This window comes from Micromonospora globbae (genome assembly GCF_003610785.1).
GTDB lineage: Bacteria > Actinomycetota > Actinomycetes > Mycobacteriales > Micromonosporaceae > Micromonospora > Micromonospora globbae.
This window is the reverse complement of record NZ_RAQQ01000023.1, coordinates 56,821-102,431: the sequence shown is the minus strand read 5'-3', so window position 1 is coordinate 102,431 and position 45,611 is coordinate 56,821. Positions and strand designations below refer to the sequence as shown.

At 74.4% G+C, this 45,611-nt stretch carries 45 protein-coding genes and 1 riboswitch (1 of these 46 running past the window's edge); of the genes, 39 read left to right on the top strand and 6 right to left on the bottom strand.

Annotation, left to right across the window (positions count from 1 at the left end):
- The first annotated feature begins 297 nt into the window (after window positions 1-297).
- The 18 genes from pyrR to D7I43_RS26255 all read left to right on the top strand — a co-directional run bounded on the left by pyrR (window position 298) and on the right by D7I43_RS26255 (window position 22,053).
- A complete protein-coding gene (pyrR, locus tag D7I43_RS26345) occupies window positions 298-882 on the top strand; it encodes a bifunctional pyr operon transcriptional regulator/uracil phosphoribosyltransferase PyrR (protein WP_120331263.1) in 585 nt (194 codons plus the stop codon).
- A complete protein-coding gene (locus D7I43_RS26340; RefSeq protein ID WP_120331262.1) occupies window positions 879-1,805 on the top strand; it encodes an aspartate carbamoyltransferase catalytic subunit in 927 nt (308 codons plus the stop codon). The genes pyrR and D7I43_RS26340 overlap by 4 nt, the downstream gene beginning before the upstream one ends.
- Window positions 1,806-1,961: 156 nt before the next feature.
- Window positions 1,962-3,239: a dihydroorotase gene (locus D7I43_RS26335; protein WP_120331261.1), complete on the top strand. Its 1,278-nt coding sequence runs from the start codon at window positions 1,962-1,964 to the stop codon at window positions 3,237-3,239.
- Between the two features lie 115 nt (window positions 3,240-3,354).
- Window positions 3,355-4,491 (top strand): glutamine-hydrolyzing carbamoyl-phosphate synthase small subunit, encoded by a 1,137-nt coding sequence (gene carA / locus D7I43_RS26330; RefSeq protein ID WP_120331260.1) that lies wholly within the window; start codon window positions 3,355-3,357, stop codon window positions 4,489-4,491.
- Window positions 4,491-7,862: a carbamoyl-phosphate synthase large subunit gene (carB, locus tag D7I43_RS26325; RefSeq protein WP_120331259.1), complete on the top strand. Its 3,372-nt coding sequence runs from the start codon at window positions 4,491-4,493 to the stop codon at window positions 7,860-7,862. The genes carA and carB overlap by 1 nt, the downstream gene beginning before the upstream one ends.
- Window positions 7,863-8,067: 205 nt before the next feature.
- Window positions 8,068-9,105: a quinone-dependent dihydroorotate dehydrogenase gene (locus D7I43_RS26315; RefSeq protein WP_120331273.1), complete on the top strand. Its 1,038-nt coding sequence runs from the start codon at window positions 8,068-8,070 to the stop codon at window positions 9,103-9,105.
- Between the two features lie 194 nt (window positions 9,106-9,299).
- Window positions 9,300-10,574, top strand: a complete 1,275-nt coding sequence (locus D7I43_RS26310; protein WP_120331258.1) for an adenosylmethionine--8-amino-7-oxononanoate transaminase — start codon at window positions 9,300-9,302, stop codon at window positions 10,572-10,574.
- Window positions 10,575-10,773: 199 nt separating this feature from the next.
- Complete coding sequence (pyrF, locus tag D7I43_RS26305) at window positions 10,774-11,613, top strand: orotidine-5'-phosphate decarboxylase (protein WP_120331257.1); 840 nt, start codon at window positions 10,774-10,776, stop codon at window positions 11,611-11,613.
- Between the two features lie 174 nt (window positions 11,614-11,787).
- The gene (gene mihF / locus D7I43_RS26300; RefSeq protein ID WP_007458370.1) at window positions 11,788-12,105 is read left to right on the top strand and encodes an integration host factor, actinobacterial type; all 318 of its coding nucleotides are present in this window, start codon (window positions 11,788-11,790) and stop codon (window positions 12,103-12,105) included.
- A 25-nt stretch (window positions 12,106-12,130) separates the two neighbouring features.
- Window positions 12,131-12,664: a nucleoside/nucleotide kinase family protein gene (locus tag D7I43_RS26295; protein ID WP_120331256.1), complete on the top strand. Its 534-nt coding sequence runs from the start codon at window positions 12,131-12,133 to the stop codon at window positions 12,662-12,664.
- 129 nt (window positions 12,665-12,793) lie between these two features.
- Entirely contained in the window at window positions 12,794-13,060 is a 267-nt protein-coding gene (gene rpoZ / locus D7I43_RS26290; protein WP_120331255.1) for a DNA-directed RNA polymerase subunit omega, read from the top strand.
- Between the two features lie 14 nt (window positions 13,061-13,074).
- The gene (gene coaBC, locus D7I43_RS26285; protein WP_120331254.1) at window positions 13,075-14,289 is read left to right on the top strand and encodes a bifunctional phosphopantothenoylcysteine decarboxylase/phosphopantothenate--cysteine ligase CoaBC; all 1,215 of its coding nucleotides are present in this window, start codon (window positions 13,075-13,077) and stop codon (window positions 14,287-14,289) included.
- 81 nt (window positions 14,290-14,370) lie between these two features.
- Complete coding sequence (gene metK, locus D7I43_RS26280; protein WP_120331253.1) at window positions 14,371-15,564, top strand: methionine adenosyltransferase; 1,194 nt, start codon at window positions 14,371-14,373, stop codon at window positions 15,562-15,564.
- Window positions 15,561-17,537, top strand: a complete 1,977-nt coding sequence (locus tag D7I43_RS26275) for a primosomal protein N' (RefSeq protein WP_120331272.1) — start codon at window positions 15,561-15,563, stop codon at window positions 17,535-17,537. The genes metK and D7I43_RS26275 overlap by 4 nt, the downstream gene beginning before the upstream one ends.
- 273 nt (window positions 17,538-17,810) lie before the next feature.
- A complete protein-coding gene (locus tag D7I43_RS26270; RefSeq protein WP_120331252.1) occupies window positions 17,811-18,794 on the top strand; it encodes an AAA family ATPase in 984 nt (327 codons plus the stop codon).
- A gap of 235 nt (window positions 18,795-19,029) precedes the next feature.
- The gene (gene def, locus D7I43_RS26265; RefSeq protein WP_120331251.1) at window positions 19,030-19,596 is read left to right on the top strand and encodes a peptide deformylase; all 567 of its coding nucleotides are present in this window, start codon (window positions 19,030-19,032) and stop codon (window positions 19,594-19,596) included.
- A 7-nt stretch (window positions 19,597-19,603) separates the two neighbouring features.
- Window positions 19,604-20,530: a methionyl-tRNA formyltransferase gene (fmt, locus tag D7I43_RS26260; protein ID WP_120331271.1), complete on the top strand. Its 927-nt coding sequence runs from the start codon at window positions 19,604-19,606 to the stop codon at window positions 20,528-20,530.
- Window positions 20,485-22,053, top strand: a complete 1,569-nt coding sequence (locus D7I43_RS26255) for an RsmB/NOP family class I SAM-dependent RNA methyltransferase (RefSeq protein ID WP_420870247.1) — start codon at window positions 20,485-20,487, stop codon at window positions 22,051-22,053. Before fmt ends, D7I43_RS26255 begins: the two co-directional genes overlap by 46 nt.
- Before the next feature lie 50 nt (window positions 22,054-22,103).
- On the opposite strand, the gene D7I43_RS26250 is transcribed toward D7I43_RS26255, so the two are convergent.
- Entirely contained in the window at window positions 22,104-22,991 is an 888-nt protein-coding gene (locus tag D7I43_RS26250; RefSeq protein WP_120331249.1) for a septum formation family protein, read from the bottom strand.
- Between the two features lie 88 nt (window positions 22,992-23,079).
- Window positions 23,080-23,973 (bottom strand): septum formation family protein, encoded by an 894-nt coding sequence (locus D7I43_RS26245; protein ID WP_120331248.1) that lies wholly within the window; start codon window positions 23,971-23,973, stop codon window positions 23,080-23,082.
- 249 nt (window positions 23,974-24,222) lie between these two features.
- On the opposite strand from D7I43_RS26245, the gene rpe reads away from it, so the two are divergent.
- From rpe to ribH, 7 genes are all read left to right on the top strand, one after another.
- On the top strand, window positions 24,223-24,903 hold the full coding sequence (gene rpe, locus D7I43_RS26240; RefSeq protein WP_120331247.1) for a ribulose-phosphate 3-epimerase: 681 nt from the start codon (window positions 24,223-24,225) through the stop codon (window positions 24,901-24,903).
- A gap of 1 nt (window position 24,904) precedes the next feature.
- The gene (locus D7I43_RS26235; RefSeq protein ID WP_120331246.1) at window positions 24,905-25,861 is read left to right on the top strand and encodes a GGDEF domain-containing response regulator; all 957 of its coding nucleotides are present in this window, start codon (window positions 24,905-24,907) and stop codon (window positions 25,859-25,861) included.
- Window positions 25,862-25,938: 77 nt separating this feature from the next.
- Window positions 25,939-26,111: riboswitch (FMN riboswitch) on the top strand.
- A 169-nt stretch (window positions 26,112-26,280) separates the two neighbouring features.
- Window positions 26,281-27,342, top strand: a complete 1,062-nt coding sequence (gene ribD / locus D7I43_RS26230; RefSeq protein WP_120331245.1) for a bifunctional diaminohydroxyphosphoribosylaminopyrimidine deaminase/5-amino-6-(5-phosphoribosylamino)uracil reductase RibD — start codon at window positions 26,281-26,283, stop codon at window positions 27,340-27,342.
- Between the two features lies 1 nt (window position 27,343).
- Window positions 27,344-27,955, top strand: coding sequence for a riboflavin synthase (locus D7I43_RS26225; RefSeq protein ID WP_120331244.1), 612 nt, complete (start codon window positions 27,344-27,346; stop codon window positions 27,953-27,955).
- Window positions 27,955-28,650, top strand: a complete 696-nt coding sequence (pnuC, locus tag D7I43_RS26220) for a nicotinamide riboside transporter PnuC (RefSeq protein WP_120331243.1) — start codon at window positions 27,955-27,957, stop codon at window positions 28,648-28,650. Before D7I43_RS26225 ends, pnuC begins: the two co-directional genes overlap by 1 nt.
- Window positions 28,647-29,897, top strand: a complete 1,251-nt coding sequence (locus tag D7I43_RS26215) for a bifunctional 3,4-dihydroxy-2-butanone-4-phosphate synthase/GTP cyclohydrolase II (protein ID WP_120331242.1) — start codon at window positions 28,647-28,649, stop codon at window positions 29,895-29,897. The genes pnuC and D7I43_RS26215 overlap by 4 nt, the downstream gene beginning before the upstream one ends.
- 18 nt (window positions 29,898-29,915) lie before the next feature.
- On the top strand, window positions 29,916-30,416 hold the full coding sequence (gene ribH, locus D7I43_RS26210; RefSeq protein ID WP_120331241.1) for a 6,7-dimethyl-8-ribityllumazine synthase: 501 nt from the start codon (window positions 29,916-29,918) through the stop codon (window positions 30,414-30,416).
- A 126-nt stretch (window positions 30,417-30,542) separates the two neighbouring features.
- Here ribH and D7I43_RS26205 read toward each other — a convergent pair whose 3' ends face one another.
- Genes D7I43_RS26205 through D7I43_RS26195 form a run of 3 tightly spaced genes read right to left on the bottom strand, consistent with a single transcriptional unit; the run spans window position 30,543 to window position 32,999 of the window.
- On the bottom strand, window positions 30,543-31,286 hold the full coding sequence (locus tag D7I43_RS26205; RefSeq protein ID WP_120331240.1) for an amino acid ABC transporter ATP-binding protein: 744 nt from the start codon (window positions 31,284-31,286) through the stop codon (window positions 30,543-30,545).
- 1 nt (window position 31,287) lies between these two features.
- Window positions 31,288-32,124 carry an amino acid ABC transporter permease gene (locus D7I43_RS26200; protein ID WP_192902280.1) on the bottom strand — a complete coding sequence of 279 codons (837 nt, stop codon included), beginning with the start codon at window positions 32,122-32,124 and terminating at the stop codon, window positions 31,288-31,290.
- Window positions 32,125-32,129: 5 nt separating this feature from the next.
- The gene (locus tag D7I43_RS26195) at window positions 32,130-32,999 is read right to left on the bottom strand and encodes an ABC transporter substrate-binding protein (RefSeq protein WP_120331239.1); all 870 of its coding nucleotides are present in this window, start codon (window positions 32,997-32,999) and stop codon (window positions 32,130-32,132) included.
- Between the two features lie 168 nt (window positions 33,000-33,167).
- Here D7I43_RS26195 and D7I43_RS26190 point away from each other — a divergent pair, with 168 nt between their 5' ends.
- From D7I43_RS26190 to D7I43_RS26140, 11 genes are all read left to right on the top strand, one after another.
- Window positions 33,168-33,431 carry a phosphoribosyl-ATP diphosphatase gene (locus tag D7I43_RS26190; RefSeq protein ID WP_120331238.1) on the top strand — a complete coding sequence of 88 codons (264 nt, stop codon included), beginning with the start codon at window positions 33,168-33,170 and terminating at the stop codon, window positions 33,429-33,431.
- 47 nt (window positions 33,432-33,478) lie between these two features.
- Window positions 33,479-34,324 (top strand): ATP phosphoribosyltransferase, encoded by an 846-nt coding sequence (gene hisG / locus D7I43_RS26185; RefSeq protein ID WP_120331237.1) that lies wholly within the window; start codon window positions 33,479-33,481, stop codon window positions 34,322-34,324.
- Window positions 34,321-35,511 (top strand): DMT family transporter, encoded by a 1,191-nt coding sequence (locus D7I43_RS26180; protein WP_275670857.1) that lies wholly within the window; start codon window positions 34,321-34,323, stop codon window positions 35,509-35,511. Before hisG ends, D7I43_RS26180 begins: the two co-directional genes overlap by 4 nt.
- On the top strand, window positions 35,508-35,981 hold the full coding sequence (locus D7I43_RS26175) for a PH domain-containing protein (protein WP_192902279.1): 474 nt from the start codon (window positions 35,508-35,510) through the stop codon (window positions 35,979-35,981). Before D7I43_RS26180 ends, D7I43_RS26175 begins: the two co-directional genes overlap by 4 nt.
- A 384-nt stretch (window positions 35,982-36,365) precedes the next feature.
- Window positions 36,366-36,971, top strand: a complete 606-nt coding sequence (gene infC / locus D7I43_RS26170; protein WP_120331235.1) for a translation initiation factor IF-3 — start codon at window positions 36,366-36,368, stop codon at window positions 36,969-36,971.
- Between the two features lie 20 nt (window positions 36,972-36,991).
- On the top strand, window positions 36,992-37,186 hold the full coding sequence (gene rpmI / locus D7I43_RS26165; protein ID WP_120331234.1) for a 50S ribosomal protein L35: 195 nt from the start codon (window positions 36,992-36,994) through the stop codon (window positions 37,184-37,186).
- A 31-nt stretch (window positions 37,187-37,217) separates the two neighbouring features.
- Window positions 37,218-37,610 carry a 50S ribosomal protein L20 gene (gene rplT / locus D7I43_RS26160; RefSeq protein ID WP_120331233.1) on the top strand — a complete coding sequence of 131 codons (393 nt, stop codon included), beginning with the start codon at window positions 37,218-37,220 and terminating at the stop codon, window positions 37,608-37,610.
- 73 nt (window positions 37,611-37,683) lie between these two features.
- Window positions 37,684-38,532 carry a TrmH family RNA methyltransferase gene (locus D7I43_RS26155; RefSeq protein WP_120331232.1) on the top strand — a complete coding sequence of 283 codons (849 nt, stop codon included), beginning with the start codon at window positions 37,684-37,686 and terminating at the stop codon, window positions 38,530-38,532.
- A gap of 168 nt (window positions 38,533-38,700) precedes the next feature.
- On the top strand, window positions 38,701-39,771 hold the full coding sequence (pheS, locus tag D7I43_RS26150; RefSeq protein ID WP_120331231.1) for a phenylalanine--tRNA ligase subunit alpha: 1,071 nt from the start codon (window positions 38,701-38,703) through the stop codon (window positions 39,769-39,771).
- Between the two features lie 39 nt (window positions 39,772-39,810).
- Complete coding sequence (pheT, locus tag D7I43_RS26145; RefSeq protein ID WP_120331230.1) at window positions 39,811-42,357, top strand: phenylalanine--tRNA ligase subunit beta; 2,547 nt, start codon at window positions 39,811-39,813, stop codon at window positions 42,355-42,357.
- Between the two features lie 27 nt (window positions 42,358-42,384).
- The gene (locus D7I43_RS26140; protein ID WP_240033163.1) at window positions 42,385-42,831 is read left to right on the top strand and encodes a S26 family signal peptidase; all 447 of its coding nucleotides are present in this window, start codon (window positions 42,385-42,387) and stop codon (window positions 42,829-42,831) included.
- A 52-nt stretch (window positions 42,832-42,883) separates the two neighbouring features.
- Here the strand turns inward: D7I43_RS26140 and D7I43_RS26135 are convergent, their stop codons facing one another.
- Window positions 42,884-43,099: a hypothetical protein gene (locus D7I43_RS26135; protein ID WP_120331229.1), complete on the bottom strand. Its 216-nt coding sequence runs from the start codon at window positions 43,097-43,099 to the stop codon at window positions 42,884-42,886.
- Window positions 43,100-43,261: 162 nt separating this feature from the next.
- On the opposite strand from D7I43_RS26135, the gene D7I43_RS26130 reads away from it, so the two are divergent.
- The 3 genes in view from D7I43_RS26130 to D7I43_RS26120 are tightly spaced (at most 31 nt apart) and all read left to right on the top strand, a layout consistent with a single transcriptional unit that may run on beyond the window.
- On the top strand, window positions 43,262-43,813 hold the full coding sequence (locus tag D7I43_RS26130) for a MauE/DoxX family redox-associated membrane protein (RefSeq protein WP_120331228.1): 552 nt from the start codon (window positions 43,262-43,264) through the stop codon (window positions 43,811-43,813).
- Window positions 43,814-43,844: 31 nt separating this feature from the next.
- The gene (locus tag D7I43_RS26125; RefSeq protein WP_120331227.1) at window positions 43,845-44,384 is read left to right on the top strand and encodes a TlpA family protein disulfide reductase; all 540 of its coding nucleotides are present in this window, start codon (window positions 43,845-43,847) and stop codon (window positions 44,382-44,384) included.
- A protein-coding gene (locus D7I43_RS26120; protein WP_120331226.1) for an ABC transporter ATP-binding protein crosses the window boundary here: on the top strand, window positions 44,381-45,611 show its 5' portion. Its footprint extends 611 nt past the window's final position; the window shows 1,231 of its 1,842 coding nt (coding positions 1-1,231); its start codon is at window positions 44,381-44,383; its stop codon lies off the right edge, out of view. Before D7I43_RS26125 ends, D7I43_RS26120 begins: the two co-directional genes overlap by 4 nt.

Here is a 45,611-nt window from a genome sequence, read left to right as displayed (position 1 = left end):
CGGTCCGTCGACGCCACCCGACCCGGCGACAACACCCCCCGGATCATCCGTACGACAGGGGCAGTAAGTCATACCGGGCCGGGCGACCGAGCAGTCCCCGGCTGGGGACGATCAAAAAGGTAACGGGAGTTATCCCCATTTCGCCGCGCTGATCCGGTGGTCAGTGGCCGGCCGCGGTCAACCCGGTGACCACTGGTAACGTGGCGTGAAGCCTGCGCGCCGGCCGTCCGCGGCCGCGCCGGAGGCGTCCGACGTCCTTTAACGACCCGTCCCGTGAGGCGGGGAAGGAGGTCCGCCGTGGCCTGCCCACCGGCTGCCCAGTCGCCGACCGCGCGACAACCCTCGGTGAAGGTGATCCTCGCCAGCGCCGACGTGCAGCGCGTCATCGACCGCATCGCACACCAGATCCTCGAGAAGACCCAGGGCGCCGCCGACACCGTCCTGCTCGGCATCCCCACCCGGGGCGCGCCGCTGGCCCGGCGCCTCGCCGCCCGGATCAGCACCTTCGAGGACGTCGCCATCCCGGTCGGCGTGCTCGACATCACGCTCTACCGCGACGACCTGCGCCGGCACGCGACCCGGGCGATCGGTCCCACCCAGGTGCCGACCGGGGGAATCGACGGCAAACGGGTCATCCTCGTCGACGACGTGCTCTTCTCCGGCCGGACCGTCCGGGCCGCCCTCGACGCGCTGAACGACGTGGGCCGCCCCGCCTCGGTGCAGTTGGCCGTCCTGGTCGACCGGGGCCACCGCGAGCTGCCCATCCGGGCCGACTACGTCGGCAAGAACATCCCGACGTCGTTGAGCGAGAGCGTGAAGGTGACGCTCGCCGAGACCGACGGCGCGGACGGCGTGAAGCTCTACGGAGGGGTCACCGCATGATCCGGCACCTGCTCTCCGGCGCCGACCTCGACGCCGCCACCGCCACCCGGATCCTCGACACGGCCGCCGAGATGGCCACCGTCGCCGGACGCGAGGTCAAGAAGCTGCCCGCCCTGCGCGGGCGCACCGTGGTCAACCTCTTCTACGAGGACTCCACCCGCACCCGGATCTCGTTCGAGGCCGCCGCGAAGCGGCTCAGCGCCGACGTGATCAACTTCTCGGCGAAGGGTTCCAGCGTCGCCAAGGGCGAGAGCCTGAAGGACACGGCCCTGACCCTCCAGGCGATGGGCGCCGACGCGGTGGTCGTGCGCCACCCGGCCTCCGGCGCCGCGCACCGGCTCGCCGAGTGGGTCGACGGGTCGGTGGTCAACGCGGGCGACGGCACGCACGAGCACCCCACCCAGGCGCTGCTCGACGCGTACACCATGCGCTCCCGGCTGGGGCGGCTCGCCGGCCTGTCCGTCGCGGTCGTCGGCGACGTGCTGCACAGCCGCGTGGCCCGCTCGAACGTGCTGCTGCTCTCCACCCTCGGCGCCAAGGTGACCCTGGTCGGGCCGCCCACGCTGATCCCGGTCGACATCGCGGCGGCGCTCGCGCCGGACACCACCGTCTGCTACGACCTCGACGCGGTGCTGCCGACCTCGGACGTGGTGATGATGCTGCGGGTCCAGCGGGAGCGCATGACCGACTCCTACTTCCCCTCCGCCCGCGAGTACGCCCGGCGCTACGGGCTCGACGGGCCCCGGATGCGGCGGCTGCCCGAGCACGCGATCGTCATGCACCCCGGCCCCATGAACCGGGGCATGGAGATCACGCCCGAGGTCGCCGACTCACCCCGCTCCACCATCGTCGAACAGGTCGCCAACGGCGTCTCCGTCCGGATGGCCGTCCTCTACCTGCTGCTCGGGGGGAACAACGCATGAGCGAGCGTCAGCGAGTGAATCATCGGCACAGTGCGACGGTGCCTCAGGCCGGCGCCGAGCGGAGCGAGGTGGCGGCGTGAGCGAGCGTCAGCGAGTGAATCATCGACAGAGTGCGGGCGTGCCTCAGGCCGGCGCCGAGCGGAGCGAGGTGGCGGCGTGAGCGCGTACCTGATCAAGGGGGTCAGCCCGCTCGGGGCCGCCCCGACCGACCTGCTGATCCGCGACGGCGTGGTCGCCGAGGCCGGCTCCGGCCTCAGCGCCGCCGGAGCCACCGTGGTCGACGCCGACGGGCTGGTCGCCCTGCCCGGCCTGGTCGACCTGCACACGCACCTGCGCGAACCGGGCCGGGAGGACGCCGAGACGGTCGAGTCCGGTTCCCGGGCGGCGGCGCTCGGCGGGTACACGGCCGTGTGCGCCATGGCGAACACCTCGCCGGTGGCCGACACCGCGGGCGTGGTCGAGCAGGTGTGGCGGCTCGGCCGGGAGGCCGGCCTGGTCGACGTGCAACCGGTGGGGGCGGTGACCGTCGGCCTCGCCGGCGAACGGCTCGCCGAACTCGGCGCGATGGCCGACTCGGCGGCCCGGGTGCGGATCTTCTCCGACGACGGGCACTGCGTGGCCGACCCGCGCCTCATGCGCCGGGCGCTGGAGTACGTGAAGGCGTTCGACGGGATCATCGCCCAGCACGCGGAGGAGCCCCGCCTCACCGAGGGCGCGCAGATGCACGAGGGGGAGGTCTCCACCCGGCTCGGGCTGACCGGCTGGCCGGCGGTGGCCGAGGAGGCGATCATCGCCCGCGACGTGCTCCTCGCCGAGCACGTGGGCAGCCGGCTGCACGTGTGCCACGTCTCCACGGCGGGCAGCGTCGAGGTGCTGCGCCACGCCAAGGCCCGCGGCGTGCGGGTCACCGCCGAGGTGACGCCCCACCACCTGCTGCTCACCGACGTCCGGGCCGAGACGTACGACCCGGTCTACAAGGTCAACCCCCCGCTGCGCACCGACGGCGACGTCGCCGCGCTGCGGGCCGCGCTGGCCGACGGGGTGATCGACGTGATCGCCACCGACCACGCGCCGCACGCCGTGGAGGACAAGGAGTGCGAGTGGGCGTACGCCCGGCCCGGCATGCTGGGGCTGGAGACGGCGCTGTCGATCGCGCTGGAGGTGCTCGGCCCGCGCTGGGACCTCATCGCCGAGCGGATGTCGCGCACCCCGGCCCGGATCGCCGGCCTGGAGTCGCACGGTGTCGACCCGGCGCCCGGCGCGCCGGCCAACCTCACCCTGGTCGACCCGGCGGCGCGCCGCGTCGTCGAGCCCGGGGAACTGGCCAGCCTCAGCCGCAACACCCCGTACGCCGGGATGACGCTGCCGGGTCGCGTCGTGGCGACCTTCCTGCGCGGCGAGGCGACGGTGCTCGACGGAAAGGCAGTCAGGTGATCCGAGCGAGGAGCGCAGCGGAGCGGAGCCCCGCGGTCCGGATCGAAGGTAGGGACCTGAACCGGGCGAGGAGCGCTGCGGAGCGGAGCCCCCGGTTCGTCGAAGGAAGTGCAGCATGAAGCGCAGAAGCGCCATCCTCGTCCTCGAGGACGGACGGACGTTCCACGGTGAGGCGTACGGCAGCGTGGGGGAGACCTTCGGTGAGGCCGTCTTCACCACCGGCATGACCGGCTACCAGGAGACCCTCACCGACCCCTCGTACCACCGGCAGGTGGTCGTGCAGACCGCCCCGCACATCGGCAACACCGGCGTGAACGGTGAGGACGACGAGTCGTCGCGGATCTGGGTCGCCGGCTACGTGGTGCGCGACCCGGCCCGGATCGGCTCCAACTGGCGCGCCACGGGCGGGCTGGAGGACCGGCTCGCCGCCGAGGGCGTGGTCGGCATCAGCGGCGTGGACACCCGGGCGCTCACGCGGCACCTGCGGGAGCGCGGCGCGATGCGGGTCGGCATCTCCAGCGTCGAGGACGACCCGCGGGCGCTGCTGGCCCGCGTCCGGCAGGCTCCGGAGATGGTGGGCGCCGACCTCTCGGCGGAGGTGACCACCGCCGAGCCGTACGTGGTGCCGGCCCAGGGTGAGCACCGGTTCACGGTCGCCGCGCTGGACCTCGGGATCAAGCGCAACGTGCCGCGACGGCTGGCCGTCCGCGGGGTCACCACGCACGTGCTGCCCGCCTCGTCCACCATCGAGGACGTGCTCGCCACCGGCGCGGACGCCGTGTTCTTCTCGCCCGGTCCGGGCGACCCGGCGACCGCCGACGGGCCGGTGGCGCTGGCCCGGGAGGTGCTGGGCCGGCGGATCCCGCTGTTCGGCATCTGCTTCGGCAGCCAGATCCTCGGGCGCGCGCTCGGCTTCGGGACGTACAAGCTCGGCTACGGCCACCGCGGCATCAACCAGCCGGTGCTCGACCGGGCCACCGGCAAGGTCGAGGTCACCAGCCACAACCACGGCTTCGCGGTGCAGGTGCCGGGCGCCGGGGTCGGGGCCGTCGTCCCGGACCAGGTGATCGACACCGAGTTCGGCGGCGTCCAGGTCAGCCATGTGTGCCTCAACGACAACGTGGTCGAGGGGCTGCGGGCGAAGGACGTGCCCGCGTTCACCGTCCAGTACCACCCGGAGGCGGCGGCCGGCCCGCACGACGCGGACTACCTCTTCGACCGCTTCGCCGAGCTGATCGAAGGCGGAAAGTAATGCCCAAGCGGAGCGACCTGAAGCACATCCTGGTCATCGGCTCCGGGCCGATCGTGATCGGGCAGGCCTGCGAGTTCGACTACTCCGGCACGCAGGCGTGCCGGGTGCTGCGCAGCGAGGGGATCCGGGTCAGCCTGGTCAACTCGAACCCGGCGACCATCATGACCGACCCGGAGTTCGCCGACGCCACGTACGTCGAGCCGATCACCCCGGAGTTCGTCGAGCTGGTCATCGCCAAGGAGCGCCCGGACGCGGTGCTGCCCACCCTCGGCGGGCAGACCGCGCTGAACACGGCGGTGGCGCTGCACGAGTCGGGTGTGCTGGAGAAGTACGGCGTCGAGCTGATCGGCGCGAACATCGACGCGATCCGGCGCGGCGAGGACCGGCAGCTGTTCAAGGACATCGTGGCCAAGGCCGGCGCCCGTATCGGCGTCGAGGACCCGTCGTCGCTGGTGCCCCGCTCGCGGGTCTGCCACTCGATGGACGAGGTCCGGGAGACCGTCGCGGAGCTGGGCCTGCCGGTGGTGATCCGGCCGTCGTTCACGATGGGCGGCCTCGGTTCCGGCATGGCGCACACCGCGGAGGACCTGGAGCGCATCGCCGGCGACGGCCTGGCCGCGAGCCCGGTGCACGAGGTGCTCATCGAGGAGAGCGTGCTCGGCTGGAAGGAGTACGAGCTCGAGCTGATGCGCGACCGCCACGACAACGTGGTGGTGGTGTGCTCCATCGAGAACCTCGACCCGATGGGCGTGCACACCGGCGACAGCGTCACCGTGGCGCCGGCCATGACCCTCACCGACCGCGAGTACCAGCGCCTGCGCGACCTGGGCATCGCGGTGCTGCGCGAGGTCGGCGTGGACACCGGTGGCTGCAACATCCAGTTCGCCGTGAACCCGGCCGACGGCCGCATCGTGGTCATCGAGATGAACCCGCGGGTGTCCCGCTCCTCGGCGCTCGCCTCGAAGGCCACCGGCTTCCCCATCGCGAAGATCGCCGCGAAGCTGGCCATCGGCTACACCCTCGACGAGATCCCCAACGACATCACGCTGAAGACCCCGGCGGCGTTCGAGCCGACGCTGGACTACGTGGTCGTCAAGATCCCCCGGTTCGCGTTCGAGAAGTTCCCCGGCGCGGACGCGGAGCTGACCACCACCATGAAGTCGGTGGGTGAGGCGATGAGCCTCGGGCGCAACTTCACCGAGGCGCTGAACAAGGCGATGCGCTCGATGGAGACGAGTGCCGCGGGCTTCTGGACCCGGCCGGACCCGGACGGCGCCACGAAGGAGAACACCCTCGCCGCGCTGCGGACGCCGCACGACGGGCGGCTCTACACCGTGGAGCGGGCGCTGCGGCTGGGCGCCTCGATCGCCGAGGTGGCCGCCGCCTCCGGTGGCATCGACCCGTGGTTCCTCGACCAGATCGCGAGCCTCGTCGAGCTGCGCGAGGAGATCGTGGCGGCGCCGGTGCTCGACGGCGACCTGCTGCGCCGCGCGAAGCGGGCCGGGCTGTCGGACCGGCAGCTCGCCGCGCTGCGCCCCGAGCTGGCCGCCGAGGACGGCGTCCGGACGCTGCGGCACCGCCTCGGCATCCGGCCGGTCTACAAGACGGTGGACACCTGCGCCGCCGAGTTCGAGGCGAGCACGCCGTACCACTACTCGTCGTACGACTCGGAGACCGAGGTCGTCGGCTCGGCCCGGCCCAAGGTGCTCATCCTCGGCTCCGGGCCGAACCGCATCGGGCAGGGCATCGAGTTCGACTACTCGTGCGTGCACGCCGTGCAGGCGCTGCGCTCCGCGCCGGCCGGCGGCGCGGGTGCCGGCGGCTACGAGACCGTGATGGTCAACTGCAACCCGGAGACCGTCTCCACCGACTACGACACCGCCGACCGGCTCTACTTCGAGCCGCTCACGTTCGAGGACGTGCTGGAGGTCTGGCACGCCGAGGACACCTCCGGGCGGGCGGCCGGCGGGCCGGGCGTCGTCGGGGTGATCGTGCAGCTCGGCGGGCAGACGCCGCTGGGGCTCGCGCAGCGGCTCAAGGACGCCGGGGTGCCCATCGTCGGCACGTCGCCGGAGTCGATCAACCTGGCCGAGGAGCGGGGCGCGTTCGGCGCGCTGCTGGCCCGCGCCGGCCTGCGGGCACCCGCGTACGGGCTGGCGACCTCCTACGAGGAGGCGAAGGCGATCGCCGACGAGATCGGCTACCCGGTGCTGGTGCGCCCGTCGTACGTGCTCGGCGGGCGGGGCATGGAGATCGTCTACGACGACGCGACGCTGCGCGACTACATCGGGCGGGCCACCGACATCTCGCCGAACCACCCGGTGCTCGTGGACCGCTTCCTCGACGACGCCATCGAGATCGACGTGGACGCGCTCTGCGACGCCGAGGGCGAGGTCTACCTCGGCGGCGTCATGGAGCACATCGAGGAGGCCGGCATCCACTCCGGCGACTCGTCCTGCGCCCTGCCGCCGATCACCCTGGCCGGCCCGCACCTGGCCCAGGTCCGCCGCTACACCGAGGCGATCGCCCGCGGCATCGGCGTACGCGGGCTGCTCAACGTGCAGTACGCCCTCAAGGACGACGTGCTCTACGTCCTGGAGGCGAACCCGCGCGCCTCGCGGACCGTCCCGTTCGTCTCCAAGGCGACCGCCGTGCCGCTGGCCAAGGCGGCGGCCCGGATCGCGCTCGGCGCGACCGTCGCCGAGCTGCGCGCCGAGGGGCTGCTCCCGGCCACCGGCGACGGCGGCACGATGCCGGTGGACGCGCCGATCGCCGTGAAGGAGGCGGTGCTGCCCTTCAAGCGCTTCCGCACGCCGGCCGGCAAGGGGATCGACTCGCTGCTCGGCCCGGAGATGAAGTCGACGGGCGAGGTGATGGGCATCGACACGAACTTCGGGCACGCGTTCGCGAAGTCCCAGTCGGCCGCGTACGGCTCGCTGCCGACCTCGGGGCGGATCTTCGTGTCGGTCGCCAACCGGGACAAGCGCGCCATGATCTTCCCGATCAAGCGCCTCGCGGACCTGGGCTTCGAGATCGTGGCGACCGCCGGCACCGCCGAGGTGCTGCGCCGGCACGGCATCGCCTGCGACCAGATCCGCAAGCACTACGAGGCGGGCGAGGGCGAGGACGCGGTCTCGATGATCCTCGGCGGGGACGTGGCCCTGGTCGTCAACACCCCGCAGGGCTCCGGCGCGAGCGCCCGCTCCGACGGGTACGAGATCCGCAGCGCCGCCGTCACCGCGGACATCCCGTGCATCACCACGGTGCCGGGCGCGGCGGCGGCCGTGATGGGCATCGAGGCGCGCATCCGGGGCGACATGCGGGTACGCCCACTGCAGGAGCTGCACGCCGCGCTGCGGGCCGCCCAGTGACCGCCCGCCCCCCGCGCCCTCCTCACCGCGCCGATCGCCCTCACCGCGCCGATCACCCTCACCGCGCCGATCACCCTCACCGCGTTGATCATGAGGTTGGCGGGGGGTTCGATCTCCGGATCGCCCGCCAACCTCATGATCACCGGAGCGGGAGCGGGAGCGGGAGCGGGAGCGGTGGCTGGGGCCGGGGCGGGGGCCGGGTGTGGTGATGTTCGAACGGGTTCTGCGGCCCGCCCTGTTCCGGATCGGCGGCGGGGACGCGGAGACCGCGCACGAGTGGACGCTGCGGCGGCTCGCCGCCGTGTCCCGCTCGCCGGCCCTGCTGGCGGCGCTGCGCGCCCGCTACGCGGTACGCGCCCCGCGCACCGTGTTCGGTGTGGAGTTCCCCAACCCGGTGGGCCTCGCGGCCGGGATGGACAAGAACGGCGTGGCGCTGCCGGCGTGGCCGGCGCTGGGCTTCGGCTTCGTCGAGGTGGGCACGGTGACCGCCCACGCACAGCCCGGCAACCCGCGGCCCCGGCTGTTCCGCCTGCGCGACAGCGAGGCCGTGGTGAACCGGATGGGCTTCAACAACGCCGGCGCGGAGGCGCTGGCCGCCCGGCTGGCGGCGCTGCCCCGGCCGCTCGGCGTGCCGCTGGGCATCTCGCTCGGCAAGTCCAAGGTGACCCCGCTGGAGGACGCCGTGGACGACTACCTCGCCTCCTACCGGGCGCTGCGCGGGCACGGCGACTACTTCGCGGTCAACGTGTCCTCGCCGAACACCCCGGGCCTGCGGTCCCTGCAGGACCGGTCGCACCTGGACGCGCTCCTGGCGGCGCTGGTGGGGGAGAAGCCGATCCTCGTCAAGATCGCACCGGACCTCACCGAGCCGGCGATCGCCGAACTGCTGGAGGTCTGCCTGGCCCGGGGCGCGGCCGGGGTGATCGCCACGAACACCACGCTCGCCCGTGACGGCCTGGCCCCGACCGACCGGGCGCGGGGCGCCGAGACCGGCGGGCTCTCCGGCCGGCCCCTCGCGGCGCGGGCCCGCGAGGTGGTCTCGTTCGTGCACCGGGAGACCGGTGGCCGGCTGCCGGTCATCGGGGTGGGCGGCATCGTCGACCCCGACGACGCGGCCCGGATGACCGACGCCGGCGCCAGCCTCGTGCAGCTCTACACCGGCTTCATCTACCGGGGCCCGGCGCTGGTGCGCGCCGCCGCCCACGCCACCACCCGAACCACCCCCAACCCACAATCCCCGTAACCCCAAACCCGCCCCCGCCCCCAGGCCCCCGCGCCCCCACCCGAGCCCCGCGATCTTGCACTTTCGGCCCCGACCTACGGCGCATACCGGACGAAACAGGGGCCACAACTGCAAGATCGCGGGGGAGAGGGGCGCGCGCGGGAGCCCGGGGCGCGGGGGTGGGGAAGGGCGCGGGGTTAGAGCTAGGAGGTCAGGTGACACCTGGGGAGATCCTCGACGTGGACCGGGCGCACGTGTGGCACCCGTACGCGGCGCTGCCGCCGGCCAGCCCGCCGTACGTCGTGGAGAGCGCGCAGGGCGTACGGCTGCGCCTGGCCGACGGCCGGGACCTGGTCGACGGCATGTCGTCGTGGTGGGCGGCCATCCACGGCTACCGCCACCCGGTGCTCGACGCCGCGGTCACCGACCAGCTCGGCCGGATGAGCCACGTGATGTTCGGCGGGCTCACCCACGAGCCGGCGGTGCGGCTCGCGCGGACGCTGGTCGAGCTCACCCCGGACGGCCTGGAGCACGTCTTCCTGTGCGACTCCGGGTCCGTGAGCGTCGAGGTGGCGATCAAGATGTGCCTGCAGTACCAGCGGGCCACCGGCCGGCCGGAGCGCCGCCGGCTGGCCACCTGGCGCGGCGGCTACCACGGCGACACCTTCCACCCGATGAGCGTCTGCGACCCGGAGGGAGGCATGCACCACCTGTGGGGCGACGTGCTGCCCCGGCAGGTCTTCGCGCCGGTCCCGCCGGGCGGCTTCGACACGCCGCCCGACCCCGCGTACGCCGCCGCGCTCGCCGAGGCCGTCGAGCGGCACGCGCACGAGCTGGCCGCCGTGATCGTGGAGCCCGTGGTGCAGGGGGCCGGCGGGATGCGGTTCCACCATCCGGAGTACCTGCGGGTGCTGCGCGAGGTGACCCGCGCGCACGGGGTGCTGCTCGTCTTCGACGAGATCGCCACCGGGTTCGGCCGTACCGGCGTCATGTTCGCCGCCGAGCACGCCGGGGTGGCCCCCGACGTGATGTGCGTGGGCAAGGCCCTCACCGGCGGGTACCTCACCCTGGCGGCCGCGCTCTGCACCCCGGAGATCGCGCGCGGCATCTCCGCCGACGGCGTGCTCGCCCACGGGCCCACGTTCATGGGCAACCCGCTCGCCTGCGCGGTCGCGAACGCCTCCATCGGCCTGCTGCGGGCCGGAGACTGGGCTGCCGAGGTGGCGAGGATCGAGGCGGGTCTGCGTGCCGGCCTGGAGCCGCTGCGCGGCGCGCCGGGGGTCGCCGACGTGCGGGTGCTGGGCGCCATCGGGGTGGTGCAGCTCGACCACGAGGTCGACCTGCCGGCGGCGACCACCGCCGCGGTCGCCGAGGGGGTCTGGCTGCGGCCGTTCCGGGACCTGGTCTACACGATGCCGCCGTACGTCACGGACGACGCCGACGTGGCCCGCATCGCGGCCGGGGTGGCGGCGGCCGTGAAGGCGGGCTGAGCCGCTGCGGCGCCCACGAGGGCGTGCCGGGTGGCGCGGCGCCATCCGGGCTGAGCGAGAGAACCGTGACCGGGTGGCGTGGCGCCGCCCCGGGCTGAGCGAGGGAACCGTGACCGGGTGGCGTGGCGCCGCCCCGGGCTGAGCGAGGGAACCGTGGTGGCGTGGCGCCGCCCCGGGCTTAGCGAGAGGGAGGGGACGGATGGAGACGTTCGGCGCCCGGTTGCACCGGGTCGTGGGCGAGCGGGGACCGCTGTGTGTGGGGATCGACCCGCACCCCGGGCTGCTGGCCCGGTGGGGGCTCCCGGACGACGTGGAGGGGCTTGATCGGTTCGCCCGGACCGTCGTGGACGCCCTCGGTGACCGGGTTGCGGTGGTCAAGCCCCAGTCGGCCTTCTTCGAGCGGTTCGGTGCCCGAGGTGTCGGGATTCTTGAGTCAACTATCCGACAGTTACGGGATAGTGGCTCGCTCGTTCTCCTCGACGTCAAGCGTGGCGACATCGGTTCGACGGTCCGCGCGTACGCCGAGGCGTACCTCGATCCATCCAGCCCTCTGTATGTCGACGCGGTGACCGCGAGCCCCTACCTGGGAGTAGCTTCGCTCGCCCCGATGTTCGAGCTGGCCGCCGAGCACGGGGGCGGCGTGTTCGTCCTGGCGCTCACGTCCAACCCCGAGGGCGCCGCCGTGCAGCACGCCCGTACGCCCGACGGGCGGACCGTCGCGCAAACCGTCATCGACGAGATTTCCCAGCTCAACGCGGGTGCGACGCCGCTGGGAAGCTTCGGTCTGGTGGTCGGCGCGACGATCGGCGACACCGGTCACGACCTCTCCCGGGTGGGCGGTCCGCTGCTCGCGCCGGGGCTCGGCGCGCAGGGGGCGACGGCCGCGGATCTGCGTACGGTCTTCGGCGCCAGCCTGCCCGCGGTGCTCCCGTCGTACTCCCGCGAGGTGCTCGGCGCGGGCCCCGACGTGGCCGCGCTGCGAGCCGCCGCGGACCGCGTGCTGGCCGAGTGCCGGGCCGTCGTGGGCGCCGCCGGCTGACTGACGGCTCGGTCACTTTGCGAAGATCATCGCGCGCCCACGTTGCCGAAAGCTCCGTTGACCGCTAGTTTTCCCCGCGCTGGGAACCACGGACCCCTTGGTTCACAGCGACACCACGTTTCACAGATGCGGCGGTGCGATCCGCCCGTCGCTATAGGGACCTGAGGAGAACTGGTGCCGCTCCCGTCACTGACCCCCGAGCAGCGCGCTGCCGCGCTGGAGAAGGCCGCGGAGATCCGCAAGGCCCGTGCTGAGCTGAAGGAGCAGCTCAAGCAGGGCAAGACCACCCTCGGAGCCGTTCTCGAGCGGGCCGAGTCCGACGACGTCGTGGGCAAGCTGAAGGTGTCGGCCGTCCTGCAGGCGATGCCGGGCATCGGCAAGATCCGGGCCACCCAGATCATGGAGAAGCTCAAGATCGCCGACAGCCGCCGCCTGCGTGGCCTCGGCGAGCAGCAGCGCAAGGCACTGCTTGGGGAGTTCGCCGCCAACTGAGCGCGGCAGCGTGTAGAAACAAGCAGTGAGCACGGCAGGCGAGGCGCGCCCGGCGGCTCGGCTCACTGTCCTGGCCGGCCCCTCGGGCGCCGGCCGGGAGAGTGTCGTCGAGCTCGTCCGGGCGCGCTCTCCCGCCGTGTGGCGGCCGGTGCCGGCGACCACCCGGCCCCGCCGCGACGGCGAGGTCGACGGCGTGGACCGGGTCTTCCTGACCCCCACCGCGTTCGACCGGCTGATCGCCGCCGGCGGGCTGCTGGAGTGGTCCCGGGCCGGTCCGCACCGCCGCGGCACCCCGTACGACCCCCTGCGGGCCCGGCTCGCCGCCGGTCAGCCGGCGCTGCTGCCGCTCGACATCCCCGGCGCCCTCGCCGTCCGCGAGCGTCTCACCGACGCCCGGCTCGTGCTGCTCCGTCCGCCGAACCACCGGCCCGACCCGGCCGTCGCCGCCGCGTTCGAACTCGTCCTCACGCACGACCTGACCGATCGGGTCGCTGATGAGCTGGTAGGCTTGCTCGGTTCTTCTTATCCGACTCCGGCCGGCCCGCGCGTGCGCGGCTGACAGCCACCTGTGCGCGGCTGACAACCACGCCTGCGAGCACGGCCGGGGTCGGCCGCGGTTCACCGGAGTCGGCCGCGGTCGCCAGTCAGCACCGCGTCCCGCGCGGTTCGACAGACGCAGAGGTTATTCGTGGGATCCATCGCCACCAACCCCGAGGGCATCACCAACCCGCCGATCGACGAGCTGCTCGAGAAGACGACGTCGAAGTACGCGCTGGTCATCTTCGCGGCCAAGCGGGCCCGCCAGATCAACGCCTACTACAGCCAGCTCGGTGAGGGCCTGCTGGAGTACGTGGGGCCGCTGGTCGAGACCACCCCGCAGGAGAAGCCGCTCTCCATCGCCATGCGCGAGATCAACGCCGGCCTGCTCACCGCCGAGCCGACCGACCAGCCGTAACCCGCCGCACCGCGATGTCCGCCGGGATCGTCCTCGGGGTCGGTGGCGGCATCGCCGCCTACAAGGCGTGTGAGCTGCTGCGGCTCTTCACCGAATCGGGCCACCGGGTCCGGGTCGTGCCCACCGCGTCGGCGCTCCGCTTCGTCGGGGCGCCGACCTGGGCCGCGCTCTCCGGCCAGCCGGTCGCCGACGACGTCTGGTCCGACGTGCACGAGGTGCCGCACGTACGCCTCGGCCAGCAGGCCGACCTCGTCGTCGTCGCGCCGGCCACGGCCGACCTGATCGCCAAGGCGGCGCACGGCCTGGCCGACGACCTGCTCACCAACACGCTGCTCACCGCCCGCTGTCCCGTGGTGCTGGCCCCGGCCATGCACACCGAGATGTGGGAGCACCCCGCCACCGTGGCCAACGTCGCCACGCTGCGGGCCCGGGGCGTACGCGTCATCGAGCCGGCCGTCGGCCGGCTCACCGGCGTCGACACGGGCAAGGGCCGGCTGCCCGACCCGGCCGAGATCTTCGCGGTCGCCCGCCGGGTGCTCGCCCGCGGCGTCGACGCTCCCGCCGACCTGGCCGGCCGCCACGTGGTGGTCACCGCCGGCGGCACCCGCGAGCCGCTGGACCCGGTCCGGTTCCTCGGCAACCGCTCCTCCGGAAAGCAGGGGTACGCCTTCGCGCGCGCGGCCGTGGCCCGCGGCGCCCGGGTCACGCTGATCGCCGCGAACGTGACCCTCGCCGACCCGGCCGGGGTCGACCTGATCCGGGTGGGCACCACGGAGGAACTGCGGGAGGCGACGCTGAAGGCGGCCGTCGACGCCGACGCGGTGGTGATGGCCGCCGCTCCGGCCGATTTCCGCCCCGCCGTCTACGCGCCTGGCAAAATCAAGAAGGCGGACGACGGCAGCGCGCCCACCATCGAACTCGTCACGAACCCGGACATCGCCGCCGAGCTCGGCCGGCGCCGCCGGCCCGAGCAGGTGCTGGTGGTGTTCGCCGCGGAGACCGGCGACGCCGAGGCCAACGGTCGGGCCAAGCTGGCCCGCAAGCGAGCCGACCTCATCGTCGTCAACGAGGTGGGTCCGGACAAGGTCTTCGGCGCCGACACCAACGCGGCGACCGTCATCGGTGCGGACGGCTCGGTCGTCCGGATGGACGAACGGTCCAAGGAGGACCTCGCCGACGGCGTCTGGGACCTCGTCGCGACGCGGTTGACCGGTCGCTGTAAAGAGTGAGACAGGACGCGACCGGCCCCGCCGCCACGCACCGTGGTGACTAGACTTCCGCGGAACGACTTTCACACGCTTAGGAGTGCCGTGACACGCCGCCTCTTCACGTCCGAATCGGTCACGGAAGGCCACCCGGACAAGATCGCCGACCAGATCAGCGACGGCATCCTCGACGCGTTGCTCGCCGAGGACCCGCGCAGCCGGGTCGCGGTGGAAACCCTCATCACGACCGGCCAGGTGCACATCGCGGGCGAGGTGACCACCAAGGCGTACGCGGACATCCCCACCATCGTCCGCCGGACCATCCTCGACATCGGCTACGACTCGTCCAAGAAGGGTTTCGACGGCGCCTCCTGCGGCGTCAGCGTCTCCATCGGCGCCCAGTCGGAGGACATCGCGCAGGGCGTCGACAACGCCTTCGAGCTGCGTACCGGGGCGTCGGAGAGCGCGCTGGACGCGCAGGGCGCCGGTGACCAGGGCATGATGTTCGGCTTCGCCTGCTCGGAGACGCCGGAGCTGATGCCGCTGCCGATCGCCCTCGCCCACCGGCTGGCGCGGCGGCTGGCGACCGTCCGCAAGGACGGCACGGTCCCGTACCTGCGGCCCGACGGCAAGACGCAGGTCACCATCGAGTACGAGGGGCACCGTCCCGTCCGGCTCAACACCGTGGTGGTCTCCAGCCAGCACGCCGCGGACATCTCGCTCGACTCGCTGCTCACGCCGGACATCCGCGAGCACGTGATCGCCCCGGAGCTGGAGAGCCTCGGCCTGGACACCGAGGGCTACCGGCTGCTGGTCAACCCGACCGGGCGGTTCGAGATCGGCGGGCCGATGGGCGACGCCGGCCTGACCGGACGCAAGATCATCGTCGACACCTACGGCGGCTACGCGCGCCACGGCGGCGGGGCGTTCTCCGGCAAGGACCCGTCGAAGGTGGACCGCTCGGCCGCGTACGCGATGCGCTGGGTGGCCAAGAACGTGGTGGCCGCCGGCCTCGCCGAGCGCTGCGAGGCGCAGGTCGCGTACGCCATCGGCAAGGCCCACCCGGTCAGCCTGTTCATCGAGACCTTCGGCACCGAGACCGTGCCGGTCGCCTCGATCGAGAAGGCCGTCACCGAGGTCTTCGACCTGCGGCCGGCGGCCATCATCCGGGACCTGAACCTGCTGCGTCCGATCTACCAGCAGACCGCCGCCTACGGCCACTTCGGCCGGGAACTGCCCGACCTGACGTGGGAGAGCACCGAGCGGGCCGCCGACCTCAAGTCGGCCGCGGGAGCCTGACCGGCACCAGGCGCAGCGACCGGCGACCCGCGGACGGGTCGCCGGTCGCTCGCGTCTGCGTGGACGTCCCCCTCGCGCACCTGGACCGGCCGTTCGACTACCTGGTCCCCGCCGAGCTGGACGCCCAGGCCGTGCCGGGCGCCCGGGTGAAGGTCCGCTTCGCCGGGCAGCTCGTGGACGGCTGGCTGCTGGAGCGTGCCGACGACTCCGGGCACACCGGGCGGCTGGCGTACCTGGAGAAGGTCGTCTCCCCGGAGCCGGTCCTGTCACCGGAGGTGGCCCGGCTGGCGCGCGCCGTCGCCGACCGGTACGCGGGCAGCCTCGCCGACGTGCTCCGGCTCGCCGTGCCGCCCCGGCACGCCCGCGTGGAGAAGGAGGCCCCGGCGGCGCCGGAACCTCCCGCGCCCGTGCCGGCGCCCGACCCCGACCGCGGGTGGTCGGCCTACCCCGCCGGCCCGGCCTACCTGCGGGCGCTCGCCGACGGCCGCGCGCCCCGCGCGGTCTGGTCGGCCCTGCCCGGGGAGGACTGGGCCGCCCGGTACGCCGACGCGGTGGCCGCCACCGTGGCCGGCGGCCGCGGCGCCGTCGTGGTGGTCGCCGACAACCGGGACCTCGACCGGCTGGACGCCGCCGTCGGCGCGGCGCTCGGGCCGGGGCGGCACGTCTGCCTCTCGGCGGCGCTCGGCCCCGCCCGCCGCTACCGGGCCTTCCTCGCCGCCCGGCGCGGCGACGTGCCCGTGGTGATCGGCACCCGGGCGGCGATGTTCGCCCCGGTCGAGCGGCTCGGCCTGGTGGCCGTCTGGGACGACGGCGACGACCTGCACGCCGAACCCCGGGCCCCCTATCCGCACGCCCGCGAGGTGCTGCTCACCCGGGCCCAGCTCGCCGAGACCGGCGCGCTCGTCGGCGGGTACGCCCGCACGGCCGAGGCGCAACTGCTGGTGGAGACCGGCTGGGCGCGCGAGGTGGTGGCCGACCGGGCCACGGTGCGCGCGCGTACGCCGGCCATCGCACCGACCGGCGACGACCCGCAGCTGGCCCGCGACCCCGGCGCGGCCACGGCGCGACTGCCCAGCCTCGCCTGGACGGCGGCCCGGGACGCGCTCCGCGCCGACGCGCCGGTGCTCGTCCAGGTGCCCCGCCGTGGGTACCTGCCCTCCGTGTCCTGCGCGGACTGCCGGACGCCGGCGCGCTGCCCGCACTGCGCCGGCCCGCTCGCCCTGCCCTCCGCGACGGCCGCGCCGGCCTGCCGCTGGTGCGGCCGGGTGGCCGCCGCGTACGCCTGCCCGGAGTGCGGGGGGCGGCGGCTGCGCGCCGCCGTCACCGGCGCCCGGCGCACGGCCGAGGAGCTGGGGCGGGCCTTCCCCGGCGTGCCGGTGCGCACCTCCGGGCGGGACGAGGTGCTCGCCGCCGTTCCCGGCGGGGCGGGCCTGGTGATCGCCACGCCGGGGGCCGAGCCGGTGGCCGACGGCGGGTACGGGGCCGTGCTGCTGCTCGACTCGTGGGCCCTGCTCACCCGGGCCGACCTGCGGGCGGGGGAGGAGGCCCTGCGGCGCTGGATGGCCGCGGCCGCGCTGGCGCGCCCGGCCGGGGACGGGGGCCGGGTGGTGGTGGTCGCCGACGGCGCGCTCGCCCCGGTGCAGGCGCTGCTGCGCTGGGACGCCGGCTGGTTCGCCGCCCGGGAACTGGCCGAGCGCCGCGAGCTGGGCTTCCCGCCGGCGGTCCGGATGGCGAGCGTGACGGGGCTGCCGGCCGCCGTGGCGGACCTCCTGGACGAGGCGCGGCTGCCCGAGGGGGCGGAGGTGCTGGGGCCGGTCCCGGCCGACGGGGAGCGGGAGCGGATGCTGGTGCGGGTCCCCCGTGCCCGGGCGGCGGCCCTCGCCGGCGCGCTGCACGCGGCCGCCGGGTCCCGCAGCGCCCGCAAGGCGGCCGACCCGGTACGCCTCCAGGTCGACCCGCTCGACCTGTTCTAGCTGCGGCGGCAGCCGGCGTCCGGCGCCGGCGGCGGTCGGCTTGCCGCGGCGACGGCGGCGGGCTTCCCGGGCCGGCGGCGGCGGGCTCTTCGCGGCGGCGGTGGCCGGCGGTGCGGGCGGTGTCGCACGCCGCGTGCGGTGGGAGCCCGAGGCCAGGGTGGTAGCATCGCCCGTCATGCCGGGCACATGGCGGCGCGACGCTCGCGGGAGCGCGTCGGGCCCGACACCAGTGACGATGAGTTCGATCAGCCGGTGATCAGGGGTGGACCAGTCGTGACCGTTCGTCAGTCGATCGTCTTCAACGGTGACCTCGGCAGCGGCAAGAGCACGGTGTCGGTGGAGATCGCCAAGCGGCTGGGGATGCGCCGGGTCAGCGTCGGCGACCTCTACCGGCAGATGGCGCAGGAGCGGCAGATGACCGCCCTCCAGCTCAACCTGCACGCCGAGCTCGACCAGGCGGTCGACGGCTACGTCGACCAGCTCCAGCGGGACATCGCGGCCTCCGGCGAGCGCCTCGTCATGGACTCCCGGCTGGCGTGGCACTTCTTCACCGACGCGCTCAAGGTACACATGATCACCGAGCCGGGCGAGGCGGCCCGCCGGGTGCTCGCCCGCCCCTCCGGGCCGGCGGAGAGCTACACCTCGCTGGAGGAGGCCAAGGCCAAGCTGCACGAGCGCAGCGAGAGCGAGCGGAGCCGGTTCCTCGTGCGCTACGGCGTGGACAAGGCCCGGCTGCGCAACTACGACCTGATCTGCGACACCACCCGGGCCGCGCCCGAGGAGGTCATCGAGCACATCGTCGCGGTGTACGAGGGTCGGCTCGGCGCCGACGTGCTGCGCGACGAGCCGCCGCTGCTGCTGCTCGACCCGGCCCGCGTCTACCCGACCGAGGACATCGCCACCCTGCGCGGGCTGTGGGACTCGGAGTTCGTGGGCGAGGTCGCCGGTGCCGGCGACGAGGCGCTGGAGCCGCTGCGGATCGGCTACACCGGCGCGCACTTCTTCGTCGTCGACGGCCACCGCCGGCTCAGCGCCGCCCTGCAGAGCGGCTTCCACCTGGTGCCGGCCCAGCTGGTCGGCGAGGTGGACGAGCCGGTGGTCGGCGGGATGAGCGCCGTCGACTACTTCACCGCCCAGGTCCGCCCCGGCATCGTCTACGACTGGGAGGCCGCCCACGGCATCCGGCTGCCGCTGCCGGAGCACGCCGTGCGCGGCGGTGACGCCGTGCTGGCCGGCGAGCCCGGCCACGGCGCCTGACCCGGCCACGTCAACGGGTCAGCGGACGGGCGAGCCCTGCCGGCCGCGAACGCCCGCACCATCGGGTGCGGCTCGTCGCCGGCACCGGGCGCCGGCCGTGGACCGGCGTGGCCGTCCGGTCGGTGACGCTCGGCACACCGGCGGCGGTCGACCACCGTCCGCCGGCCGAGGCCCGCACCGGTACTCCGTAGACTGGTACGGCCCCGATCGTCCCGCTCAGAAGGAGCCGTTGCGCGTGACCGTCCAGCCCATCCGTCTGTTCGGCGATCCGGTGCTGCGTACGCCGGCCGACCCGGTCGTCGACTTCGACGCCGAGCTGCGCCGGCTCATCGCCGACCTGACCGACACCATGCGTGAGCAGAACGGCGCCGGCCTCGCCGCGCCGCAGCTCGGGGTGGGCCTGCGGGTGTTCACCTTCGACGTCGACGACGTCCTCGGTCACCTGGTCAACCCCGTGCTGGAGTTCCCCGACGAGGAGGAGCAGGACGGCCCCGAGGGCTGCCTGTCCATCCCCGGGCTCTACTTCGACACCAAGCGCCGTCAGAACGTGATCGCCAAGGGCTTCAACGGCTACGGCGACCCGGTGCAGATCGTCGGCACCGGGCTGATGGCCCGCTGCGTCCAGCACGAGACCGACCACCTCGACGGGGTGCTCTTCATCGACCGGCTCGACCCGGCCGGGCGCAAGGAGGCCATGAAGGCGATCCGCCAGGCGGAGTGGTACGACCCGGCCGCCCCGCCGGTGGTCAAGCTCAGCCCGCACGGCCCGGCCGCCGGCAGCCCGTTCGGCCTGGGTGGGTGAGCGGCCGGTGCGTGTGATCTTCGCCGGTACGCCGGCCGTCGCCGTCCCGTCCCTGGCCGCCGTCGCCGCCTCCCGGCATGAGCTGGTGGCCGTGGTGACCCGCCCCGACGCGCCCGCCGGGCGGGGGCGGGGCCTCAGCCGCTCCCCGGTCGGGGCGTGGGCCGACGAGCACGGTGTCGAGGTGCTCACCCCGGCCCGCCCGCGCGAGCCGGAGTTCCTGGCCCGGCTGCGCGACCTCGCGCCGGACTGCGTGCCGGTGGTGGCGTACGGGGCGCTGGTGCCGCCGGCCGCCCTGGAGATCCCCCGGCACGGTTGGATCAACCTGCACTTCTCCCTGCTCCCGGCCTGGCGCGGCGCGGCGCCCGTCCAGCACGCCGTCCTGCACGGCGACGAGGTGACCGGCGCCAGCGTCTTCCAGTTGGAGGAGGGGCTGGACACCGGCCCGGTCTACGGCACCCTGACCGACGAGATCCGCCCCACCGACACGTCCGGGGACCTGCTGGAGCGGCTCGCGGAGTCGGGCGCCGGTCTGCTGGTCGCCGTGCTCGACGCGATCGAGGACGGCACCGCCCGCGCCGAGCCGCAGCCCGCCGACGGGGTGTCCCTGGCGCCGAAGCTGACCGTCGAGGACGCCCGCGTCCGCTGGACCGACCCGGCCTTCGCGGTCGACCGGCGCATCCGCGCCTGCACCCCGGCGCCCGGCCCGTGGAGCACCTTCCGGGGCGAGCGGGTCAAGCTGGGCCCGGTCACCCCGGTGACCGACGGGCCCGAGCTGAAGCCGGGCGAGCTGCGGGTGGAGAAGTCGCGCGTGCTCGTGGGCACGGCCACCGTCCCCGTCCGCCTCGGCGAGGTGCGCGCCGCGGGCAAGCGGGCGATGCCGGCGACCGACTGGGCGCGCGGCGCCCGGGTCGCCGCCGGAGAGGAACTGGCGTGACCGCCCCCGGGCCGGCCCGCGACGACCGGCCCGCCGACTCCGGTCGCCGGCACGGCGACGGTCCCGCCGACGAGCGTCGGCCCGGCGACTCCGACCGCCGGCGGAGCGGCCGGCGTGACGGCGGTCGCCCGGCGGACGGGCGGACGGCCCGGCGCGGCCCCCGGCCAGCCGTGGACCGGCCCCGGCACGCGGCGTACGAGGCCGTGGCGGCCGTGCACCGGGACGACGCGTTCGCCAACCTCGTCCTGCCGGCCATCCTCCGTGAGGAGGGGCTGGTCGGCCGGGACGCGGCCTTCGCCACCGAACTGACCTACGGCACGCTGCGCCACCTCGGCACCCTCGACGCGATCCTCACCGCCGCGGCCGGCCGGGACGTGGAGCGCATCGACCCGCCGGTACGCGACGCGCTGCGGCTCGGGGCGTACCAGCTGCTGCACACGCGGGTGCCGGCGCACGCCGCCGTCTCCTCGACCGTCGACCTGGTCCGCGCGGTGGGCCCCGGCGCCACCGGTTTCGCCAACGCCGTGCTGCGGGAGGTCGCCGGCCGGGACGCCGACGCCTGGGTGGAGCGACTCGCCCCGAGCATGGAGAGCGACCCGATCGGCCACCTGGCGCTGGCCTACAGCCACCCGCAGTGGGTGGTGCGGGCGTTCGCCGAGGCGCTCGGCGGGGACCTCGGCGAGACCACCCGGCTGCTCATCGAGGACAACGAGCGTCCACCCGTGCACCTGTGCGCCCGGCCGGGGCTCGCCGACCCGGTCGAGCTGGCCGACGAGGTGGGCGGCGCCCCTGGCGCCTTCTCGCCGTACGCCGTGTACCTCTCCGGCGGCGCTCCCGGTGACCTTCCGGCCGTCGTCGAGGGACGCGCGCACGTCCAGGACGAGGGTTCCCAGCTCGTGGCGAACGCCCTCGCCGTGGCGCCGCTGGACGGGCCGGACGGGCGCTGGCTGGATCTCTGCGCGGGTCCGGGCGGCAAGTCGGGGCTGCTCGGCGCCCTCGCGGCGCAGCGCGACGCGCGGTTGACGGCCGTGGAGGTGGCCGAGCACCGTGCCCGGCTGGTCGCCCAGGCCACCCGCGGACTGCCGGTGACCGTGCTGAACACCGACGGCCGCACCGTAGGGCGGGACCCGAAGCTTCCCGAGGAGCACTTCGACCGGGTGCTGGTCGACGCGCCCTGCACCGGGCTGGGCTCCCTGCGCCGCCGCCCCGAGTCCCGCTGGCGGCGGCAGCCGTCGGACCTGCCGGCGCTGACCCGCCTGCAGCGGGAGCTGCTGGGTGCGGCGCTGCGCGCCGTCCGTCCCGGCGGCGTCGTCGCCTACGTCACCTGCTCGCCGCACACGGTGGAGACGCACGTGACGGTCACCGAGGCGGCGCGCCGCTCCGGTGTCCCGGTGGACTTCGTCGACGCGCGGCCGCTGCTGCCGGCCGGCATGCCGGGGTTGGGCGACGGGCCGACGGTGCAGCTGTGGCCGCACCGCCACGGCACCGACGCGATGTTCCTCGCCGTGCTCCGCCGCGGCTGAGCGGCGCGGGGCGGGCCGTCGGCGCGCCCCGCGGAGGCGGGCCGACGGGGTCAGCGGATGGGGAGGGCCTTGCTGCCGGCGCCCTTCATCGAGCGGGTGAGGGAGCGGTCGCTGACCCAGAGGAAGCACTGCACACCGCGGTTGCCGTCCTTCCACTCCTGCTCGTACGGGTGGTAGAAGATCGTCCCGGCCCGGTACTGGACGTTGGCGTCGTCCGGCACCGCCGCGTACTTGGCGATCAGCTTCCGGCACGCCTTGTGCGTACGCAGGGTGGCCTCGGAGAACTGGGCGTAGCTGACGTCGGGAGCCTGGTAGACGCCCACGAACTCGGCGTGGTGCTTGGCGGTGCAGGAGACCGCCCTCATCTCCGTGATGTCGTCGCCGTCGAGCTTGGGGTTGAAGCAGCGGTGCGCCAGCGCCGAGTCGCCCTTCAGCGCGCCGCGCAGCGTCCCCTGCCGCAGGCTGACACCGGGCTCGTCGAGGCTCGTGGTCTCGCTGACGTCGCAGCGGAACCACCGGGCGCCGCCCGCCCACGCCGCGGGGGACGGGAAGACGACCCCGACGCCGAGCCGCCCGCCGCGCCAGTCGGCGCCGACGGCCTTGCTGACCTCCCGGTCGCACTGCGCCCGGGCGGCCCGCATCCCCGCCGAACCGGCGGGCGGAGGTGTGCCGCGCTCCGCCGCGGCGCCGGAGAGCGTGCCGACGTACAGCGTCTCGGCCCGGTGCGACTCGCCGCAGTCGACGGGGTTGTACGCGCTCAGGTAGCCGACGTCCTGGACGGCGAGGTGGCAGACGCCCGCCTCGGGAACGAACGCCTCGGCGGCGGCCAGCGCCGGCCAGTCGTCGGTGAGGTCCGTGTCGAGGCCGGCCGGCGCGCACCCGGTGAGGGCCAGCGCCACCAGCGCGCCCGTCACGGCCGCCGTCCACCACCGTCGCATCCGCCGACCTCCCCGCCGACCGTGGTCACGTCCCACCGGCGATCATCGACCGGTTGCGCCACGGCGCAGCAGCATACGGCACCGCCGCTCAGATCGCGGGCAGTCCCCGCGGCCCCACGCCCCGCATGGACCGGGTGAGCTTCCGGTCGTCGCTCCACAGGAAACAGCGCACCCCCCGGTCGCCCTCCTCCCACTCCCGCTTCGACGGCGGGTAGAAGATGGATCCCACCCGGTAGGCCAGCTCGCTGTTGTTGGGCACCGCCGCGAACGTGGCGATCAGCGCCATGCAGCGGCGGTGCACCCCGTCGGCGGAGGCGCTGAACGTCTCCCAGCTCATGTCCCGCTCGACGTACACGCCGACGAACTCGGCGCGGTGCGGTTCGGTGCACAGCACCGGCTCCATGTAGTTCAGGTTCCCGCCGATCAGCTTGGGGTCGAAGCAGCGGTGGATGAGCGGCGAGTCACCGATCATCGCGCCGCGCAGGCTGCCGGTGCGGTTGACCGGGCGGGTGTTGTCGATGCTGTCGGTCTCGCTGAGGTCGCAGCGGAACCACCGGGCGCCGCCGGCCCAGCCGGCCGCCGACGGCAGCGCGATGTGCAGGGTCAGCCGGGCCGCGTGCCAGTCACCGCCGAGCACCTCCCGCGCCCGCTGGTCGCACTCGGCCCGCGCGGCGCGCAGCGCCGGCGAGCCCGGCCCGGGCCGGGGCGCCGCCTCGTCCGCGTCGAACGTGCCGACGTGCACCGCCTCGGCGAGGTGGCTGCGGGAGCACGGCACCGTCTCGTAGGTGCCCGCCTGCACGACCGGGGTGATCCGTGGCAGGCACGTGTCGGTGGCCGGGACGAACGGTCGCGGGGCCCGCATCGCGGGCCAGTCGTCGACCAGGTCGCCGTCGGCGGCGTCCGGCCGTAGGCAGCCGCCCAGCAGGGCCGCCACCACGCCGGTCAGCGCCAGCACTGCCAGCCGACGTCGCCACCGTCGCATCGTCCGCCCTTTCCGGAACCTGGTGACCGCGGGGCCGGTGCGCGGCGGGCGCCCCGGCGCCGGCACACGTCACCGTCCCCGTTGGAGTGTCGTCGCGTTTCGGTCGATCGGCCAGACGCGGACGCCTCCTCGTCCGGATTCGCCCGCCCGGATCGCCAATTCTGCACCACGGGTCACCCCCGGGTCACGGCTCGTCCCGGATGGTGCCGTGCCCGTCGCCGGCCGTGCCGGCGTTCGTACACTGGCCCGGTGACCGTACCGCCGCCGATCGTCGCGCCGAGCATCCTGGCCGCCGACTTCGCCCGCCTCGCCGATGAGGTCCGTGCCGTCGAGGAGGCCGCCGACTGGCTGCACGTCGACGTCATGGACAACCACTTCGTGCCGAACCTGACCATCGGCCTACCGGTGGTGCAGAGCCTGCGGGCGGCCACCGAGCTTCCGTTCGACGTGCACCTGATGATCGAGGATCCGCGCCGGTGGGCCCCCGGCTACGCCGACGCCGGGGCGTACAACGTGACCTTCCACGCCGAGGCCTGTGACAACCCGGTGGCGCTGGCCAAGGATCTGCGTTCCGCCGGCGCGAAGGCCGGGCTGGCGATCGACCGGGACACCCCGATCGAGCCGTACCTCGAGCTGCTGCCGAGCTTCGACACCCTGCTGATCATGACGATCAAGGCCGGTTTCGGCGGGCAGCGCTTCATCCCCGAGCTGCTGGAGAAGGTCCGCACGGCCCGCCGGCACGTCGCCGCCGGTCACCTGGAGCTGCGCATCGAGGTCGACGGCGGGATCGCCGCCGACACCATCGCGCAGGCGGCCGAGGCGGGCGCCGACGCGTTCGTCGCCGGCACGGCCGTCTACGGCGCCGACGACCCCGCCGAGGCGGTGCGCCGGCTGCGGGCGCTCGCGGAACGCGCGGCCTCCGGGGCCTGACGTGGAGCCGGCGGGGGAGCGCCCGGACGTCATCCTCGTCGTCGACGACGACGAGGACATCGCGCGTTTCGTCGAGTTCAACCTCCGCCTGCACGGCTTCGAGGTGCTCCTCGCCGGCGACGGCCAGGAGGCGCTCGAGGTCATCGAGCGGCAGCGGCCCGACCTCGCGGTGGTCGACCTCATGATGCCGAGGATCGACGGCCTGGAGCTGACCCGCCGGCTGCGGGCCGATCCCATGACCTCCGCCCTGCCGGTGATCATGCTCACCGCCAAGGGGATGACCGTGGACAAGGTGCACGGTCTCAGCGCGGGCGCGGACGACTACCTGGTCAAGCCGTTCGACACCGCCGAGCTGGTGGCCCGGGTCAGTTCCACCCTGCGCCGCAACAAGGAGTTCCGGGAGGTCTCCCCGCTGACCGGCCTGCCGGGCAACAGCCGGATCCGGCGGGAGATCGCCGACCGGGTGCGCAGCGGCACCGACTACGCCGTCGGGTACATCGACATCGACCGGTTCAAGAGCGTCAACGACCGGTACGGCTTCGTCCGCGGCGACGACTTCATCTCGGCGCTGGCGCGCAGCCTGCACCGGGCGGTGGTCTCGGTCGGGCTGCCGCCGGCGTTCCTGGGCCACGTCGGCGGCGACGACTTCGTCATCGTCTGCGCGCCGGACCAGGTCCGGCCGCTGACCTCGCGGGCGGTGGTGGACTTCGAGAAGGCGGCGGACTCGCTCTACGACCCCGTCGACCGGGAGCGGGGCTTCGTCGAACTCAAGGACCGGCGGGGCAACATCCGCCGGGCCGCGCTGGTCACGCTCTCGATCGGCGTCTCCCTCTCCGACTCGGACAAGCGATTCACCGACCCGCTCGAGGCGATCGCGGTCGCCAGCGAGATGAAGTCGGTGGCCAAGAGCCAACCCGGCTCGTACGTCGCGGTGGACCGGCGGCGCGGCGTCGCCTGACCGGCGCGCGGTGTGAAGTAGCTCGCCTCGGTGGCGGCACCGCCCGGTCGGCGTGTAAGACTTCCGGTGTACCCACCACGCGCTGGCGGGACTCGGTGAAATTCCGAACCGGCGGTGATCCACGGCGCAGTCCGTGGTCAGCCCGCGACCCGGTCGGCTCTGCCGCCCGGTGGACCTGGTGAGAATCCGGGGCCGACGGTTGGGAGCGGGGCGACCCGCGCCCAGACAGTCCGGATGGGAGACAGCGCGCGGGACGGACGGGTCGTGCCCGGCCGCCGACTCTCGGCATGCCGTGCCGGCCCTGCGGGTCGGCTCCGCCGTACCCGCATCTCCGCCGCCGCCTGCCCGCGGCCCCACGGCCGACGCCTCCCGACTCCCGCCCGCGCGCGACCGGCGAGTGAGAGGGCAGGGCAGGGCGAATGACGGGCGTCTCCGTCGACGAGGCGATGCGTCGCGCGATCGAACTCGCCGCGCGCGGGCTGGGCACCACGAGCCCCAACCCCGTGGTCGGCTGCGTCCTGCTCGACGCTGGCGGCCAGGTCGTCGGTGAGGGCTTCCACGCGTACGCCGGCGGGCCGCACGCCGAGATCGTGGCGCTCGCCCAGGCCGGCGAGCGGGCCCGCGGAGGCACCGCGGTCGTCACCCTGGAACCCTGCGACCACACGGGCCGCACCGGCCCCTGCAGCCTCGCGCTCATCCAGGCCGGGGTCGCCCGCGTGGTGATCGCCGTCCCCGACCCGAACCCGGTCGCCTCGGGCGGCGCCGCGACCCTGCGCTCCGCCGGGGTCCGGGTGGATCTGGGCGTACGCGCCAGCGAGGCGGAGGCCGGCAACATCGCCTGGCTCACCTCCATGCGCCGCGGCTGGCCGTACGTCATCTGGAAGTACGCCGCGACCCTGGACGGCCGGTCGGCGGCGGCCGACGGGACCAGCATGTGGATCACCTCCGAGGCGGCCCGGATCGACGTGCACGCGCTGCGCGGCACCGTCGACGCCGTGGTCGTCGGGGTGGGCACCGTCCTCGCCGACGACCCGCGGCTGACCGCCCGCAACCTGCGCGACGGCAGCCTCGCCATCCGCCAGCCGCTGCGGGTGGTGGTGGACAGCGAGGGGCGTACCCCCGCCGACGCCCGGGTCCGCGACGGCGCGGCCCGCACCTGGATCGCCACCGCCGCGGAGGTCGGCGCCGGCCCGGACGGCCGGGTGGACCTGCCGGCGCTGCTCGCCGAGCTGCACCAGCGCGGCGTGCGGGCGGTGCTGCTGGAGGGCGGTCCCCGCCTGGCCGGCGCGTTCCTGGCCGCCGGGCTGGTCGACAAGGTCGTCGGATACGTCGCACCCCGGCTGCTCGGCGCCGGACCGGCCGCGCTCGTCGACGCGGGTGTGACGACCATCGCCGAAGCGATCGATCTCGAAGTCGTCGACGTTACGCAGATCGGTCCGGATCTGCGGATCACCGCGCTGCCCCGTAAGAGGGAGGGCTGACATGTTCACCGGCATCGTCGAGGAGTTGGGTGAGGTGGCCTCGGTGACGGCCACCTCGGGGGACTCGGCGCTGGTCGCCGTCCGCGGCCCGCTGGTCACCGCCGACGCCCGGCACGGGGACTCCATCGCCGTCAACGGCGTCTGCCTGACGGTGGTGGACGTCGACGGCGGGACGTTCACCGCCGACGTCATGGGGGAGACGCTGCGGCGCTCCGCGCTGGGCGGGCTGCGCCCCGGCGACCCGGTCAACCTGGAGCGGGCCGCCACGCTTGGCAGCCGGCTCGGCGGGCACCTCGTGCAGGGGCACGTCGACGGCGTCGGGGAGGTGCTCTCCCGGGAGCCGGCGGCGCAGTGGGAGACGGTCCGGTTCCGGCTCCCCGCGCACCTGGCCCGCTACGTCGTGGAGAAGGGCTCGATCACCGTCGACGGCGTGTCGCTGACCGTCGCCGGCGTCGGACCGGACTGGTTCGAGGTCGGCCTGATCCCCACCACGCTGAAGCTCACCACCCTGGGCGTGCGCCGCGTCGGCGACCCGGTGAACCTCGAGGTGGACGTGCTGGCCAAGTACGTCGAACGGCTGCTCGGCGCCGCCCCGCGGGGGGAGGTGGCCTGATGGGTTCGCTGCACTGGCTGCTCGACGCGCAGGTGAGCGTGGCCGGCTCCCCGGTGCTGGTGCGCGAGATCGTCGGCAACGCGTTCGGGCTCGCCTCCGCGCTGCTCGGCCTGCGCCGCCTGGTGTGGGCCTGGCCGGTCGGCATGGTCGGCAACGTGCTGCTGTTCACCGTCTTCCTCGGCGGGGCGTTCGCCACCCCGCAGGCCCACGACCTGTACGGGCAGGCCGGCCGGCAGGTGTTCTTCTTCGCCGTCAGCGTCTACGGCTGGTGGCGGTGGTCGCGTACGCGCCGGGCCGGCGTCGTGCCCGACCGGGGGGCGGTGGCCCCGCGCTGGGCGACGGCCCGGGAGCGCCTGGGGCTGCTGGCCGCCGCCGTGATCGGCACGGCCGCCGCGTACCCGCTGCTCGCCGCGCTCGGCTCGTGGGGGCCGCTGCCCGACGCCTGGATCCTCACCGGCAGCCTGCTCGCCACGTACGGCATGGCCCGCGGCTGGGTCGAGTTCTGGCTCATCTGGATCGCCGTGGACGCGGTGGGCGTGCCGCTGCTGCTGAACGGCGGCTTCTACCCGTCGGCGGCCATGTACCTCATCTACGGCGCGTTCTGCGCCTGGGGCGTCGTCAGCTGGTGGCGTACGTCCCGGGTGCTGCGCCCGGCCCGCGCCATCCCGCCCACCTACACGGAGGCTGTGGCATGACCACGTTCGGAACGATCGAGCAGGCGGTGGAGGACATCGCGGCGGGCCGGCCCGTCGTGGTGGTCGATGACGCCGGGCGTGAGAACGAGGGTGACCTGATCTTCGCGGCCGAGCTGGCCACGCCGGAGCTGGTCGCGTTCATGGTCCGGTACACCTCCGGCTACATCTGCGTGCCGCTGACCGAGGACGAGGCCGACCGTCTCGACCTGCCGCCGATGTACCACACCAACCAGGACCGCCGCGGCACCGCGTACACGGTGACCGTGGACGCCCGGGAGGGCGTCACCACCGGCATCTCGGCGGCCGACCGGGCGCACACCATCCGGCTGCTCGCCGACCCGGCCACCGGCCCGGCCGACCTGGCCCGTCCGGGGCACGTGGTGCCGCTGCGCGCCCGGCCGGGCGGGGTGCTGCGCCGGCCCGGGCACACCGAGGCGGCCGTCGACCTCACCCGGCTCGCCGGGCTGCGGCCGGCCGGCGTGCTCTGCGAGCTGGTCAACGACGACGGCACCATGATGCGGGTGCCGGACCTGGAGAAGTTCTGCGCCGAGCACTCGCTCACGCTGATCACGATCGCGGACCTCATCGCGTACCGGCGGCGTACGGAGAAGCAGGTGGAGCAGGTCGCCGACGCGCGGATGCCCACCCGGCACGGGGTGTTCCGGGCTCTGGGCTACCGCAGCACGCACGACCCGTCGGAGCACGTCGCCATGGTGTACGGCGAGATCGGCGACGGGCAGGACGTGCTCGTGCGGGTGCACTCCGAGTGCCTCACCGGCGACGTCTTCGGCTCGCTGCGCTGCGACTGCGGCCCGCAACTCGACGCCGCCCTGGCGCGGGTCGCCCGCGAGGGGCGCGGGGTGGTGCTCTACATGCGCGGCCACGAGGGGCGGGGCATCGGGCTGCTGCACAAGCTCCAGGCGTACCAGTTGCAGGACATGGGCCGCGACACCGTGGACGCCAACCTGGACCTCGGCCTGCCGGCGGACGCCCGGGACTACGGCACGGGCGCGCAGATCCTGTACGACCTCGGCGTGCGGTCGATGCGGCTGCTCACCAACAACCCGGCGAAGCGGGCCGGGTTGGAGGGGTACGGCCTGACGATCACCGGCCGCGAGCCGCTGCCGGTGCGCCCCCACCCCGAGAACGTGCGGTACCTGCGGACCAAGCGGGACCGGATGGGTCACCTACTGGACGAGTTGGACGACGTCACCGAGGCGCCGGCGGGGCCGGCCGCCCGCCGGTGACGGGATCGGAGCACAGACATGGCGGGATTCGGGGAGCCGGCGACGGCGCCGGTGGACGCGGCCGGGATGACCGTGGGCGTGGTCGCCGCCCGGTGGCACGGTGAACTGACCGACCACATGCTGGAGCGGGCGGTCGCCGCGGCCGAGGCGTGCGGGGCGCGCACCGTGGTGGCCCGGGTGGCCGGCTCGGTCGAGCTTCCGGTCGTCGCCCAGGCGCTCGCGCGCCGCTGCGACGTGGTCGTGGCGCTGGGCGTCGTGGTCCGCGGTGCCACCGCCCACTTCGACTACGTCTGCCGGTCGGTCACGGACGGGCTCACCCGGGTGGCGCTGGACGAGGGCAAGCCGGTCGCGCACGGGGTGCTGACCGTGGACACCCTCGAGCAGGCCCGGGACCGGGCCGGCCTGCCGGGTTCGGCGGAGGACAAGGGCTGGGCGGCCACCGTCGCCGCACTCGACGCCGCGCTGGCCGTCCGGGCCGTCAGCAACGCCAACGGCCACCGCGTCGGCTTCGCGGGCTGAGCCCGCCGCGAACGGGGCGACGCGGGCTGAGCCTTCCCTCGGGACGGGCGGCGCCGGCTGACGCCGCCCTCGCAACGGGCGGCGCCGCGGCGCCGCCCGTCCGCGTCCAGGCGGCCGTCGCGCGGCTCAGAGCCGGCCGGCCTCGATGATCCGCTTCAGGAACTGCCGGGTGCGCGGGTGGGTGGGGTCACCGAGCACCTGCTCCGGTGGTCCCGCCTCCACCACCCGCCCGCCGTCGAGGAAGCACACCTGGTCGGCGACCTCCCGCGCGAACCCCATCTCGTGCGTGGCCAGCACCATCGTCATGCCGTCCGCCTTCAGGTCGCGGATCATCGACAGCACCTCGCCCACCAGCTCGGGATCGAGTGCCGACGTCACCTCGTCCAGCAGCATGAGGCGGGGCGAGTTGGCCAGCGCGCGGGCCATCGCCACGCGCTGCTGCTGCCCGCCGGAGAGCCGGTCCGGGTAGGCGTGCGCCTTCTCGCCGAGGCCCATCCGGTCGAGCAGCTCCCGGGCCTGCGCCTCGGCCTCCGCCCGCGGGCGCCGGTGCACGCGGATCGGGGCGAGGGTGATGTTCTCCAGCACCGACAGGTGCGGGAACAGGTTGTACGACTGGAACACCATGCCGATGCGCCGCCGTACCCGGTCCGGGTCCACCCGCGGGTCGGAGATGTCCTCCCCGTCCAGCTCGATCACACCGTCGTCGAGGTCCTCCAGCAGGTTGACGCAGCGCAGCAGGGTCGACTTGCCCGACCCCGACGCGCCGATGAGCGCCACCACCTGGTGCTCGCCGACGGTCAGGTCCAGGCCGTCGAGGACGACGTGGTCGCCGAACTCCTTGCGCAGCCCCCGGCAGGTCAGCACGTCCATCTCAGCCTCCGGACCGGCGTCGGGCCGACCGCAGCGTCACCCAGTCGGTGACGGCGATCAGCGGGATCGCGAGCAGCACGAACAGCACGCCCGCCAGGATGTACGGGGTGTAGTTGAAGGTCTCGGCGGTGGCGATCTGGGCGGCCCGCACCGCGTCGATCGGTCCGGCCAGGGAGACCAGCCCGACGTCCTTCTGCAACGCCACCACGTCGTTGAGCAGGGGAGGCGCCACCCGGCGGACGGCCTGCGGGAGCACCACGTGGCGCATGGTCTGGCGGTACGTCAGCCCGAGCGAGCGGGCCGCGGCGAGCTGGCTCGGGTGGATCGACTCGATGCCGGCGCGGAACACCTCCGCCAGGTAGCCGCCGTAGGTGAGCACCAGCGCGAGGCCGCCGAGCACCAGCACGGGCGGCATGCCCTGCAGGCGCAGGCCCGGCACGCCGAGCGTGAGCACGTAGAGCACGATGATCAGCGGCAGGCCGCGGAAGGTGTACGTGTAGCCGGCGGCGAGCGCCCGTACCGGGAAGAACACCGGGCCGCGCAGCGTCCGCAGCAGCGCGATGACCAGGCCGAGCAGCAGCGCCCCGGCCGCGCAGCAGACCAGCAGCCGGACGTTCAGCCAGAGCCCGGAGAGCACCGCGGGCAGGGCGTCCCGGGCGATGGCCGGGTCCAGGAAGGACTCCCGGACCCGGTCCCACCCTGGCGCCCCGGTGACGGCGAGCACCAGGAGCGTGCCGAGCGCCGCCGTGGAGGTGGCGGCGACCAGCACGCTGCGTACGGTCTGCCGTCGGCGGTACGCCGTTCGTCTCTGCTGCGCCGTGGAGGGGATGTGGTGCAGGACGTTCACGTGAGCTCGGCCGCTCCCGCCACCTGGGCGAGCCACTTCTGCTCCAGCTGCTTGAGCGTGCCGGCCTCGCTGAGCTGGCCCACGGCGTCACTGACGCACCGGGTGAGCGGCGAGTCCTTGTCCAGCAGCAGCCCGAACGCCTCCGGCGTGCCGACCTGCGGCACCTGCCCCACGATGGTGGCGTCGGTGATCTCCGCGCCGGTGATGTAGAACGCGGTGGGGAGGTCCACGACGAGGCCGTCGATCTGCCCGTTCTGGAGGGCCTTCTTGGCGTCGTCGTTGCTGTTGTAGACCTGCGGCGCGACGCTCGGCTTGATCACGTCGGTGATCGCCTGGTAGCTGGTCGTGCCGACCTGGGCGCCCAGCTTGGCGTCGCGCAGCTCGGCCAGGATCGTCCTGCCGGCGATCTTCGACGACTTCAGCGCGATGACCGTCTGCCGCACGAGGTAGTACGGGGCGGAGAAGTCGACCGCCCGCTTGCGCTCCTCGGTGATGGAGAACTGGTTGATGTCGAAGTCGAACGCCTTCGGCCCCGGCGCGATGGCGGCGTCGAACTTCACCCGGGTCCAGGTCACGTCCTCCCGGGCGTACCCGAGCTTCTCCGCGACCGCGTAGGCCACGGCGGCCTCGAAGCCCTCGCCGCTCTCCGGCTTGTTCTCCCGGAACCAGGGCTCGTAGGCCGGCTCGTCGGTGGCGATCGTGAGTTTGCCGGGGGTCCGGGTGGGCAGGCTGTCCTTGGTGCAGGCGCTCGCGCCGGCGCTGGCTGTCGAGGAGGGGGCCGGGTCTTCCTGGGGTGCGCACCCGGCGACCGCGACGAGGGCGGCGGTGGCGGCGGTGAGCGCGACGGTACGTGAGCTGCGAACCATGGCCGACAGCGTAGGGTCGGGCCGGCCCCGGCCCGAAGAGTGTCCCACTGGTTAGGTAGGGAATCGTCGCCGGAATGATGCCGCACCGTTGCCCGGCGCCGCCCGACAGGCGGAACCCGCCGGGACCCGGCGCGTCCGGCGGCCGACCCGGGCTGGAAGAATCGCAGCGTGAAGACGTTCGAGGAGTTGTTCGCCGAGCTGCAGGCCAAGGCCGCGGCCGGCACTCCCGGCTCGGGCACGGTCGCCGCGCTCGAGCGGGGCGTGCACTTCATCGGCAAGAAGGTCGTCGAGGAGGCGGCCGAGTCGTGGATGGCCGCCGAGCACGAGGGCCGGGAGCGGGCCGCCGAGGAGATCTCCCAGCTGCTCTACCAGACCCAGGTGCTGATGCTCGCCACCGGCCTGGAGCTGAAGGACGTCTACCGACATCTGTGAGTGCCTTCCCGTCGTCGACCCGAACCGACTGCTAGGAGCACTCCGTCATGCTGCGTGTCGCCATCCCGAACAAGGGCACCCTGGCCGAGCCGGCCGCCCAGATGCTGCGCGAGGCGGGCTACCGCCAGCGCACCGACCCGAAGGACCTGGTCTGCCGGGACGAGGCCAACGACCTCGAGTTCTTCTACCTGCGCCCGAAGGACATCGCCACCTACGTCGGCTCCGGTGACCTGGACCTCGGCATCACCGGCCGCGACCTGCTGATCGACTCGGGCGCGCCGGCCGAGGAGGTCGTCGACCTCGCCTTCGGGCGGGCCACCTTCCGCTTCGCCGCCCGCCCCGACGACATCGACTCCGTGCAGGAGCTGGGCGGGCACCGCATCGCCACGGCGTACCCGGGGCTCGTCGAGCGGCACCTCGCCGAGTTGGGCGTGAAGGCCGACGTGATCCGGCTCGACGGCGCCGTGGAGAACGCCGTGCGGCTCGGCGTCGCCGACGTGGTGGCGGACGTCGTCGAGACCGGCGCCACCCTCCGGCAGGCCGGGCTCGTGGTGTTCGGCGATCCGCTGCTGCACTCGTCCGCCGTGCTGGTACGCCGTGCCGGCGCCCCCGCGCACCCGCAGGCCGAGCAGCTGCTGCGCCGGCTGCACGGCGTGCTCGTGGCCCGCCGCTACGTGATGCTCGCCTACGACGTGCCGGCCGGCCTGCTGGATCGGGCCAGCTCGCTCACCCCGGGCATCGAGTCGCCCACCGTGTCGCCGCTGCACCGCGAGGGCTGGGTCGCCGTGCAGGCCATGGTGCTCCGCGACGACGTCCACCGGATCATGGACGAGCTCTACGAGCTGGGCGCCCGGGCGATCCTGGTCACCAACATCCACGCCTGCCGCCTGTGACCGGCACGCCGGTCGCGCCCGAGCCGGCCGCCGGCCCTGCGGTGCCCGGCCCGGACCCGTCCGCGGCGTCTGCCGGCCCGGACCGGGCCGCCGCGATGCCCGACCCGGACCCGGCGATGGCCGGCCCGGACCCGGCCGCCGCGGTGCCCGGGGCGGAGGCGGTGGCGGCGGCGCCGGGGTCCGCGGCGGCCGTGGGGGTGCCCGGCGTGGTGCCGCCGGCACCGCCGCGCCGGCGTGGGCCGCTGCCGGTGTGGGCGGCGCTCGCCGTCGTCACGCTCGCCGGCGTCGCGTCGGCCGCCCAGGGCGCGACCAACGGCGAACTCGGGGTCCGGGTCGGTGAGCCGACGCTGGCCGCGGTCGTCAACAACCTGGGCGGCACCCTGCTGGTCGTCGTCGGGCTCGCGGTGCTGCCGTCCATGCGCGCCGGGCTCGCGGAGCTGCGCCGCACCCGGCCGCCGTGGTGGAGCTACCTGGGCGGGTTGGGTGGGGCCGCCATCGTGGTCCTCGGCGCGTACGTGGTGCCGGTGCTCGGGGTCGCCGTCTTCACCATCGCCCAGGTGGCCGGGAGCAGCCTGGGCGGCCTCGCGGTGGACCGGGCGGGCCTCGCACCCGTGGGTCGGCTCGCGCTCACCGGCCCCCGGGTCGCCGGCGGGCTGCTCGGCGTGGCCGCCGTGACGCTGGCGCAGCTCGGCCAGCCGATCGGGGACCTCGCCGTCGGTCTCGTCCTGCTGGCCGTGGCCGGTGGTGTCGGGGTGGCCCTGCAGTCCGCGTTGAACGGCAGGATCTCCGCCGCCGGCTCGGCCGCCGCGGGCGTCGCGGTCAACTTCGCGGTCAGCACCCCGGCGGTGCTGCTCGTCGCGGCGCTGGCGGGCGCCTTCACCGGGCCGGCGCCGGCCTGGCCGGACGCGTGGTACCTCTACACCAGCGGGGCGCTCGGCGTGGCCATCGTGGCCGGCCTCGTGATCGGGGTCCGGTCGGCGGGGGTGCTGCGCACCGGTCTGGCCCTGGTGGCCGGTCAGCTCGGCGGTGCGCTGCTGCTGGACGCCCTGCTGCCGGGCGGCCCGGGCGCCCGGCCGGCGGTGCTGGCCGGTGCGGCGCTGACGCTCGTCGCGGTCGTCGTGGCCGGCCGGCGCAACCGCGTGGCGGCGGCGGGCGCGGAACGGGCGGGTGGCAGACTGGTGGGGTGAGCGAACCCGAGCTGATCCGTCTGCGGCCCCGGCGCATCCGGGTGGTCTGCTGGGCCTCGGCGGCCGTCCTGCTGATCGTGTTCACCCTCGTGGCCACGTCGCTGCACGGCGCGACGGGGAGCGGCTACGGCACCTTCCAGCGCGGTGACCAGCTCGCCATGGTCGGCCTCGGCGTGTTCGGCGCGCTCGGTTTCCTGCTGTTCACCCGGCCCCGGGTCGAGGCGGACGCGCGGGGCGTGCGGGTCCGCAACATCGTCGGCTCGTACGAGCTGCCGTGGGAGGTCGTCCGGGGCGTCCGGTTCGACCGGGGCGCCCCGTGGGCCAGCCTGGAGCTGCACGACGACGACCTGCTGCCGATGGTCGCCCTCCAGGCCGCCGACAAGGAGCTGGCCGTCGAGGGCGTCCGCGCGCTGCGCCGGCTGCACCAGGCCCACCTGGCGCGCCTCGCGGAGAACACGCCCCACCGCTGAGCCCTCGCGTCGCGTCGCGCCGGACGTTCAGGCACGCCGACCCGCGTGCCCGGTTTGGGCAGCGGTCGGCCGAGGGTGTAGTGTTGTCGAGTCGACCAGGCTGTCCCGTGCGGTGTCACTTGCTAAGGAGGCGCCGGCATGGGCGGCCATGAAAGTGGAGCGCCTGCTCCCACCCGAGTCGCCGTCGAGGCGGCCGGGTCCGGTCACCGGTTCCGGGCACGTCCCGGCACCGGATGCGCGATCATGTGATCGTGCCGACCGGTCGAGCGGGCCCTGGCATGCGCCGGGGCCTTCTGCTTTCCGGGTCGGTTCCCGCCGGGAGCCGCAGGGTCGGCACGTAGCAGACACTCGACTCGAGGAGGCCCCATCAGCGTCGAACCACGCGTGAACGAGCAGATCCGGGCACGTGAGGTCCGACTGGTCGGCCCCGAGGGTGAGCAGGTGGGCATCGTCCCGCTGGAGCGCGCCCTTCAGCTGGCCGCGGACGTCGATCTGGACCTGGTCGAGGTTGCGCCGATGGCGCGCCCGCCGGTGTGCAAGCTCATGGACTTCGGCAAGTTCAAGTACGAGAGCGCACTGAAGGCGCGCGAAGCGCGGCGTAACCAGCAGCAGACCGTCATCAAGGAGATGAAGCTCCGGCCGAAGATCGATCCGCACGACTACGAGACCAAGAAGGGTCACGTGGTGCGGTTCCTCAAGGCCGGCGACAAGGTCAAGGTGACGATCATGTTCCGCGGTCGCGAGCAGAGCCGACCGGAGCTGGGTTACCGGCTCCTGCGCCGGCTCGAGTCGGAGATCTCGGAGCTGGGGTACGTCGAGGCCGCTCCGAAGCAGGACGGTCGCAACATGATCATGGTGCTCGCGCCGCACCGCGCCACCAAGGCGGCCGCCACGGCGGCCCGCGGCGGCGGCGCCTCGCGCGAGCGTGAGACGGGCGCCGAGACGCCGCCGGCCGAATCGGCCGGGCCCGCCGGGACCACCGGCGAGTAACAGGGGAGAAGACGTTCCACATGCCGAAGATGAAGAGCCACACGGGTATGGGCAAGCGGGTCAAGGTGACCGGCAAGGGCAAGATCGTTGCCCAGCAGGCCGGTATGCGCCACAACCTGGAGAAGAAGCCCTCCACCCGTACCCGTCGGCTGACCGGCACCGTCGAGGTGGCCAAGGCCGACGTGAAGCGCATCAAGAAGCTGCTCGGCCGCTGACGCGCGCCACCTGACGTAAGAAGGAGTTGAGATGGCACGCGTCAAGCGGGCTGTGAACGCCCAGAAGAAGCGCCGTACCCTGCTGGAGACCGCCAGCGGCTACCGCGGTCAGCGCTCCCGGCTCTACCGCAAGGCCAAGGAGCAGGTGCTGCACTCGATGCAGTACGCCTACCGGGACCGCCGCGACCGCAAGGGCGACTTCCGGCAGCTCTGGATCCAGCGGATCAACGCGGCCGCCCGTGCCAACGGGATGACCTACAACCGCCTGATCCAGGGTCTCCGGCTCGCCGGCATCGAGGTCGACCGGAAGATCCTGGCCGACCTGGCCGTCAACGACGCCGCCGCGTTCGCGGCGATCGTCGAGAAGGCCCGCGCCGCCGTGGCGGCCGAGGGCACCGGCGGTGCGGCGGCCCAGGCCGCCTGATCCCCTGCAGCTGAAGTCGAGGCGCCCCTCGTCGACCCCGACGGGGGGCGCCTCGCTGCCTGTCGAGGAGACCATGCTCTTCACGCCGCGTACGCCCCGGGTGGTCGCCGCCCGCCGACTGCACCGCCGCCGGGACCGTGAGGCCACCGGGCGTTTCCTCGCCGAGGGCCCGCAGGCCGTACGCGAGGCGCTGGCCGCGCCCGGCGTCGTCACCGAGCTGTTCGGCACGCCGGCCGCGCTGGACCGCCACGCCGAGCTGGCCGCGCTCGCGGCCGGCGGTGACGTCCCGGTCTCGGCGGTGACCGACGACGCGCTCGCCGCCCTCGCCGAGACGGTGACCCCGCAGGGCCTCGTGGCCGTCTGCCGGCACCTCGACGTGCCGCTGGACCGGGCGCTCGCGCGGGCGCCCCGGCTGGTGGCGGTACTCGCCGAGATCCGGGACCCGGGCAACGCCGGCACGGTGCTGCGGACGGCCGACGCCGCCGGCGCCGGGCTGGTGATCTTCGCCGGTGACGCCGTCGACCCGTACAACGGCAAGTGCGTGCGGGCCTCGGCCGGCAGCCTGTTCCACGTGGACGTGGTCCGCGCCCCCGACCCGGCGCAGGTGGTCGGCGCGCTGCGCGCGGCCGGTCTCGCCGTGCTCGCCACCACCGGCTACGGCGAGGACGACCTCGACGACCTCGCCGACGCGGGCCGGCTCGCGGCGCCCACCGCCTGGCTGTTCGGCTCGGAGGCGCACGGCCTGCCGGCCGCGCTCACCGACGCCGCCGACGCGCGCGTGCGGGTGCCCCTGCACGGGCGCGCCGAGAGCCTGAACCTGGCTGCGGCGGCGGCCGTGTGCCTGTACTCTTCAGCGAGAGCTCAGCGCCGGCCGCGAGACGGCCGGGCGCACGTCACGACCGGGGAGACCGACCGTCCATGAACGCGCCACGGCGTTCGTTTAGCCAGCCCGCCGGTGCCGGCGGGCGGCGGGCCTGACCTGCTCCCTGCGCAACTCCCACCGGCGGGCTGCGGCGAAGCCGCGCGTCCGTAGACTCGCTTCGCCGTCCCGTGCAGGGCCGGCGCCGCCGTGAGGGAGTGCCCGTACGCCATGACCTACCGCAACGATCCGTACGACCCGAAGCAGGTCGCCCTGCTCGACCCGGCCGCCCTGGCCGAGGCCGTGGCCGACGCCGAGAAGGCGTTCGCCGCCGCCGGTGACCCGGACGCGCTGACCGCGCTGCGCCCGGCGCACCTCGGTGACCGGGCGCCCGTGTCGCTGGCCCGCCGGGAGATCGGCGCGCTGCCGCCGGCCGCGAAGGCCGACGCCGGCAAGCGGGTCAACGAGGCCCGCCGGGCCATCGAGGCCGCCTACGCCGCCCGCGCCGAGGTGCTGGAGCGCGAGCACGCCGAGCGGGTGCTGGTCGCCGAGCGCGTCGACGTCACGCTGCCGTACGACCGGCAGCCGCGCGGCGCCCGCCACCCGTTGAGCACGCTCATGGAGCAGATCAGCGACCTCTTCGTGGGGATGGGCTACGAGGTGGCCGAGGGCCCCGAGGTCGACCTGGAGTGGGTCAACTTCGACGCGCTGAACATCCCGGCCGACCACCCGGCGCGCGGGCTCATGGACACGTTCTACATCGACCCCGCCGACCGCTCGGGTCTGGTGCTGCGGACGCACACCTCGACGGTGCAGACGCGCACGATGCTGGGCCGCAAGCCGCCGATCTACGTGATCTGCCCGGGCCGGGTCTACCGCACCGACGAGGTGGACGCCACCCACAGCCCCGTCTTCCACCAGGCCGAGGGCCTCGTGGTGGACAAGGGCATCACGATGGCGCACCTGCGCGGCACGCTCGACCACTTCGCGCGGGCCATCTTCGGCCCCGACGCGCGGACCCGCTGGCGGCCGCACTACTTCCCGTTCACCGAGCCGTCGGCGGAGTTCGACGTCTGGTTCCCGGAGCACCGCGACGGTCCGCGGTGGGTCGAGTGGGGCGGCTGCGGGATGGTGAACCCCCGGGTGCTGCGCGCCTGCGGGATCGACCCGGAGGTCTACTCCGGCTTCGCGTTCGGCATGGGCATCGACCGGACCCTCATGGTCCGGCACGGGGTCAGCGACATCCGCCACCTCTTCGAGGGCGACGTCCGGTTCAGCCGGGCGCTCGGGACCGGGGCGTAGGCGATGCGGGCACGAGTTACGGAGACGGTGGTCTGAGTCATGCGAGTTTCTGTCAGCTGGCTGCGGGAGTACGTCGACCTCCCCGCCGACCTGCCCACCGGTGACCTGGAGCAGGCGCTGGTCGACCTCGGCATCGAGGTCGACTCCGTGGCCGACCTGCGGGAGAACGTCACCGGGTCGCTGGTGGTCGGCGAGGTGCTGGAGATCGAGGAGCTGACCGGCTTCAAGAAGCCGATCCGGTTCGTCCGGGTCGACGTGGGAGCCGCCAACGGCACCGGCGAGCCGCAGGAGATCGTCTGCGGGGCGCGCAACTTCGCCGTGGGCGACCGGGTGGTGGTCATCCTCCCCGGCGGCGTGCTGCCCGGCGGGTTCGCCATCGGGGCGCGCAAGACGTACGGGCGGGTGTCGAACGGCATGATCTGCTCGGCCCGGGAGCTGGGCATCGGCGACGACCACGCGGGCATCCTGGTGCTGCCCGAGGACAGCCCGGCCAAGCCCGGCGACGACGCCCGGCCGGTCGTCGGCCTCGACGAGGTCGTGCTGGAGTTGGACATCACCCCCGACCGGGGGTACGCGCTGAGCCTGCGCGGGCTGGCCCGGGAGCTGTCGCACGCGTTCGGCGTGCCGTTCCGCGACCCGGCCCTGGCGCCGGCGCCGGGCGGCACGGCCGAACCGGCGTACCCGGTGCAGGTGCGGGACACGGTGGGCTGCGACCGGTTCGCCGCCCGGATGGTCCGCGGCGTGGACCCGGCCGCGCCCACGCCGGCCTGGATGCAGCGGCGGCTCACCACGGCGGGCATCCGCAGCATCTCGCTGCCGGTCGACATCACCAACTACGTGATGCTCGAACTGGGCCAGCCGATGCACGCGTTCGACGCCGACCGGATCGCCGGGCCGCTCGTGGTCCGTCGCGCCGAGGCGGGGGAGAAGCTGACCACCCTGGACGGTGTCACCCGCGTCCTCGCCGCCGAGGACATGGTGATCTGCGACGACACCGGCCCGATCTCGCTGGCCGCGGTGATGGGCGGCGAGACCAGCGAGGTGGTCCCCGAGACGACCAACGTGCTCTTCGAGGCCGCGCACTGGGACCCGGTGATGGTGGGGCGTACGGCCCGCCGGCACAAGCTGTTCAGCGAGGCGGCCAAGCGCTGGGAGCGGGGTGTCGACCCGGCGCTGCCGCTCGTGGCCCTGGAGCGGGCCGTGCGGCTGCTCACCGAGTACGGCGGCGGCACCGTGGACGACGAGATCCTGGACATCGACAACGTCCGCCCGCGTACGCCGATCACCCTGCCGGCCGACCTGCCGACCCGCCGGATCGGCGTCGACTACCCGCCGGCCCGGGTGGTCGCCCTGCTGGAGCAGGTGGGCTGCACGGTGACGCAGGGCGCGGACCGGCTCGCCGAGGACCCGGGGGCGGTGGGCGTGGCGTCCGGTGCCGGGGTCGCCCTCACGGTCACCCCGCCGACCTGGCGCCCCGACCTCACCGACCCGGCCGACCTCGTGGAGGAGGTCGTACGCCTCGACGGGTACGACCGGGTGCCGTCGGTGCTGCCGGTGGCGCCGGCCGGCCGCGGCCTGACCTGGCAGCAGCGGCGGCGCCGCACGGTCGCGCAGGCGCTGGCCGACCGGGGCTACGTGGAGGTGCTCGCCCACCCGTTCGTCTCGCCCGAGCTGCCCGACCTGCTCGGGCTGCCGGCCGACGACCCCCGCCGGCCGGCGGTGCGGTTGGCCAACCCGCTCTCCGACGAGGAGCCGCTGCTGCGGACCACGCTGCTCGGGCCGCTGCTCGGCGTGCTCAAGCGCAACCTCGGCCGGGGCCACCGCGACCTCGCGCTCTACGAGATCGGTGCGGTCTTCCACCCGCGCCCGGGCGCGGGCAGCCCGCCCGCGATGGGCGTGGACCGGCGGCCGACCGACGCGGAGTTCGCGGCGGCCGACGCCGTGGTGCCCGACCAGCCGCGGCACGTCGCGGCCGTGCTGGCCGGCGAGATCGAGCTCTCCGGCTGGTGGGGCGCGGGACGCGCCGCCGGCTGGGCGGACGCGGTCGAGGCCGGCCGGACGGTGCTCACCGCCGCGGGCGTCCCGCAGGACCGGATCGAGGTGCGGGCCGCCGAGTACGCGCCGTGGCACCCCGGCCGGTGCGCCGAGCTGGTCGTGGACGGCGCCGTCGTGGGACACGCCGGTGAGCTGCACCCGACCGTCGTCGCGGCGCTGGAGCTGCCCCGGCGCACCTCCGCCATGGAGCTGAACCTCGACCTGTTGCCGGCCCCGCCGGTGCTGCCGGCGCCGGAGGTCTCCGGTTTCCCGCCGGCGCTGATCGACGTGGCGCTGGTCGTGGACGAGAACGTGCCGGCGGCGCAGGTCCAGCGCGCCCTCACCGAGGGCGCCGGTCACCTGCTGGAGGACGTGCGGCTCTTCGACGTCTACACCTCGGAGCAGCTCGGCGCCGGGCGCAAGTCGCTCGCGTACAAGCTGACCTTCCGGGCGCCGGACCGGACCCTCACGGTGGAGGAGGCGGTGGCCGCCCGGGACGCCGCGGTGGCCGTGGCGGCCGAGCGCTTCGGCGCCACCCTGCGCGGCGCCTGACCGGTGCCGGCGGTCGGATGGCTGGCGGTGGCGGTCGTCCTCGTGGCGGCCGCCGCCGGCCTGCTCTGGGCCCGCCGGCACCTGATGCTGGTGTCGGTGGTGGGCCGCAGCATGGAACCCACGCTGCGGCCGGGTGACCGGGTGCTCGCCCGGCGGGTGCCGCTGGGGGAGGTCCGCGCGGGTGACGTCGTCGTGGTGGTGGCCCCCGCGGCGATGACCGCCGGTCACCCCACGCCGCCCGGTGACGGCGAGCGCGGCCTGCTCATCAAGCGGGCGTACGCGGTGCCCGGTGATCCGGTGCCGGTGGACCGGGTGCCGCTGCTGCGGCAGCGACCGGAGCGGGAGGTTCCGCCCGGGCACCTGGTGGTGCTGGGGGACAACCCGCCGTTCAGCTACGACTCGCGGGAGTGCGGGTACATCCCGGAGCGGGACGTGCTCGGGGTGGTGGTCCGGCCGCGGCTGCGCGAGGGCTGACGGGGACGTGCCGCGCGGCCGTGGACCGGCCACGCGGCACCCCCGAGCGCGATCAGCACAGTGAGGTCATGCTGCTGGCTCCGGCCGAGCAGTAGTAGCCGCACGAGCCGCAGTTCACCGCGCACGAGCCGCTGTAGCTGCACCGCTTGAAGTAGCAGGTGCCGCACACCGCACACCACGGGTCCGGCGGACAGCCGGCGGCGGCCGTCACCTTCGGCACGAACACCCCGAGCAGCCGCTCGCCGAGGCTCTCCAGTCGACGGAACATCCGTTCACCTCCCTCCGATTGTCGTCGATCGATGCGGGGACGCTACGGCCGCCCCGTACACCGGACCTACAGCCGGCGTCGGCGACGGCGTACCTCGATGTATCCGCGCCGTATCCCCCGCTCCTAGCGTGGGCCTCCGTCGTGACGAGGAGGTGCGGACGGATGCGAGCGACCGAGCTGGCCGCGCGGCTGCTGCTGGCCCTGGTGTTCCTCGCCGCGGTGGTCGGCAAGCTGCGCACCCGGGCGGCCTTCGCCGGGTTCGTCGTGTCGGTGGGCCAGTTCGGCGTGCCCGCACGCTGGACCCGGCCGGTGGCCCGGCTCGCCGTCGCCGCCGAGGCGGCCGTCGTCGTGCTGCTCGCCGTCGGGCGTACCGCGCCCGCGGGACTGCTGCTCGCCGCCGGACTGCTGGCCGTGCTCACCGCCGCGGTCGTCGGCGCGCTGCGCCGTGGCGCGCGCCCGGCCTGCCGCTGCTTCGGGAGCGCCGACGCGCCGGTCGGCCCCCGGCACGTGGCGCGCAACGTGGCCCTCGCCGCGGTGGCCGTGCTCGGCCTGCTCGGCGGGGCGGTGGCCGGGCCGTCGCTGTCGCCGGCCGCCGCGCTGCTCGCCGCCGGGGTGGCCGTCCCGCTGGCCGCCGTGGCCGTCCGTCTCGACGATCTCGTGGCCCTGTTCGCCCCCACGCCGTCCCGGACCACCCGCCCGGCCGGCCGACCCTGACCCCCGCCCGGCAACCCGTGAAGGAGTCCCCATGGCGCTGTTGACCGTCGCCGTCGTCCTCGTCGCCGCGCTCGGCCTGCTCAACCTCGTGCTGCTGCTCGGCGTGATCCGCCGGCTGCGCGAGCACACCGACCTGCTCGGTGAGCGCCAGGCGGCGCCGCCGGAGGTGATGCTGGAGGTCGGTTCCATCCCCGGGGACTTCGTCTCGACCACCGTGGACGGTGCGGTGCGCACCCGGGCGGACATCCCGCCGATGACGCTCGTGGCGTTCCTGTCGCCGGCCTGCGAGCACTGCGCGGAGCAGATCCCGCTGCTCGTCGACCGGGCGCGGACGATGCCCGGAGGGGCCGCGCACGTCTGGATCGTGGTGGTCGGCAAGGGCCCGGACACCGAGCCGTACGCCGCGCAGTTCGCCGGCCTCGCGACGGTCTTCGTCGAGCCGGGAAGCGGCCCGCTGCCGCTCGCCTTCGGCGTCAAGGGGTACCCCGCGTTCGGGCTGCTCGACGAGCGCGGGATCGTGGCGTCGACCGCCTTCGGCATCGCCCGGTTGGACCTGCCGGTGGCCTCGTGACGGGCCCGCGACTGGCGCCGCGCCGGGCCGCCCGGCACACCCGGGCGGCCCTCGGGCTCACCTGGCGCGCCGCGCCGGCGGGCACCACGGCCGACCTGCTGCTGGCGGTGCTCGCCGGGGTGGCGCCGGTGCTCGTGGCCGCGCTGACCAAACTCGTCCTCGACGGGCTCACCCGGGGCCGCTCGCCCGGGTCGCTGGCCCTGCTCGGCGTCGGCCTCGCGGTCGCCGCGGCAGCCGGCGTGCTCCTGCCCCACCTGCGCGCGTACGTGGAGAAGGAGCGGATGCGGGCGGTGAGCCGGCTGGTGCGCCGCCGGCTGCACGACGCGGTGCTGCGGCTGGTGGGCCTGGTCCGGCTGGAGGATCCGACGTTCCAGGACCGCCTCCAGGCCGCCCAGCAGACCGGCCACCTCGGTCCCACCCAGCTGACGGGCAACGCGCTCGGCGGCGTGCAGAGCCTCATCGCGCTCAGCGGCTTCCTCGGCGTGCTGCTGGCGCTCAGCCCCGTGATCGGCCTGCTGGTGCTGGCCGCCGCGCTGCCCACGCTCTGGCTCCAGTTGCGGCTCAACCGTGCCCGGGCCGCGATGGTGCTGCACCTGGAGCACTTCCAGCGGCGGGACCTGTTCTTCGCCCAGCTGCTGGTGGGCGTGCCGGCGGCCAAGGAGGTGCGGTTGTTCGGTCTCGGCCGGTTCCTCGGCGACCGGATGCTGGCCGAACTGCACGGCATGCACGCCGTCGAGCAGCGCCTGGACCGGCGCGAGCTGCGCGCCCAGAGCCTGCTCGGGCTGCAAGGGGCGGTGGTCGCCGGCGTCGGGGTGGTCTACACCGTGGCGGCGGCCGCCGCCGGCCGGCTCACCCCCGGCGACGTGGTGATCTACCTGGCCGCCGTGCCCGGGGTCCAGGGGGCGTTGGGCAGCCTGGTCGGGCAGCTCGGCGCGATCCACCGGGCGCTGCTCCTATTCGACCACTACGACGAGGTGGTCCGGGCCGAGCGCGACCTGCCGGTGCCGGCCGTGGCCCGGCCCGTCCCGCCGCTGCGGCGGGGCATCGAGCTGTGCGACGTCTGGTTCCGGTACTCGCCACGGCACCCCTGGGTGCTGCGCGGGGTGGACCTGTTCCTGCCGGCCGGCTCGACCACCGCTCTCGTCGGCCTGAACGGCGCGGGCAAGAGCACCCTGGTCAAGCTGCTCTGCCGGTTCTACGACCCGGAGCGCGGCGCGATCCGGTGGG

Excerpts from the sequence above, each read along its gene's own strand:
- D7I43_RS26340 (WP_120331262.1), top strand. The coding sequence starts at position 879 with ATGATCCGGCACCTGCTCTCCGGCGCCGACCTCGACGCCGCCACCGCC.
- carA (WP_120331260.1), top strand. The coding sequence starts at position 3,355 with ATGAAGCGCAGAAGCGCCATCCTCGTCCTCGAGGACGGACGGACGTTC.
- carB (WP_120331259.1), top strand. The coding sequence starts at position 4,491 with ATGCCCAAGCGGAGCGACCTGAAGCACATCCTGGTCATCGGCTCCGGG.
- pyrF (WP_120331257.1), top strand. The coding sequence starts at position 10,774 with ATGGAGACGTTCGGCGCCCGGTTGCACCGGGTCGTGGGCGAGCGGGGA.
- coaBC (WP_120331254.1), top strand. The coding sequence starts at position 13,075 with ATGTCCGCCGGGATCGTCCTCGGGGTCGGTGGCGGCATCGCCGCCTAC.
- D7I43_RS26250 (WP_120331249.1), bottom strand. The coding sequence starts at position 22,991 with ATGCGACGGTGGTGGACGGCGGCCGTGACGGGCGCGCTGGTGGCGCTG.
- D7I43_RS26245 (WP_120331248.1), bottom strand. The coding sequence starts at position 23,973 with ATGCGACGGTGGCGACGTCGGCTGGCAGTGCTGGCGCTGACCGGCGTG.
- ribD (WP_120331245.1), top strand. The coding sequence starts at position 26,281 with ATGACGGGCGTCTCCGTCGACGAGGCGATGCGTCGCGCGATCGAACTC.
- D7I43_RS26225 (WP_120331244.1), top strand. The coding sequence starts at position 27,344 with ATGTTCACCGGCATCGTCGAGGAGTTGGGTGAGGTGGCCTCGGTGACG.
- pnuC (WP_120331243.1), top strand. The coding sequence starts at position 27,955 with ATGGGTTCGCTGCACTGGCTGCTCGACGCGCAGGTGAGCGTGGCCGGC.
- D7I43_RS26215 (WP_120331242.1), top strand. The coding sequence starts at position 28,647 with ATGACCACGTTCGGAACGATCGAGCAGGCGGTGGAGGACATCGCGGCG.
- ribH (WP_120331241.1), top strand. The coding sequence starts at position 29,916 with ATGGCGGGATTCGGGGAGCCGGCGACGGCGCCGGTGGACGCGGCCGGG.
- D7I43_RS26205 (WP_120331240.1), bottom strand. The coding sequence starts at position 31,286 with ATGGACGTGCTGACCTGCCGGGGGCTGCGCAAGGAGTTCGGCGACCAC.
- D7I43_RS26195 (WP_120331239.1), bottom strand. The coding sequence starts at position 32,999 with ATGGTTCGCAGCTCACGTACCGTCGCGCTCACCGCCGCCACCGCCGCC.
- hisG (WP_120331237.1), top strand. The coding sequence starts at position 33,479 with ATGCTGCGTGTCGCCATCCCGAACAAGGGCACCCTGGCCGAGCCGGCC.
- rpmI (WP_120331234.1), top strand. The coding sequence starts at position 36,992 with ATGCCGAAGATGAAGAGCCACACGGGTATGGGCAAGCGGGTCAAGGTG.
- rplT (WP_120331233.1), top strand. The coding sequence starts at position 37,218 with ATGGCACGCGTCAAGCGGGCTGTGAACGCCCAGAAGAAGCGCCGTACC.
- D7I43_RS26155 (WP_120331232.1), top strand. The coding sequence starts at position 37,684 with ATGCTCTTCACGCCGCGTACGCCCCGGGTGGTCGCCGCCCGCCGACTG.
- pheS (WP_120331231.1), top strand. The coding sequence starts at position 38,701 with ATGACCTACCGCAACGATCCGTACGACCCGAAGCAGGTCGCCCTGCTC.
- pheT (WP_120331230.1), top strand. The coding sequence starts at position 39,811 with ATGCGAGTTTCTGTCAGCTGGCTGCGGGAGTACGTCGACCTCCCCGCC.
- D7I43_RS26135 (WP_120331229.1), bottom strand. The coding sequence starts at position 43,099 with ATGTTCCGTCGACTGGAGAGCCTCGGCGAGCGGCTGCTCGGGGTGTTC.
- D7I43_RS26130 (WP_120331228.1), top strand. The coding sequence starts at position 43,262 with ATGCGAGCGACCGAGCTGGCCGCGCGGCTGCTGCTGGCCCTGGTGTTC.
- D7I43_RS26125 (WP_120331227.1), top strand. The coding sequence starts at position 43,845 with ATGGCGCTGTTGACCGTCGCCGTCGTCCTCGTCGCCGCGCTCGGCCTG.